The organism is Allokutzneria oryzae, assembly GCF_042429765.1.
Taxonomy (GTDB): domain Bacteria; phylum Actinomycetota; class Actinomycetes; order Mycobacteriales; family Pseudonocardiaceae; genus Allokutzneria; species Allokutzneria oryzae.
On record NZ_JBHLZU010000011.1, the window covers coordinates 165662 to 220884 of the forward strand.

Sequence of the window (55223 nt, forward strand, 5' to 3'; positions counted from 1 at the left end):
TCCGGCTACCTGGAGTTCGATCGGGGCGGGGGGTTCGGGTTAGGTTCTCGTGCCATGTGCACGCCTGCGCCCGAGCGCCCGCACCGAGGTGGGCGGCCGCGAAACGCGGCCATCGACACCCAGGTCCTCGAGGCCGCGGTGGACCTCGTTGTCAGCAAGGGCATGGCCGGGTTCTCCATCGAGCGGCTCGCCGCGCACACCGGCATCGCCAAGACCACGATCTACCGGCGGTGGAAGTCCGGCGACGAGGTGCTGCTGGACGCGCTGTCCGCGCTGCACCTGGTGCAGGAGCGGGTGGTGGACGGGCCGCTGGAGCCGATGCTCGTCGAGCGGGTCTGGCAGATGTACCAGGGCCTGACCGGCACCAAGGCGGGCAGGCTGATCGCCGAGCTGATCCCGGACGCGCACCGCCGCCCCGAGCTGTTCGAGGTCTACTGGGAGCGGGTGGTCCGGCCGGGCCGCCTGGCGCTGGTCGAGCGGCTGCGGGCCGCTGTCGCCGACGGCGAGCTGCCCGAGGGGCTCGACCCGGAGTTCCTGGTCGAGATGCTGATCGGCCCGGTGCTCTGCGGCGCGCTGGTCCGGCCCGGCGCGCTGTCCAGGGACCAGGTGGACTTCCACGTGCACACGGTCCTCACCGGACTACATCCGTAACCCGTACGAGTGATCTGGCAGGCTTGACGACATGACAGCGACCCTGGTTCTGCTCCGCCACGGTGAGAGCGTCTGGAACGCCGAGAACCTGTTCACCGGCTGGGTGGACGTGCCGTTGTCGGAGAAGGGGGTGACCGAGGCCAAGCGCGGCGGCGAGCTGCTCCGGGAAGCCGAGCTCCTGCCCGACGTGGTGCACACCTCGCTGCTGCGGCGCGCGATCTCCACCGCCAACCTCGCGCTCGACGGCTGCGACCGGCACTGGGTCGACGTGCGCCGCGACTGGCGGCTGAACGAGCGGCACTACGGCGCGCTCCAGGGCAAGGACAAGAAGCAGACCCTGGAGGCGTACGGCGAGGAGCAGTTCATGCTCTGGCGCCGCTCCTACGACGTCCCGCCGCCGCCGATCGAGCTCGGCAGCACCTACTCGCAGGACGAGGACCCGCGCTACGCGGGTCTCGGCTCCGACCTGCCGCGCACCGAGTGCCTCAAGGACGTCGTCGCGCGCCTGCTGCCGTACTGGGAGAAGGCCGTCGTGCCCGACCTGCGCGCGGGCAGGACCGTGCTCGTCGCCGCGCACGGCAACTCGCTGCGGGCGCTGGTCAAGCACCTCGACGGCGTCTCCGACGAGGCGATCTCGAAGCTGAACATCCCGACCGGCATCCCGCTGCGCTACGACCTCGACGAGGACTTCAAGCCCACCAACCCCGGGGGCACCTACCTCGACCCCGAGGCCGCGGCCGGCGCCATTCAGGCCGTCGCGAACCAGGGTCGATGACCATTCGGTAAACGGTTCGGAACCCGTTGCTGAACAACACCTCGAACAGGTGTAGCGGGCATCACGTCTAGCCATCTGGGAGTAGTCCGGGAGGGCGTCCAGGTGCTTACGATGCGCCCGTGACCGCTTCGGGCTACATCGCCCTGCTGATCGGTGTGTTGCTGGTCGGCGCGGTAGTCGGCTTTCTCCTCGGGCGCGCCACCGACCGGCGCGCCCGAAGGAGGCCAGCCGAGCTCACCGTCGCCGATCTCGTCCAACGCGTCGTGCACTCCTCACACAATGGAGTGGCGGTTATCAACCGCTTCGGCGCAGTGGTCGTGCACAACCCGCGCTCGGTCGAGCTCGGGTTCGTCCGCGACAACCGTCCCGATCTCCGCGCGGAGAAGGCCGCGGAGCGCGCCATCGCCACCGGCGAGCCGGTCGAGGTCGACCTGGCCCCGCTCGACAACCGCACGGGCCGCCAGCCGGAGGCGGTGCTGGCCGAGGTCCGGCCGCTGGGTGACGGCTTCGCCGTCGTCGACGCCGCAGACCAGTCCGAGGCCGTCCGCCTGGAGGCCACCCGCCGCGACTTCGTCGCCAACGTCAGCCACGAGCTCAAGACGCCGGTCGGCGCGTTGGCGCTGCTGGCGGAGGCCGTGCTGGACGCCGTGGACGACCCGGTGGAGGTCCGCAGGTTCAGCGGCAAGATCCTGCGCGAGGCCACCCGGCTCGGCACCCTGGTCACCGAGCTGATCGAGCTGTCCCGGCTCACCGGGGCCGAGGCGCTGCCGGAGCTGGCCGTGCTGGAGGTCGACGACGTCGTCTCCGAGGCGCTCGGCCGCTCCCGGCTGGCCGCCGAGTCCGCCCACATCGAGATCGCCGTTGACGCGCCGAGCGGGCTGCTCGTCGACGGCGACCGCACGCTGCTGGTCACCGCGTTGACCAACCTCATCGACAACGCGATCTCCTACTCGGGCCCGGACAGCCCGGTCTCGATCAGCCGCCGGTTCGCCGACGGCGTCGTGGAGATCGCCGTCACCGACCGGGGCATCGGCATCGCCGCGGAACACCAGCAGCGCGTCTTCGAGCGCTTCTACCGGGCCGACCCGGCCCGCTCCAGGGCCACCGGTGGCACCGGCCTCGGGCTGGCCATCGTCAAGCACGTCGCCGCCAACCACGGTGGCGAGGTGCGGCTGTGGAGCAAACCGGGAACCGGCTCCACGTTCACTCTCCGCATCCCGGCACACCGGGTCCCGGAGAGCGCACCGGCCGTCGCTCCGGCGGCCTCGGACGATTCGTCACCAGTTGCAGTCGTCGAACACGGAGGAGTCTCGTGACCAGGGTGCTCATCGTCGAGGACGAGGAGTCCTTCGCCGACCCGCTCGCCTTCCTGCTGCGCAAGGAGGGCTTCGCCACCGCGGTGGCCGCGACCGGGCAGGAGGCGCTCGACGAGTTCGACCGCAACGGCGCGGACATCGTGCTGCTCGACCTGATGCTGCCCGGGATGAGCGGCACCGACGTCTGCCGCGCGCTCCGGCTGCGCTCCTCGGTGCCCGTGATCATGGTCACGGCGCGGGACAGCGAGATCGACAAGGTGGTCGGCCTGGAGCTCGGCGCCGACGACTACGTCACGAAGCCGTACTCCGCCCGCGAGCTGATCGCCCGCATCCGGGCCGTGCTGCGCAGGGGCGCCGACAACGGGCCGGACTCCGACCTGGCGCCGCAGGCGCTGGAGGCGGGTGTGGTCCGGATGGACGTGGAGCGCCACGTGGTGACCGTCTCCGGCAGGGAGATCAGCCTGCCGCTGAAGGAGTTCGACCTGCTGGAGTACCTGCTGCGCAACGTCGGCAGGGTGCTCACCAGGGGCCAGCTGATCGACCGGGTGTGGGGCGCGGACTACGTCGGCGACACCAAGACGCTCGACGTGCACGTGAAGCGGCTGCGTTCCAAGATCGAACCGGACCCGTCCGTGCCGCGGTACCTGGTCACGGTCCGTGGACTGGGCTACAAGTTCGAGTCGTAGGCTGTTGATCACGCGTCCGGGGCCGCGCGCCCCGGACGCCGCTCGCCTGCCCCCGATCGGCCCGAACGCCACCGCGGCGCGGACCGGCGGGTAACCTGATCGCCGTGCGCCTAGGGGTGCTTGACGTCGGATCGAACACCGTTCACCTGTTGGTGGTGGACGCGCATCGTGGTGCCCACCCGACGCCGATGAGGTCGGAGAAGACCGTTCTCCGGCTCGCCGAGCAGATCACCGAGGGTGACCGGCTCAGCGACTCCGGCGCCGAGCGGCTGGTGGACGCGGTCGCCGCGGCCAAGGAGTCGGCCATCGGGTTCGGCTGCGCCGAGCTGATGGCCTTCGCGACCTCCGCCGTGCGCGAGGCGAGCAACGCCGCGCAGGTGCTGGCGACGGTGCGCGAGCGCACCGGGGTGGACCTGAAGGTGCTCTCCGGCGAGGACGAGGCCCGCTACACCTTCCTCGCGGTGCGCCGCTGGTACGGCTGGTCGGCGGGCAACACGCTGGTGCTCGACATCGGCGGCGGCTCGCTGGAGATCGCCGTCGGCATCGACGAGGACCCCGACCTCGCCCTCTCCCTCCCGTTCGGCGCGGGCAGGCTGACCAGGACCCGGTTCGCCGCCGACCCGCCGACCCGGCGCGAGGTCCGGGAGCTGCGGGAACGGCTGGACGCCGAGCTCGTCCCGGTGGCGCGGCGGCTGCGCAAGATCGGCACGCCGGACCACGCCGTCGCCACCTCGAAGACCTTCCGCACCCTGGCCCGGCTCACCGGCGCGGCCCCGTCCTCGGCGGGCCCGAGGACGCGCAGGACGCTGACGGACGCCGGGCTGCGTCAGTTGATCGCTTTCATTTCCCGCATGTCGGCGGCCGACCTGGCCGAGCTGGAGGGCGTCAGCCCCAGCCGGGCCCACCAGTTGGTCGCGGGTGCGCTAGTGGCGGAGGCCGCAATGCGAGCGTTGTCGCTACCCGAGTTGGAGATCTGTCCGTGGGCGTTACGCGAGGGCGTCATCCTGAGGCGGCTGGACCAGACGGAAGAGACAGTCCAGACTGCTCCGGCAGTCGAATGCCCGAATGATCAGTTTTCGGGTCGGCAGGATCACAGTTCTGGACGGACAGGCCAGTACGGGGCACGGTGGACTCAATGAGCAAGGACAGCGAGTCGGAGCGCGACGACGGTCAGAAGACCGTTGCGGAGCTGCTCGCCCAGTACGGGGCTGACGGCCCGCCGACGGCGCGCCGCCGTCGCAGGCGTGACGACGACGAGATCAACCAGACCGCGCCGCAGACGATCATCAACCGGATCCTCACGGACTCCGGTCAGATGCGCGCGATCAGGGACGAGGGCCAGGACGGCGGCCAGCCGCCGCACCAGGGCCAGCCGCAGCAGCCGCCGAGGCCGCAGGCGGCCCCTGGACAGGGCACCGGCCGGTTCGCCGCGCCCCCGCCCCCGCCCGCGCCGCAGCGCTTCGAGCCCAGCCCGCAGGCGGGCGGTCCGCCGCACACCTCGGGCCGGTTCGCCGCGCCGCCGCAGGGCACCGGTGCCCACCCGGCGCCGCCCGGCACGGGCGCGCACCCGGTCCCGCCGCAGACCGGCCAGCACCCGGCGCCGCCGGTCACCGGCGCGCACCTTGTCCCGCAGCCGGACGCCGACGTGACCGCGCAGTACCCGGCGATCACCGGGGACTACCCGCCGCCGGGCACCTCGACCAGCCAGCGGCTGCCGCTGCCGAACCAGGCGCAGCAGACCTCGCAGGCGCTGCCGGTCCCGCCGCCCGCCGCCGCTGGCGAGCCGGTGACCGAGCAGTTCCCGCGGATCACCGACGACGCCGCGGCCACCCAGGTCGGCGCGACCCCGCCGCTGACCAGCCAGGCGCCCGCCGGGCTCGACGGGGACCACGACTGGTTCGGCAGCACCGGCCAGCAGCCGTACGCGGCGTTGCGCGGTGGCCGTCCCGCCGAGAACGACTACCCGACCAGCCAGGGCGCGGCCGTCGTCGACGACGAGGACGAGGACGAGCGCGACGAGGAGCTGGACGACGAGCGCGCGGTCGACGAGGACGCCGACGACGCCGAGCGGGCCGAGTCCGACTCCGAGGCCGATGCCGACGAGGACTACGACTACGAGGACGAGGACGAGCCCTCACCCGTCAAGGAATGGCTGGTGATGCTGGCGCAGCTCGGCGGTGGTCTGGTCGGTGGCGCCGGGCTGTGGCTCGGGTTCCAGTACCTCTGGAGCTGGATGGCCCCGGTCGCGCTGTTCCTCGCGCTCGCCGTGATCGGCGGAATGGTCTGGCTGGTCCGCAAGATCCGCAAGGCCGACGACCTGCAAACGATCGTGCTCACCGTGCTGGTGGGCCTGGTGGTCACCATCTCACCGGCGGCGCTGCTGCTGGTGAACCGTTGATCCCGGTCGGACTGTCCACGGCCGCGGTCTGGCCACAGCCGGCGGCCGCCGCGTTCGAGCTGGCCAAGGAGCTCGGCTACGACGGCGTCGAGGTGATGGTCTGGGCCGACCCGGTCAGCCAGGACGTCGCCGCGCTGCGCAGGCTCTCGGACATGCACGGTGTGCCGGTCCTCGCGGTGCACGCGCCCTGTCTGCTGATCACCCAGCGGATCTGGTCGCCCGACCCGGAGGTGCGGCTGCGCCGTGCGGTCGCGGCGGCCGCCGCGCTGGACGCGCCGACGACGGTGGTGCACCCGCCGTTCCGGTGGCAGCGCAAGTACGCAGACGCCTTCCCGGAGCTCGTCGCCGAGCTGGAGCGGGTCACCGAGGTGGCGGTCGCGGTGGAGAACATGTTCCCGCTGCGACCGCTCGGCCGTAAGCGGCAGCTGAGCCTGTCCGGCTACCGGCCGTCCTACGACCCCACCGACATCGGCTACGCGAACTACACGCTCGACCTCTCGCACACGGCGGCGGCGCACGTCGACGCGCTGGAGCTGGCGAAGCGGATGGGGCCGGGGCTCCGGCACATCCACCTCGCCGACGGCACGGGAGCGCCCACCGACGAGCACCTCGTTCCGGGGCGCGGAAACCAGCCGTGCGCGCAGCTGTGCGAGGAGCTGGCGCGCGGCGGTTTCGAGGGCCAGGTCGTGGTGGAGGTCAGCACCCGCAAGGCGGGCAGCCGCGAGCAGCGCGCCGCCGACCTCGCCGAGGCGCTGTTGTTCGCGCGGCTGCACCTCGCGCAGGAACCACCGAGGCTCGGTTCCGCGTGATCGATCTTCTCGTTGACGGGAAGTAGCGACCGCGACCGTTTTGATCTTGTCGCTGACGTACAGTTCCGCCCGTGAATCCGTTGCGCTCGTTGATCCTCGCGGCCGCAGGCAACGACGCGGTCCGGCGACTGGTGTCGACCGCGCCGGTCAGCCGCGACGTGGTGCGCCGGTTCGTGGCGGGGGAGAACACCGAGGACGCCGTCGCGGTCGCGGCGGCGCTCGCGGGGGACGGACTGGCGGTGACGCTGGACTACCTGGGCGAGCACACCACGGACCGCGAGCTGGCGGACCGCACCGTGCTGGCGTACCTGGAGCTGCTGGACCGCCTGCACGAGGCGGGCCTCGCGGCGTCGGCGGAGGTGAGCGTCAAGCTCTCCGCGGTCGGCCAGGCCTTCGACCAAGGGCTGGCGCTGGCCAACGCCTCGCGGATCTGCGCGGCGGCCGAGCAGTGCGGCACCACGGTGACGCTGGACATGGAGGACCACACCACCACCGACTCCACCCTGGGCGTGCTCGCCGAGCTGCGCAGGACCTGGCCCTCGGTGGGCGCGGTCCTCCAGGCGTACCTGCGCAGGACCCTCGGCGACTGCCGGGACCTGGCTGGCACGCGGGTGCGGCTGTGCAAGGGCGCCTACGCGGAGCCGGAGTCCGTCGCCCACACCGAGGCGGACGAGGTGGACCTGAACTACGTGCGGTGCGCGAACGTCCTGCTGGCCGGTGACGGCTACCCGATGTTCGCCACGCACGACCCCCGGCTGGTGGCGATCATCGGCGAGCGGGCGAAGTGGTATGACCGCAAACCCGGGAGCTACGAGTACCAGATGCTCTACGGGGTGCGACCCGACGAACAACGGCGCTTGGCCGAGACAGGCGAGACGATGCGGGTTTATGTGCCCTACGGCGGGCAGTGGTACGGCTACCTGATGCGGCGGCTGGCCGAGCGCCCCGCCAACACCACCTTCTTCCTGCGCTCGCTGGTCGGTACCTCATGAGGATGCGGACGGACCCGGTGCGGGTGACCCCCTTCGCGATCGCCACCACGGTGCGGCCGATGGGCGACGGCAGCTTCACCGGTGAGCTCGCCGCGGACTGGACGATCGGCGGCAAGCCGCACGGCGGCTACCTGCTGGCGCTGGTGACCAGGACGGCGCTGGCCGTGGTGGACCCGGGCGGCGTGAACGGCCTTGACCCGCTCAGCGTCAGCGCGGACTTCCTGCACACCCCCGAGCTCGGGCCGGTGCTCGTGCGCACCTCGGTCGCCAAGGCCGGGCGCACGGTCACGGTGGTGCAGGCGGAGCTCTTGCAGCGCGGCCGGACCTGCGTGCACGCGATGATCACCGTGGGCAGGCTGCCCGATGCCGCTCCCGCGTGGTCCGACCTGCCGGAGCTGCCCGCCGAGCCGCCGGCGCGGGCGATCGACGTCGGCGCCACCGACGCGGCGAAGAGCTTCCGCATGGCCAAGGCCTGCCAGGTCATGCTCGACCCGGAGGGCGCGGGCTTCCTGACCGGCAACACCGGCGACCCGCTGCGGCTGCGCCTGTGGGTGCGCCCGCGCGACTCCCAGCCGGACCCGCTGTTCGCCCTGGTCGCCGGGGACATCTCGATGCCGGTGACGTTCAACCTCGGCAGGCTCAGCTGGTCCCCGACGGTGCAGCTGACCGCCCTGCTGCGGTCCCGCCCGGCGCCGGGCTGGCTGCGATTGCAGGTGGACTCGCGCGCGGTGCTCGGCCAGTGGTTCGACGAGGACGCCACGGTGATCGACTCGGCGGGGAAGCTGGTCTGCCAGGCCCGCCAACTCGCTCTGACCAGCGCGGGCTGACCGAGGGCCGGTCCCAGAAGCCCGTGTTCGCGGTAGCTCGGCTCTCATCGGACGAGGCCTCGCGGACAGGCCCTAGGCTGGTCAGCCATGACGACCATCGCCGTGCTGGGCGCGGGAAAGATCGGCGAGGCGCTGCTGTCCGGGCTCCTCGCCTCCGGCCACCGCTGCGACGAGCTGATGTTCACCGAGCGCCATCCGGAGCGCTCCGCCGAGCTGACCCGCCGCTACGGCGTGCGCGCGGTGGAGGTCGCCGAGGCGGCCAAGCTCGCCGACGCGCTCGTGGTGGCGGTCAAGCCGCAGGACATCGAGCCGCTGCTGGACGAGCTCTCCGGCCCGCTGTCCTCGGACAAGCTCGTGGTCTCGCTCTGCGCGGGGCTGCCGACCTCGCTGTTCGAGAGCAGGCTGCCCGAGGGCACGCCGGTGGTCCGGGTCATGCCGAACACCCCGATGGTCGTCGGCGAGGCGATGAGCGCGATCTCCGCGGGCAGGCACGCCTCCAAGGAGCACATGGCGCTCGCGGAGGGCATGCTCGGCGCGGTCGGCAAGGTCGTCCGGGTGCCGGAGGCGCAGCAGGACGCGGTCACCGCGCTCTCCGGTTCCGGCCCCGCGTACTTCTTCTACCTGGTCGAGGCGATGATCGACGCGGGCATCCTGCTCGGCCTGCCCAGGGCCGTCGCGGCCGAGCTGATCATCCAGTCGGCCATCGGGTCGGCGACGATGCTGCGCGACACCGGCGAGCACCCCGTTGCCCTGCGCGAGGCCGTGACCTCGCCAGCGGGCACCACCATCATGGCCATCCGCGAACTGGAGAAGCACGGGGTGCGGGCCGCGCTGCTCGCCGCGATCGAGGCGGCGCGGGACCGCTCCGTCGAGCTCGGCAAGACCCACGAGGGAAAGTCGCACTAGTCGCTTCAGCCGCTCCTGCCCGGTTACCCTCGAAGGACGCGCGTGCGTGTGTGGATCCGCCGGAGGGGAAGCCGGCGGCGCGCCACGTGCCGATGAAGGACGCGGTGACACATGCCGACTGGCAAGGAGAAGAAGCACGACAGACTCGCTCAGGTCCAGTTTCTGACGGTCGCCGAGGTGGCCGACATCATGCGTGTCTCGAAGATGACCGTGTACCGCCTGGTCCATTCGGGTGAGCTGCCCGCGGTGCGGGTGGGTCGTTCGTTCCGGGTCCCGGAGAACGAGGTGCACGCCTACTTGGAGAACGCGTACTACTCGGCTGGATAGCTGGCGAGAGGGCCAACCGAGCGCCCAGGTACTCTGGCAAGCCGCTGCGTGCCCGAGGCCGCCGGCAGGTGTGCGTGGGCGTGCGAGAAGCTCGGAATACGCAAACGTCAACAGCGAAGGAACCCGCATGGGCTCGGTCATCAAGAAGCGTCGCAAGCGCATGTCGAAGAAGAAGCACCGCAAGCTGCTTCGCAAGACTCGCCACGCGCGTCGCAAGCAGGGCAAGTAAGCAGGACCGCCCCTGCGGTTAGCCTCGTGACGCCCGCGCCCGGACCGCTCCGGCGCGGGCGTTCGCTTGTCCCGAACCCGGTGAGCAGAAGCACAGAGTGACCGGAAACGCACTCGTCCGGACCGGTGACACGCGAAACGAACTGCTAACGAGCTGGCGAGCTCCTGCGAAGCTCCCGACGGGTAACATCCCATCCTTCATCGCCAGTGCCCAGGGAGTCGCATGGCGCCCAACGTCGTTCTCGTCACCGGGGTCAGCCGTTTTCTCGGCGGCCACCTCGCCGCGCGGCTGGCCGCGAACCCGGACATCGAACGCGTGCTCGGGGTGGACACCGTGCCCCCGCCGCGCGACCTCCTCCGCCGCATGGGGCGGGCCGAGTTCGTCCGCGCCGACATCCGCAACCCGCTGATCGCGAAGGTCATCGCCACCGCCAAGGTGGACACCGTCGTGCACGCCTCGCTCTCGGCCAACCCGGGCGCGACCGGCCGCACGGCGATGAAGGAAATGAACGTCATCGGCACCATGCAGCTGCTGGCCGCGTGCCAGAAGTCCGACCTGGTGCGCAAGTTCGTCTTCAAGTCCACCACCGCCGTCTACGGCTCCAGCCCGCGCGACCCCGCGGTGTTCACCGAGTCGATGGGCCCCAAGGACCTGCCCTCCTCCGGCTACGCCAAGGACGCCGTCGAGGTCGAGGGCTACCTGCGCGGGTTCGGCAGGCGGCGGCCGGACGTGACCATCTCGACGTTGCGGTTCACCAACTTCATCGGCCCCCGCATCGACACGGTGCTCACCCGGTACTTCGCGCTGCCGGTGGTGCCGACGGTGCTCGGCTACGACGCGCGGGTGCAGCTGCTGCACTCCGAGGACGCGCTCGCGATCCTCGAACGCGCGACGCTGCACGACCTGCCCGGTGTGTTCAACGCCGGGGCGGACGGGCTGCTGCTGCTCTCCCAGGCCATCCGGCGCGCTGGACGGGTACCACTGGCGGTGCCCAGCTTCGCGGTGCAGCCCTTCGCGCAGGTGGTGCGCGGAGCGCGGCTGGTCGACTTCTCACCGGAGCAGATGCGGTTCCTGAACTTCGGCAGGGTGGTCGACACCTCGAAGCTGCGCGAGGAGTTCGGCTTCAGTCCCAGGTGGACCACCCAGCAGGCGTTCGACGACTACGTGCGCGGCCGCGGTCTGCGGCCGGTGCTCGACCCGGAGCTCGTCAACGATGCCGAGCGGGGCATCCGTGGAGTGCTGGCCCGGTTGGGCCGATGACCAGTGAGGGGGTGACGACGATGGCAGAGGCACGAGTGATCCCGATCCGCTCGGTGGCGCGCAAACAAGAGGGAGCTTCGCCGGTGCGACCGGTCCCACCGGTCGAGGAGGCACCGCCTCCGCGGCCGGAGCCGGAGCGCGAGGAGTCCGCGTGGGAGCGCGGGCTGAGCGACGCGCTCGCCTTCGTGCGCAAGCGCATCACCGGTGACTACGAGGTCGACGAGTTCGGCTTCGACCGGGACCTGACCGACAACGTGCTGTTCCCGCCGTTGCGGCCGCTGTACGAGAAGTGGTTCCGGGTCGAGACGATCGGCCTGCACAACGTGCCGTCCGAGGGCGGCGCGCTGCTGGTCGCCAACCACTCCGGCACGCTGATGCCGATGGACGCGGTGATGACGGGCCTCGCGGTCCGCGACCACCACCCGGCCGAACGGCACCTGCGGATGCTCGCCGCCGACCTGGTGTTCAAGTTCCCGGTGCTCGGCGCGCTCGCGCGCAAGGCGGGTCACACGCTCGCGTGCAGCCCGGACGCGGAGCGCCTGCTGCGCAACGGTGAGCTGGTCGGTGTCTGGCCGGAGGGCTTCAAGGGCATCGGCAAACCGTTCCGCGACCGCTACAAGCTCCAGCGCTTCGGCAGGGGCGGCTTCGTGTCGGCGGCGTTGCGCACCGGTGTGCCGATCATCCCGTGCTCGATCGTGGGCGCCGAGGAGATCTACCCGATGATCGGCGACGTGAAGGCGCTGGCCCGCCTGTTCGGGCTGCCGTACTTCCCGGTGACGCCGTTCTTCCCGCACCTGGGGCCGCTCGGCATGATCCCGCTGCCGTCGAAGTGGTACATCGAGTTCGGTGAGCCGATCCCGACCGCCCAGTACGAGGCGGGCGCGGCGGACGACCCGATGCTGGTGTTCAACCTGACCGACCAGGTCCGCGAGACCATCCAGCAGACGCTCTACCGGCTGCTCACCCAGCGCCGCAACGTCTTCCTCGGGTGAGTCCGTCGGGTTCCGCCGTGCGACCGGGACGGTGCGGTTAGCATCGCGCGGTGAACCAACCGATGCCGCCGCAGGCACCACCGCCGCCGCCCATCCTCGTCAGCACCATGAACGACGTGCCCGGATACCAGGTCGTCCGGGTGTGCGGTGAGGTGTTCGGCTCGACCGTGCGCAGCAGGAACGCCTTCTCCGACATCGGTGCCAGCTTCAAGGGCATGTTCGGCGGAGAGCAGGCGGGGTACACCAAGCTGCTCAACGACTCCCGGTTCGAGGCGGTCAACCGGATGCGCCAGAACGCCGCGGGCATGGGCGCCAACGCCGTGCTCGCGATGCGGTTCGAGAGCGGCGAGATCATGCCGGGCAGCACGGAGATCACCGCCTACGGCACCGCCGTGTTCATCGTCCCGCAGGAGCAGCAGGGCCCGCCGCCCGTGCAGCGCTGACGACTCAGAAGCGGCCCCGGCGGCGGTAGGCCATGCCCGCCGCCAGGGCGCCCGCCAGTGCTCCGGCGCCCAGGACGGAGGGGACGCCGATGCGCGCCGCCTTGCGGCCCGTTCTGAAGTCCCTGATCTCCCAGCCACGGGCCCGCGCCACGTCGCGCAGGCCCTGGTCCGGGTTGACCGCCACCGCCGTGCCCACCACCGAGAGCATCGGGACGTCGTTCACCGAGTCCGAGTAGGCCGTGCACCGCCGCAGGTTCAGGCCCTCCCTGGCGGAGAGCGCGCGGACCGCGTGCGCCTTGCCCGGGCCGTGCAGCAGGTCGCCGACGAGCCGTCCGGTGTAGACCCCGTCGACGCTCTCCGCGACCGTGCCGAGCGCCCCGGTCAGGCCGAGGCGGCGGGCGATGATCCGCGCCAGCTCCACCGGGGTCGCCGTCACCAGCCACACCCGCTGGCCCGCGTCCAGGTGCATCTGCGCCAGCGCACGGGTGCCCGACCAGATCCGGTCGGCCATCAGCTCGTCGTAGATCTCCTCGCCGAGGGTGACCAGCTCGTCGACCTCACGGCCCGCCACGAAGGACAGCGCCTGCTCGCGGCTGCTGCGGATGCCCTCGGCGTCCTCCTTGCCGCCGACCCGGAACTTCAGCTGCTGCCAGGCGAACCCGGCCAGGTCGGAGGTGGTGAAGTACTTCCTGGTCGCCAGCCCCCTGGCGAAGTGGAAGATCGACGCGCCCATCATCATCGTGTTGTCCACGTCGAAGAAGGCGGCCGCGGTCAGGTCCGGGGGAACGACGAGCGAAGCCTCCAGCTCCGCTGCGGCCGCCGCGGCCTCGGCGGAGGCCTCTCCCGCCAGGATCGCCCGGTCCTCCCGGTCCGAGTGGCCAACACCCCTGCGCCACAGTGGCACCTCAGCGCCTCCCGGTCCTCGTTCGTCGCGGCTGGCGGCACAGCGCCCGAGGGGCCGGCCGATGACCCGCACCAGGGTAGCGAGCGACCCGAGTGCCGGACGTCAGGACTGATCGAATCACCAGGTGTCGGCGCCCACTGTCCCCTCGTGGCGGGCGGCGTTCAGCTCGGCGAGCACCCTCGCCAGGATCCGGTCCTTCGTCTCCTGGTCAGGGGCGTCACGGGGTGCGGCGCGGCGCAGCAGCGCCACCACCTCGGCCTCGCGTTCGGAATCCACCGCCGTCGTCCTCCCAGACTGGACAAACGACGTGATACCGGATCGGTTACGCGACGATCAAGCCTTCGTGCCGGGCGGCTACTGCAGGCCCCGCGGGATCAGCTGGGCGAGCTTGCGCACCGCGCGGTGCTGGAGCGCCTTGACCGCGCCCTCGTTGCGCCCCATCGCCTCAGCGGTCTCGGCCACCGACAGGCCGTGCAGGAACCGCAGGACGATGCATTCGCGCTGGTCGGTGTTGAGCTGCTGCACGCAGCGCAGCACCTCGGCGTTGGTGGCGTCGCGGACGACCGACTGCTCGGGGCCCGCGTGCTCCTCGCGGGTCTCGCCGAGCTCCGCCGTGGGCACCTCGAAGCGGTACCTGCTGGACTTCACGTGGTCGAGGACCAGGTTGCGGGCGATGGTGACGAACCAGGCGCCCACGTCGCGGCCCTGGTAGCTGACGGTGCCGATGCGCCGCAGCGCGCGCAGGAACGTCTCGCTGGTCATGTCCTCGGCCAGCGCGCGGTCGCCGAGCCGGAACAGGACGTAGCGGTAGACCACGTCGACGTAGCGGTCGTAGAGCTCGCCGAAGGCCGCCGTGTCGCCGTCCTGGGCCGACTCGACGAGCTGCCAGGCGTCGGTCACGGAAAGCTCCTCCGGTGGCGCGTCCGGCACCGGCCGCAGGGCCGTTCTCCTCGTCGAGGCAAGCCCCGAGCAGGGCTCGCCCAGTGGTTGGGGCATCCGCCGCTCCCTTGCTCCGCTGCGTGAGGACGGCCACGCCGCCCGGGGCGGTCGCCGAAGCATACGTCTTACTACTCGTCGGTAGGTAGTGCTGCGTCTCACTGGAAGTGAGACGCCCCCCGGTCGGATGCGTGACGTAGCACACCCGTGACAGACTTCGCGTCCCGGGTAATCCGCCTTCGGAGCCCGGAGCTCGTCCAGTAGGAGGTCGCGCATGCCCACCGTCGTCAACGTCGCCGATCTGGTGCGCGCGGCCGCCCAGCGGGGCGCGGCCCACCCCGCGCTGGTCGACGCGGCTGACGGGCGCACGCTCACCTGGTCCGAGCTCGACTCGGCGGTCAGCTCCGAGGCGGCGCGGCTGCGCGCCGACGGTGCCCGGCCGGGCGACCGGGTCGCGGTGAAGCTGCCGACGGGCCTGCCGTTCTGCGTCGCCGTGCTCGGCGCGCTGCGCGCGGGCTGTGCGGTCGTCCCGCTCGGCCCCGGTGTCTCCCAGCGCGAGCAGGAGCGGGTGCTCGCCGACAGCGGCGCGCGCATCTTGATCGACTCCGAGGACGTTCCGTCGCTGGACACCTCCTTCGAGCCCGGCGACTCGGTGAACGGCGGCGAGGACCTCGCCGTGCTGGCCTACACCTCCGGCACCTCCGGAACCCCGCGCGGGGTGATGCTGTCCCACCGCGCGTTGCTGGCCAACACCGAGCAGTGCTCCGCGCTGCGCCCGTCGCCGGTGACCGCCGCCGACCGGGTGCTGCTGGCGCTGCCGCTGTTCCACGCCTACGGCCTCGGTCCCGGCCTGTTCCAGGTCTGCGCCAGCGGGGGCACCGGCGTGCTGCTCGCGCGCTTCGACGCCGAGGCCGCGCTGGACGCGATCGAGAACCACCGGGTGACCACGCTCGTCGGGGTCCCGCCGATGTACACCGTGCTGCTGCGCCAGCCCGCCGAGGTGCTGCGCGAGCGGCTGGCCACGGTCCGCGTGTTCACCTCCGGCGCCGCGCCGCTGGACTTCGAGGTCCTGCGCGCGATGCGCGAGGTGACCGGCCTCGACGTCTACGAGGGCTACGGCCTGACCGAGACCGGACCGGTGCTGACCACGACCCTGGGCACCGGGCGGATCAAGCCCGGGTCGGTCGGCCAGGCGCTGCCCGGCGTCGAGGTGCGGCTGGTCGACTCCGACGGGATCGCGCTGCCGGACGGCGCCGAGATGGGCGAGGACGCCGAGAGCACCGGGCTGGTGGCCGCTCGCGGTGCGAACCTGCTCACCGGCTACTGGCCGGACGGCTCGGACGGGCCCGACGCCGACGGGTGGTTCCGCACCGGAGACGTCGGCTACTTCGACTCCGACGGCGACCTGCACCTGGTGGACCGGGCGGGCGACCTGATCATCGTCAACGGCTTCAACGTCTACCCGCACGAGATCGAGTCCGTGCTCGCCGAGCTGCCCGGCGTGCGCGAGGCCGCCGCGGTCGGCGTGCCGGACGAGAGCACCGGCGAGGCGGTCAAGGTCGTGATCATCCGTGCCGACGGCAGCGACCTGGACGCCGCGAAGGTCCTCGCGCACTGCGCGGAGCGCCTTGCCAAGTTCAAGGTGCCGACCGCCGTCGAGTTCGTGGACGCGCTCCCGCACACCGCCACCGGCAAACTCGCCCGCCGCCAACTCCGCACCTGACCCCCGCTCTACCGCCATTCGCGGGCTTATGGACGTTTCTCGCGCTCCGCGGACGTCCATAAGCCCGCGAATGGCATCCGGGAACAGTTGGACTTCCGAGTATCGGTGGCCCCACAATCGGGCGGTCGAGTTCTCGATGACCGCGTGGAGGACCTGCCGCGATGAGCGCGCCCGTGATCGAACGCCAGCTGCCCACCGAAGAAGCAGCCGAGCTGCTCGTGCTCACCAGGGAGATCGCCCAGCGCGAGCTCGCCCCGAAGGCGGCCGAGGCCGAGGCGGCCGGTGAGTTCCCGCGCGAGGCCTTCCGCACCCTCGGCCGGGCCGGGCTGCTCGGCCTGCCGTACCCGGAGCGCTACGACGGCGGTGGTCAGCCCTACGAGGTGTACCTCCAGGTCGTCGAGGAGCTCTCCCGCGCGTGGCTGGCGGTCGGCCTCGGTGTCAGCGTGCACACGCTGTCCTGCCACGCCCTCGCCGGTTTCGGCACCGAGGAGCAGCGCGAGCGCTGGCTGCCCACGATGCTCGGCGGCGAGAAGCTGGGCGCCTACTGCCTCTCCGAGCCGCACAGCGGCTCCGACGCCGCCGCGCTGCGCACCAGCGCGAAGGCCGACCAGAACGGCAACTACTCGGTGCAGGGCACCAAGGCGTGGATCACGCACGCGGGCGCGGCCGACTTCTACACGCTGCTCGCGCGGACCGGCGACGACGGTCCGAAAGGGATCACCGCGTTCCTGGTGGACGCGGACACCCCCGGCATCTCCGTGGCGCGGCCCGAACGCAAGATGGGCATGAGGTCCTCGCTCACCGCGCAGGTGGTCTTCGAGGGTGCGGAGCTGCCGGGCGACCGCAGGCTGGGCGCGGAGGGCCAGGGCCTGAAGATCGCGCTGGATGCGCTGGACGCGGGCAGGCTCGGTATCTCGGCGTGCGCGGTCGGGGTGGCGCAGGCGGCCCTGGACGTCGCGGTCTCCTACGCGCGGGAGCGGACCGCGTTCGGCAAGGCGATCGGGGAGTTCCAGGGCGTGTCGTTCATGCTCGCCGACGCCGCGGCCGGTATCGAGGCCGCCCGGCAGCTCTACCTCTCCGCCGCCCGCCGCAAGGACGCCGGTCAGCCGTTCTCCACGCAGGCCGCGATGGCGAAGCTGATCTCCACCGACATGTGCATGAAGGTCACCACCGACATGGTCCAGGTGCTCGGCGGCGCCGGGTACGTCGAGGACTACCCGGTGGAGCGCTACATGCGCGAGGCCAAGGTGCTGCAGATCGTCGAGGGCACCAACCAGATCCAGCGGATGGTGATCGGGCGCTCCCTGCTCAGGGGATGATGGGCCGCATGTCTCACGAGGTGACGCTGATGAGCCGGGCCGACTGCCACCTGTGCGAGGTCGCCAAGGGGGAGCTGGCCCGGATCTGCGGCGAGCTCGGGGTGCGGTGGTCGGAGGTCGACGTGGACACCGACCGGGAGCTGCGCGCGGAGTACGGCGACCGGGTCCCGGTGATCCTGGTCGACGGCGTCGAGCACGGCTACTGGAAGGTGGAGGAGGCCCGGCTGCGGGCCGCGCTGGGCTGAGTGCCCCCCGGCGGAGAATCCCGGTTTTCCGCGAAATACCTGTTCGGGTGATTGCCCGACTGCGCTGGTCCGAATGCCCATCGGCGCGGAGAGTGGTCCGCGACCTGCGTTTGACCGGGTATTGTGCGGCTGGTTACGTCGCTTGCCCACGACTTTGTGCCTGCGTTCACAAGCGGCTACCGTGTGGATGTCGCCGATGCGGCTCGGAGCGGAAGATCCCACCTTCGCCGACGTCAGCTGCCGGGCGACCCATTCTCAGAGTCGGTGAGGGAGAGCAGCGTGGCGGCGCAGCGGGACCAGGGGCACGAGGTCGCGACCGGCACGCCCAGCGCACGCCGCGCCAACGGAGAGCAGGCCGCCGCCATCGCCGATGTCCCCGCCGCCAGGGAACGGGCCAGGGCGATCCCCGAGGCCGCCGTCGCCCGTCTCGCCGTCTACCTGCGGGTTCTCTCCGGCATGGCCGAGGAGGGCGTCAGCACGATCTCCAGCGAGGAGCTGGCGGCCGCGGCCGGGGTCAACTCGGCGAAGCTGCGCAAGGACCTCTCCTACATCGGCTCCTACGGCACCCGCGGCGTCGGCTACGACGTGGACGTGCTGGTCAGTGAGATCGAGCGCATTCTCGGCCTCACCCGCAAGCACAGCGTCGCCGTTGTCGGTATCGGAAACCTCGGTCACGCGCTGGCGAACTACGGCGGATTCCCGAGCAGGGGCTTCCCGGTCGCCGCGCTTTTCGACGTCGATTCCGACCTGATGGGCGTTCCCGTCGGCGGTATTCCGGTCGAGCACATCGACGACATCGAACAGGTCTGCCGCGACCGCGAGGTCACCATCGGCGTGATCGCCACGCCCCCCTCGGTGGCCCAGGACGTCTGTGATCGTTTGGTCTCCGGCGGCGTGCAATGCATCCTGAACTTCGCACCGGTCGTTCTCGGGGTCCCCGACCACGTCGAGGTGCGCAAGGTCGACCTGGCGGTGGAGATGCAGATCCTCTCCTTCCACGTCGCCCGCCGCGCCGACGAGGCGCAGGCCGAGGCGAACGTGGACGGCACCCAACTCAACGTGGACGGGGTGGTGATGGGTCAATGACCCTGCTCGCCGTTGGTCTGTCCCACCGCACCGCGCCCGTCCGCGTCCTGGAGCGCGCCGCCGTCACCGGCGACGAGGCCGGGAAGCTGCTGGACGAGCTGCTGCGCTGCCCCAACGTCTCCGAGGCCGTGCTGGTCTCCACCTGCAACCGCGTCGAGGTCTACGCGGTCGTCGAGGCCTTCCACGGCGGTCTCGCCGACGTCTCCGGCGTGCTGGCCAGGCAGGCGGGCACCGACGTCGGCCAGCTGTCCTCGCACCTGTACGTGCACTACGCCGCGCGCGCCGTCGAGCACCTGTTCCGGGTCGCCGCCGGGCTGGACTCCATGGTGGTCGGCGAGGCCCAGATCCTCGGCCAGCTGCGCTCCGCCTACGGCCAGGCCGACGCGGCGGGGACCGTCGGCAAGGTGCTGCACGAGCTCGTCCAGCAGGCCCTGCGGGTCGGCAAGCGCGTGCACAGCGAGACCGGCATCGACCACGCGGGCGCCTCGCTGGTCACCGAGGCCCTTGCCGACGCGGCCGAGGTGCTCGGCACGCTCTCCGGCCGCCGCGCGCTGATCGTCGGCTCCGGCGCGATGGGCGGCCTCGCCGCCGCGCACCTGCGCCGCGCCGGCGTCGCGGAGATCGTCGTCGCCAACCGCACCCCGGCCAACGGGCAGCGGCTCGCGGGCACCATCGCCGCCGAGGGCGTCGCGTCGCGGGCGACCGGCCTCGCCGACCTGGCCGTGGAGCTGGCCGAGGCCGACGTGGTCTTCGCGTGCACCGGCGCCACCGAGGTGGTCATCGACGCGGGCATGCTGGCGGGCGCCAGGCGCGACATCGTGCTCTGCGACCTCGGCCTGCCCCGCGACATCGACCCGGCCGCCGCCGAGGTCCCCGGCGTGCGCGTGGTGGACCTGGAGAGCCTGCAGCTCAGGCTCAGCGACGCCGAGGCTGGCACCGACACCCGCATCGCCACCGAGCTGGTCGCCGAGGAGGTGCGCGGCTACCTCGCCGCGCAGCGCTCCGCAGCGGTGACCCCGACGGTGACCGCGCTGCGCCGCAGGGCCGCCGAGGTGGTCGACGCCGAGCTGCTGCGGCTGTCCTCGCGGCTGCCCGACCTGTCCTCCGACGTGCGCGACGAGCTGTCGCAGACCGTGCGCCGCGTGGTGGACAAGCTGCTGCACACCCCGACCGTGCGGGTGAAGCAGCTCGCCTCCGCGCCGGGCGGCTCGGACTACGCGGACGCGCTGCGCGAGCTGTTCGCGCTCGACCCGCAGGTGCCCGTCGCGGTCGGCGCCCCCTCGGAGCAGGCGGCCGCCGACCTCTCCTCCTTTGCCCACAGTGCCCAATTCGGACAGTCCGAACAGGACGGTGATATCCGGTGAAGCCGAGACTGCGGATCGGGACGCGCGGTAGCGCGCTCGCTCTGGCGCAGACCGGCCTGATCGCCTCCGCGCTGGAGCGCGCCGGCGCCGAGATCGAGATCGTGACCGTGAGCACCCCGGGAGACCGGTCGAGCGCTCCGATCGCGGAGATCGGGGTCGGGGTGTTCACCTCGGCGCTGCGCGACGCGCTGGCGGCGAACGAGATCGACGTGGCTGTGCACTCCTACAAGGACCTGCCGACCGCGCCGGACCCCCGGCTCGTGCTGGCGGCGGTGCCCTCCCGCGAGGACCCGCGGGACGCGCTGTGCGCCAGGGACGACCTGACCCTCGGCGAGCTCCCTCCTGGCTCGACCGTGGGCACCGGATCGCCGCGGCGCGCGGCCCAGCTGGAGGCACTCGGCCTCGGGCTGACCGTGCTGCCGTTGCGGGGCAACGTGGACACCCGGCTCGGCAAGGTCACCTCCGGTGAGCTGGACGCCGTCGTGCTCGCCCGTGCCGGGCTGGCCCGCCTCGGCCGGCTCGACGCGATCACCGAGACGCTGGACCCGTTGCAGATGCTGCCCGCGCCCGCACAGGGCGCGCTGGCGGTGGAGTGCCGGATCGACGACGTCGATGTGGAACACCTGATTCGGTCCACATTGGACGATGAGGCCAGCCGTGCCGCGGTTACCGCGGAGCGCGCGCTGCTCGCCAGGTTGGAGGCGGGTTGCAGCGCTCCTGTCGGCGCGCTGGCCGATGTGGTGGAGGACCTCGACGACGAGGGGCGCACCGTGCTGCGCCTGTCGTTGCGGGGAGTCGCGGGAACCCAGCACAACGGGTTGCTGCGCGCGTCCGCCATCGGAAACACGACAGCTGCTGAGCAGCTCGGCCGCGCGGTGGCCGAGGAACTGCTCGACCTCGGGGCCGCGGTGCTCAGCGGCCCCGGGGAGTGAATGGGAATGGGGATTGCCTGATGACCCGCGCTCGCAAGACCCCAGGACGGGTTGCCTTCGTCGGTTCCGGACCTGGTGATCTCGGTCTGCTGACCGTCCGGGCCCAGGAGTTGCTGACCAGGGCCGAACTCGTGGTCACCGACCCCGACGTGCCCTCGGACGTCGCCGCCCTGGTGCCCGAGACAGCCGAGGTGCGGCCCGCGGTCGGCGACCCCGCCGACGTGGCCAAGGACCTGGTGACCGAGGCGAAGAACGGTCGCTCGGTCGTCCGGCTGGTCGCCGGCGACCCGCTGACCGCCGACGCGGTGGTCGAGGAGGCCTCCGCCGTCGCCAAGTCCACCGTCGCCTTCGACGTGGTGCCCGGTGTCGCCGCGGGGACCGCGGTGCCCGCCTACGCCGGCGTCGCGCTCGGCGCGGTGCACACCGAGGCCGACGTGCGCGGCAGCGTGGACTGGGCCGCCCTGGCCAGCTCGCCGGGCACCCTGGTGCTGCACGCCGCGGCCAGCCACCTCGCCGAGACGGCGTCCTCGCTGGTGGAGCAGGGCCTCGCGCCGCAGACCCCGGTCGCGGTGACCACCGAGGGCACCTCCTGCGCCCAGAAGACCATCGACACCGCGCTGGCCTCGCTGGCCAACGACGCCGGTGACCTGAACGGCCCGCTGGTGGTGACCGTCGGCGGCGCCGTCGCGAACCGCTCCAAGCTGTCCTGGTGGGAGTCGCGGGCGCTCTACGGCTGGCGGGTCCTGGTGCCGCGCACCAAGGAGCAGGCGGGCGCGATGAGCGAGCGCCTGCGGTCGCACGGCGCCATCCCGGTCGAGGTGCCGACGATCTCGGTGGAGCCGCCGCGCAGCCCCGCGCAGATGGAGCGCGCGGTCAAGGGCCTGGTCGACGGCCGCTACCAGTGGGTGGTGTTCACCTCGACCAACGCGGTGCGCGCGGTGTGGGAGAAGTTCGCCGAGTTCGGCCTGGACGCCCGCGCCTTCTCCGGCGTGAAGATCGCCTGCATCGGCGAGGCCACCGCGGCCAAGGTCCGCTCCTTCGGCATCATCCCCGAGCTGGTGCCCTCCGGTGAGCAGTCCAGCGAGGGCCTGCTCGCGGAGTTCCCGCCGCACGACGACATCCTGGACCCGGTGGACCGGGTGCTGCTGCCGCGGGCGGACATCGCCACCGAGACGCTGGCGGCAGGGATGCGCGACCGCGGCTGGGAGATCGACGACGTCACCGCGTACCGCACCGTGCGCGCGGCCCCGCCGCCCGCGGAGACCCGTGAGATGATCAAGACCGGTGGCTTCGACGCGGTGTGCTTCACCTCGTCCTCCACCGTCCGCAACCTGGTGGGCATCGCGGGCAAGCCGCACGCCCGCACCCTGGTGGCGTGCATCGGCCCGCAGACGGCCGAGACCGCCAAGGAGTTCGGCCTGCGCGTTGACGTGCAGCCGGAGCTCGCCCAGGTGCCCGCGCTGGTGGACGCGCTCGCCGAGCACGCCAACCGGCTGCGCGCCGAGGGGGCGCTGCCTCCTCCGCGCAAGACCAAGCGCGCCCGCCGCTGACCGGTTCTTCCGTAGTGCCATCGCGGCCCCAGGCGCCTCTGCGCCTGGGGCCGTTTCGGCTTTCCTGAGAAAGGGAGTACACCCCGTGTTCCCGACACATCGCCCGCGCAGGCTGCGCCGCACCCCGGCCCTGCGCAGGCTGGTCGCCGAGACGACCGTCGAGCCTCGTCAGCTCGTGCTGCCGATGTTCGTCAAGGAGGGCGCCCGCGAGCCGGTCGCCATCCGCTCGATGCCCGGAGTCTTCCAGCACACCCGTGACTCGCTGCGCAAGGCAGCGGCCGAGGCGGTCGATGCGGGGGTCGGCGGGCTGATGCTCTTCGGCGTCCCCGAGCGCCGCGACGCAACGGGCTCCGGCGGGATCGACCCCGACGGCATCCTCAACGTGGCGCTGCGCGACGTCCGCGCCGAGGTCGGCGACGCCACCGTGATCATGTCCGACTGCTGCCTCGACGAGTTCACCGACCACGGCCACTGCGGGGTGCTCGCCCCGGACGGCACCGTGGACAACGACGCCACCCTGAGCGTCTACGGCGAGATGGCCGTCGCCCAGGCCGAGTCCGGCGCCCACCTCATCGGTCCCAGCGGCATGATGGACGGCCAGGTCGGCATCATCCGCGAGTCGCTGGACCGCGCCGGGCTGCTGGACACCGGCATCCTGGCCTACGCCGCCAAGTACTCCTCGGCGTTCTACGGACCGTTCCGCGAGGCCGTCGAGTCGCAGCTCAAGGGTGACCGCAAGACCTACCAGCAGGACGGCGCGAACATCCGCGAAGCGCTGCGCGAGGTGCAGCTGGACCTCGCCGAGGGCGCGGACATGGTGATGGTCAAGCCCGCGCTGGCCTACCTCGACGTCGTGCGCGCGGTCGCCGAGATCTCCGACGTCCCCGTCGCGGCCTACCAGATCTCCGGTGAGTACGCGATGGTCGAGGCGGCCGTGGCCAACGGCTGGCTGGAGCGCAGGCCCACCGTGCTGGAGACGCTGACCTCGATCCGCCGGGCCGGCGCGGACATCATCCTGACCTACTGGGCAGTGGAAGCGGCGCAGTGGCTGAGCCAGGGCTGACCCCGGCGCCGTCCGTCCCGCAGCCACCCCAGCCGCTGCACCTGGCCAGGGTGCTCTGGATCGCCAGCACCGTGGTGAGCATGGCGCGCTCGATGACCAAGCTCGCCGACCGCGAAGCGATCATGAACCAGCTGCAGGTCATGCGGCCGGAGCTGACCTTCGACCAGGTGGACTCCGCCGCGTCCGCCTCGGTGTTCCTCGGGCTGGCCATGTCGCTGGGCTTCGTGGTGATCTACGCGTGGCTCTCCGGCCGGATGCTCGCCGGGTTCCCGTGGGCGCGGATGGTGCTGGTGACCTTCGGCCTGATCAGCGTGGTCATGGGCGTGATCGGCCTTGCCGGTCTCGCCGGTGGCGTCGCCGCGACGGCAGGGCTCCAGGTGACGGCGCTGGACGTGGTCTTCGGCCTGGTCATCCTGGCTGTCGACACCACGGCGCTGCTCCTGATGTTCCGCAGGGAGTCCCTCGACTACTTCGCGAGGATGGCGCCGTTGCGCGCTCCGCACCGCCCTCCGCGCTGAGCTACCCGGTCGGGGGACTTGGGTAACGAGGGCTTCGACGGGTCGGATGTCGGGAGTGTGAGCAGCGCTTCCGACTCCGGCCTGCCGCGCGCTCCGGAGATCGACGACCACCGCCCAGCGCCGAGGCCGCCGCGCGAGGTGGTGATCTCGTTCTGGGCGTGGATCGCGACGGCGGTGCTGGAGGTCGCGCTCATCCCGCTGGTGATCTCCGACCGGAGCCTGCTCGCCGACGAGGCGCTCAGCGAGGAGCGGGCCAGCGCTGTGCTGCGCGGCGAGACCCTGGAGCTCGACAGCGGGTTGCTGCGGATCGGCGCGGGGATCGCCATCGGGCTGGTCTGCGTCGCCGTGCTCGCGCTCGCCGCCGCCTACGTGTGGTTCGCGGTGCGGATGCGGGCCGGGCGGAGGTGGGCGCGCGGGGTGCTGGTCGTGCTGACCCTGGTCTCCGCCGTGTCCTCGTTCTGGGCCGACACCGACTGGTACGGCATGAGCATGGTCGCGCTGTCGGTCTTCGCGGCCTTGTTGATGACCATGCCGACCGCGAACGGCTACTTCGCGGAGTGCCGGCTTCGTGGACAGGCTTGATCGGGCGGCTCTACGGTTCACGGATGACCACTCAGCACGAGAACGCCGCTCCGCGTCCGAGGACGGTCGAGGTCGCGTTCTGGCTCAGTGTCGTCAGCGCGCTCAGCGCTTTCGTGTCGCTGGCCTACTTCATCTCGCTGCGCCAGGACATGCTCGACAGCCTCACCGCCGCCGTGCAGCAGCTGGACGCCGTCCCACCGGAGCGCAAGCAGGACTTCGTCGAGAACGCGGTGAACCTCTCGATCACGCTGGCGGTCATCGTCGTCGGTGCTGTCGGAGTCCTGTTGCTGGTGTTCGCGTTCATGATGCGGCGCGGGAGGAACTGGGCCCGGATCGTGCTCACGATCGTGGCCGTGCTCGGTCTCGGCGGGATGACCACCAACGTCAACGGCGTGGTCCTCAGCTCACCCGGCCCGCTCGCGTTGATCACGTTCTTCGTGAACGTCGCGGTGATCGTGCTGCTGTACGTTCCGCCGTCCAACCGCTACTTCGCGGAGCACCGGCTCCGTGGACAGGCTTGATCGGGCGCCTCTACCGTGCACGCGTGACCACGCCCCAGCCGCGCCCGAAGACCGTGGAGGTCGCGTTCTGGCTCAGCGCCGGCATCGCGGTCGTCGCGTTCGTGGTGTTCGGGGTCGTCTTCTCGGCGCTGCACATCGTCAGCTCCCTGATCGGCGCGAGCGACGAGGTGGAGACCGTTCCGCCCGGCGGGCGGCGGGAGTTCATCGAGGACGTGATGGGTGGCTCGATCCTGTTGTCCCTCGTCGTCTCGGTGGTCGTCGGCGGCTTGGTGCTGACGACCGTGGCCATGATGCGGAGCGGGCGGAACTGGGCCCGCGTCGCGGTCACGGTCCTGATCGTCGCCGGTCTCGGCTGGCTGGCCACCAGCGGCCACGGCGTCGACCTCCGCTCGCCGAGCGCTTTCGCGCTGGTGACGGCCCTCGCCAACGTCGTTGTGGTCGTGCTGTTGTACGTGCCCCAGTCCAACCGCTACTTCGCGAGGCCCAAAGCATGAGCAATGACCCCACCGCATCGGTGAAGTCCGTGCGCACCGCCGTCGCGGTGTGGCTGGCGCTGGCCACCTTCTGCACGCTCGACGTGCTGATGACGTGGTTCGAGCACGCCGCGCTGCGCAGGTCGCTCGTCGACTCCGGCATCGCCACCCCGGACAACGTCGATGTGCTGCTGAACAACGTGCTGTGGCAGAAGACCGTGTTCCAGCTGGCGTTCGCGGTCGTCTACATCGTGCTGGCGCTGCTGCTGCGCAGGGGACACGCGTGGACCCGGATCGCGTTGATCGCGGTCTCGGTGTTCCAGGTGTTCCTGTTGCTCTCGGGTGGGTCGCTCAACCCCGTGGTGATCCTGATCCTCGCGCTGGCCACCGGCGCGTTGATGCTGACCTGGCGACAGTCCACAACGGACTGGCTGGCCGCCGTCCGCGCCGAGCGGTGATGCGCCCGGGCTTCGACGAGCCCGCGCCCGTGCTCTACACCGAGCGCGGGGCGAGTTGGTGGCCGGTGCTGTGGGGCCCCGCGTTCTGTCTCGTCGGCGCTGTCGTTGAGCTGGTCGCTCCTGGCGGGATGGGCCTCGCCACCTGGGGGCTGGTCGCGATCGCGTTCGCCGTCGCCGCGGCGGTGTGGGTCCGGGCCCGGCGGACCATCGGGCTGGTGTCGCTGACGCCGTTCGTGCTGCGGCAGGGCCGGGAGGACCTGCCGGTCGAGCGGATCGAGGCGGTCACCGACGTCGGCGCGCAGGTCGGGGCGCGGGTGCTCGGCGGGGGGTGGAGCGTGCCGAAGGGCACGACCGCGCTTCCGGTCCGGCTCGACGACGGCACGGTCGTGCTGGCGTGGGCGCGCGACGCGCAGGCCCTGCGGGACGCCCTGATCCGGTTGCTCGACCGTCCCGCGTGAGAAGCTAGGCGACATGGTCGAGCCCCGCCTGCACCAGCCCAAGCGCTGGTGGATCGTTGCCGTGGAGGTCGTGCTCGCGGTCGTGTTCGTCCTCATCGCCGTGTGGGCGTGGCGGCGCGGCATCGTGCCGATGGAGTACCCCAGGCAGGGCGGCGCGCCGTTCCAGCTGGAGCGCCACGAGGGGCAGTGGTGGCTGCTGTCGGTCGCGCTGTGCGTCGCGGCCGGGCTCGCGCTGATCGACGCGGTGCGCCAGACGATGCTCGCCAAGCGCGGGAAGTTCGAGCCGGAGCCAGAGGACCTCGTGCTCGGCCGCATCGCCTGACCCACCTGCCCCGGCGTCGGTGACACCCGCGTGGGGCATGTCACGGGGGCTCGTGCCGGAGCCCGCCGTGCCGGTTGCCACACTGGTGGGGTGACCGCGACGCCAGCGAACAACTCCGGTTCCGAGACTTCCGCCGCCTTGTTCAAGCGCGCGTCCGCCGCGACGCCGGGCGGGGTGAACTCGCCGGTCCGCGCCTTCCACTCGGTCGGCGGCACGCCGAGGTTCATGGTTCGCGGCGAGGGCCCGCACCTGTTCGACGCGGACGGCAACCGCTACGTGGACCTGGTCGCCTCGTGGGGCCCGATGATCCTGGGCCACGCCCACCCCGCCGTGGTGGAGGCCGTCCAGCGGGCCGCCTCCTCCGGACTGTCCTTCGGCACCCCGACCGAGGGTGAGATCGAGCTCGCCGAGGAGCTGATCGCCAGGGTCGGGCCGGTCGAGCGGGTCCGGCTGGTCAACTCAGGCACCGAGGCGACGATGAGCGCCATCCGCCTCGCGCGGGGCTTCACCGGCCGCCGCAAGGTGGTCAAGTTCGCCGGGTGCTACCACGGCCACGTCGACGCGCTGCTCGCCCAGGCCGGTTCCGGCGTGGCCACACTCGGCCTGCCGACCACCCCCGGAGTCACCGGTGCGCAGGCCGAGGACACCCTCGTGCTGGCCTACAACGACCTCGACGCGGTCCGCGCGGCCTTCGCCGAGCACGGCTCCGACATCGCCTGTGTGATCACCGAGGCCGCCGCGGGCAACATGGGCGCCGTCGCGCCGGAGCCGGGCTTCAACGCCGGGCTGCGCGAGCTCTGCCACGCCAACGGCGCCCTGCTGATCATGGACGAGGTGATGACCGGCTTCCGCGTCTCCCCGGCGGGCTGGTTCGGCGTCGACGGTGTCGCCGGTGACCTCTACACCTTCGGCAAGGTCATGTCCGGCGGCCTGCCCGCCGCCGCGTTCGGCGGTCGCGCCGACGTGATGGCCAAGCTCGCCCCTGCCGGTCCCGTCTACCAGGCGGGCACGCTCTCCGGTAACCCCGTCGCGGTCGCCTCCGGCCTGGCCACGCTGCGCGCCGCCGACGCCGAGGTCTACCGCGCGCTCGACACCAACGCCCGCAAGCTCGGTCTGCTGTTCACCGACGCGCTCACCGCCGAGGGCGTCGCGCACCGCGTGCAGTACGCGGGAAACCTGGTCAGCGTCTTCTTCACCGAGGAGCCGGTGCGCGACTACGAGGCCGCGAAGGCCGCCGAGACCTGGCGCTTCCCCGCGTTCTTCCACGCGCTGCTCGAACGCGGTGTCTACGCGCCGCCGAGCGCCTTCGAGGCGTGGTTCGTCTCCGCCGCGCTGGACGACGACGCGTTCAACGTGATCACCGAGGCCCTGCCGCACGCGGCGGCAGCGGCGGCAGCCGCGCGCAAGCCCGAGGAGGACAAGGCGTGACCAAGACCGTCGTCCACGTCATGCGGCACGGCGAGGTCTACAACCCGCAGGGCATCCTCTACGGCCGCCTCCCGGGTTTCCGCCTCTCCGGCGCGGGACAGCAGCAGGCCAAGCTCGTCGCGGAGTTCCTCGCCGACCACGACATCGTGCACGTGGTCGCCTCGCCGCTGGAGCGCGCGCAGCAGACCGCCCGCCCGCTGGTCGAGTCGCACCAGCTGGAGCTGGCCATCGACGACCGGCTGATCGAGTCGGAGAACAAGTTCGAGGGCCTGCGGGTGGCGGTCGGCGACGGCGCGCTGCGCTCGCCCGCGCACTGGCCGAAGCTGTACAACCCGTTCCGGCCGTCCTGGGGCGAGCCGTACTTCAAGATCGCGCACCGGATGCTCGGCGCCGTGCAGCGGGCGCGGGCCATCGCCACCGGCCACGAGGCCGTCGTGGTCTCCCACCAGCTGCCGATCTGGACGCTGCGCCGGTTCCTGGAGGGCAGACGGCTCTGGCACGACCCCCGGCGGCGGCAGTGCTCGCTGGCGTCGTTGACCTCGCTGGTGTTCGAGGATGAGCAGTTGGTGCGCATCCGCTACGCCGAGCCGGTCGGCAAGACCGATCCGAGGGTGACCGGGGCATGAGGCTGCGAGCGGCGCTGGTCGCGATCGGGATGCTCGTGCTCGCGGGCTGCGGCAGCGGCAGCGCCGCGCCGGACGAGTTCACCTTCGTCGCCCCCGGCGGCCAGCTGAAGATCTTCTACGACGGCGAGCAGCGCAAACGGCTGCCGGCGCTGGAGGGCGAGAGCCTGCTCGAGGAGGGCAAGACGATCAAGGTCTCGGACTACCGGGACAAGGTCGTCGTGCTCAACCTCTGGGGCGCGTGGTGCGTCGCATGCCGGACCGAGGCCGACGACCTGGAACGGGTGCACCAGCAGACCAAGGACTCCGGTGTGCAGTTCCTCGGGATCGACCTGCGGGACCCCTCGCGCACCGCACCGGCCGACTTCGTGCGGGACCGGGGCATCACCTACCCGTCGATCTACGACCCGGCCGGGCGGTCACTGCTCGCGCTGCGGAACTACCCGCGCAACGTCGTCCCGTCGACGATCGTGCTCGACCGGCAGCACCGGGTGGCCGCGGTGCTGCTGACCGACCTGCTCGACACCGACCTGCTGCCCGTCGTGCAACGGATCGCCGCCGAGCCGAGGTGAGCACGGCACCCCGTTAGCTGGGCATAAGCCCACCGGCTCCGCCCAGGTGGGCCGCGACACAGTTTTTCCTGGTAGGACCACCCGCCGGAGGTGTCTTCGGGTGGAGTACCTACTCTGAACTGTCGTGAGCCCCACCGAGATCGCGCAGTCCGGCCCCTTGCTGCTGGCCGTCGCGGTCGCACTGCTCGCGGGCGCGGTCTCCTTCGCCTCGCCGTGCTGCATCCCGCTCGTTCCCGGCTACCTCGCCTACCTGGCCGGGCTCACCGGCGCGGAGGCCCCACCGGTGACCGCCGACGAGGCGGAGCGGCGCGCGGCCAACCGCGCGGGCCGGTGGCGGGTCGTGCTGGCCGCGCTGCTGTTCGTCGGGGGCTTCACCGTCGTCTTCGGGCTGGCCACGATCGCGGTGCTCGGACTCTCCGACGCGATGTACGGCAGCGCCGACGTCCTCCAGCGCGTCGGCGGCGTCATCACCATCGCGATGGGGCTGGTGTTCCTCGGTTTCATCCCCGCGCTCCAGCGCGACGTGCGCATCCACCGCCAGCCCGCCAAGCGCGGTCTGTGGGGCGCACCGCTGCTCGGCGCGGTCTTCGGGCTCGGGTGGGCTCCGTGCCTCAGCCCGACCCTGATCGGCGTGATGGCCGTGGCGACGGGCACCTCCGTCGGTCCGACCACGCTGCGCGGCGTGGTGCTCGTGCTGGCCTACTGCCTCGGCCTCGGGCTGCCGTTCGTCCTGCTGGCGCTCGGCGCGCGGTGGGCGCTGCGGAGCGCGGGCTGGCTGCGCAGGCACACCAGGGGCGTCCAGCTCACCGGCGGCGTGCTGCTCGTCGTTGTCGGTCTGATGCTCGTGACGGGAACCTGGGCCTATCTCGTGCAGTGGCTGCAGATCACACTGATCAGCACGACGGAGCTGCCGATCTGATGACCACCGACCAGAAGGCGCCACCGATGAAGCAGGGGCCAGTCGCCGCGGGAATCGCGTTCCTCCGCAACACCTGGCGCGGCCTGACAAGCATGCGCACCGCGCTGATCCTGCTGTTCCTGCTGGCGTTGGCCGCGCTGCCGGGGGCGTTGCTGCCGCAGCGGCTCACCGCGGGCGACAAGGTCGGGAAGTTCTTCGACGACAACCCCAACCTGGCGCCGGTGCTGAACCGGCTCGGGCTGTTCGACGTGTTCGGCAGCGTCTGGTTCTCCGCGATCTACGTGCTGCTGTTCATCTCGCTGGTCGGCTGCCTGGTGCCGCGAACCGTCGAGTACGCCAGGCAGATGCGGGCCAAGCCCGTGCTGACCCCGCGCAACCTGGCGCGCATGCCGCACCACGCGAAGTCCACTGTGGACACATCGGCTGAGGACGTCGTCGCCGCGGCGCGCACCCGCCTGCGCGGCTGGCGCACCGAGGTCCGGGTCGAGGACGACGGCTCGCACACGATCAGCGCGGAGAAGGGCTTCCTGCGCGAGGCGGGCAACCTCGTCTTCCACTTCGCGCTGATGGGCATGCTCGTCGCGATCGCCTTCGGCAAGATGTTCGGCTTCGAGGGCCAGGTGATCATCCGCGCCGGGGACGCGCAGGGCTTCTGCAACTCCGGCATCTACGCCTACGACAGCTTCCGCCCCGGCCTGCGGATCGACGGCACCGAGCTGACGCCGTTCTGCATGAAGGTGGACGACTTCACGGCGACCTTCCTGCACAACGGGCAGGCCGACAGCTTCCGCGCCAACGTGTCCTACCAGGACGTCGACGACCTGGAGACGGGCACGTGGCGGCAGGCCGCGCTTGAGGTCAACAGCCCGCTGCGGCTGACCGGCGGGACCGTCTACCTGCTCGGCCACGGCTACGCGCCGCGCTTCACGGTGACCTTCCCCGACGGGCAGAAGCGCACCGAGGCGACCCAGTGGCAGACGATGAACACCGTCACGCTGCTCTCCCAGGGGGCGACCAAGTTCGACCCGCCCGGCGTGACCGACCTGGAGAAGCGGCGCACCGGCCAGCTCGCGATCACCGGCCTGTTCGCGCCGACCGCCGCGTTCGAGGGCACCCTGATGAGCTCGGTGTTCCCCGACCTGAAGGACCCCGCCGTCGCCGTCGACGTGATGCGCGGCGACCTCGGCAACGAGTCCGGCAAGGGCCAGTCGATCTTCGAGATCGACAAGTCCATGGTGGACAGCGGAAGGCTGAAGAAGGTCGCAAGGCAGAACATGCGGGTCGGCGAGGAGATCGTCCTCGACGACGGCACCCGGATCCACTTCGACGGCGTCGAGCGGTGGGTCGGCGTGCAGGTCGGCTACGACCCCGGCAGGCTCGGCGTGCTGGTCGCCGGAGTCCTGGTGCTGCTCGGCATCGGGGCCTCGCTCAGCATCAAGCGCCGTCGCGTGTGGCTGCGGGCCACCCCCGCGCCCGATGGCACCGAAAACGCACGTACCGTGGTCGAGGTCGGTGGGCTGGCCCGCACCGACCAGGCCGGTTACGGCGAGGAGTTCACCACGCTCGCCGCGGATCTGCTGCGGCCCGGGAAGGAACGCTGATGGTCAACCCGAACCTCGCCACGTTCAGCGACTGGTCTTTCAACAGCGCGCTGGCCATCTACCTCGTCGTACTCGTCCTGCACGCCGCGGAGTACGGCTTCACCCGCAACCCGGACCGCAAACGCGAGCGCGCGCTCGTCGCGGCCGGTGGCCCCGAGGTCGCGCCGGAGCCGAGCACCACCTCCACGATCTCCGAAGGCCGCACCCTGCCGGAGCGCCTCGGCCGCACCGCGGTGGCGCTGACGGTGCTCGCCGCCGTCCTGCACGCGGCGTCGCTGCTGCTGCGCGGACTGGCGACGCAGCGGGTGCCGTGGGGCAACATGTACGAGTTCGGCTCGGCGATCTGCCTGGTCGCGGTCGTGTCGTGGCTCGTGGTGCTGCGCAAGCACGACGTACGCCACATCGGCGCGTTCGTGATGCTGCCGATGATGCTGCTGCTGTTCGTCGCGGGGAAGCTGCTCTACGTCGAGGCCGCGCCGCTGATGCCCGCGCTGCGCTCGTACTGGATCACCATTCACGTCTCGGCCGCGATCCTCGCCAGCGGCGTCTTCCTCGTCTCCGGTGTCGCGTCGCTGCTCTACCTGGTCCGGTTGCCGCACGAGAACAACCCGGAGCGCTTCGCCACGATGGGCCCGAGGCTGCCGGCGGCGGACGCGCTGGACCGGCTGTCCTACCGGCTGACCGTCTTCGCGTTCCCGATCTTCACGTTCGGGATCATCGCGGGGGCGATCTGGGCCGAGTCGGCGTGGGGCCGCTACTGGGGTTGGGACCCCAAGGAAACCGTCTCCTTCATCGCCTGGGTGATCTACGCCGGGTACCTGCACGCGCGGGCCACCGCGGGCTGGCGCGGTTCACGTTCCGCGTGGGTCAACGTGCTCGGGTTCGTGATGATGGTCTTCAACCTGTTCTTCGTGAACCTGGTGACCACGGGGCTGCACTCCTACGCCGGCGTCTGACCCCGAGTCAACGCCGTCTGCCTCGGACGACTAACGTCGGCGCGGGGTCGGGGAGGTCTCGGCCCGAGCTCTGCGATGCGGCGAGCGCCTGGTCGCGAGAACATCGCCCAGTGATGCTCGGGGAACCCGGGAGCGGGTTGGCCCGTCGCACGCACGACTCACTCGTCGCCCGAGGAGGGACTCCAGCGGTGACCGGACGCCACGAGGACCCCGAGTCTCGCCAGGACGCGCACTGGACGCAGCCCCAGGGCGGCGCCCAGCAGCAGCCCGCGTGGACCCCGCCAGCCGACCCGCCGACCGAGACCGTGCCCACGGCCGCGCAGGCCAGCGACCCGACACCCTCGGGACCGCTGCCGGTGCAGAGCCCGTCCGGCCCGCACCAGGTCGCAGGCAACCATTCCGGGCCGTACCCGGTGCAGGGCAACCAGTCGGGTCCGTACCAGGTCAGCGGCAACCAGTCGGGTCCGTACCCGGTCGCGGGCGGCCCGTCCGGCCCCTACCCGGTGCAGGGCAGCCCGTCCGGGCCGTACCCGCCGCCCCCGGCGGGCTACCCCCAGCAGCAGCCGCCGCCCGGCTACCTCCAGCAGCACGGCTACCCGCAGCAGCCGCCCCCGCCGCCGCAGCAGCACCAGGGCCGCCACCAGGCACAGGACCTGTCCTCGGCGCAGCTGCTCAAGCAGACCAAGAGACCGCCGCAGTCCGGTTGGCGCCGTGCCGTCTACGTGGCGAGCGGTCACCTGGTCAACCTCGGTGAGAGCACCACCGACCTGCACCGCCGCGAGCTCATCGCGCGGATAAACCAGCCGGTCCAGGGTTGTTACAAGATCGCGATGCTCAGCCTCAAGGGCGGCGTCGGCAAGACCACCACCACGGCCAGCCTCGGCTCCACCTTCTCCTCGCTGCGCGGGGACCGGGTGATCGCGGTGGACGCCAACCCCGACCGCGGCACGCTCGCGCAGAAGATCCCGCTGGAGACCACGGCCACCGTGCGGCACCTGCTGCGCGACGCCGGGCGCATCCGCCGCTACAGCGACGTGCGGGCCTACACCTCGCAGGGCCCCAGCCGGCTGGAGGTCCTGGCCAGCGAGCAGGACCCGGCGGTCTCGGAGGCGTTCAGCGAGGACGACTACCGCCGCACGGTCGACCTGCTCGAGCTCTTCTACAACATCGTGCTGACCGACTGCGGCACCGGACTGATGCACTCGGCGATGAAGGGCGTGCTCGACCTCGCCGACTCGCTGGTGATCGTCTCCTCCGGCTCGATCGACGGCGCCCGCAGCGCATCGGCCACGCTGGACTGGCTGGACGCGCACGGCTACCGCGACCTGGTCGCCCGCTCCGTCGCGGTGATCAACTCGGTTCGCCCGCGCTCCGGCAAGGTCGACCTGGACAAGCTCTCCGACCACTTCGCCTCGCGCTGCCGCGCGGTCTGCCGCATCCCGTTCGACCCGCACCTGGAGGAGGGCGCGGAGATCGAGCTGGACCAGCTCGCCCCGGAGACCCGGCTGGCCATGCTGGAGCTCGGCGCCGTCGTCGCCGACGACTTCCCGCACGCGGTGGCCCGCGCCCGCTCCAGCTGACCCGGACAGCGGAAAGGGGCGTCCCCACGTGGGGACGCCCCTTTTCCGTCTGGTCTCAGCCCGCTGCTACTGGCCCTCCTCGGGCTCCCTGCGCTCGCGGCGCTTGCGCTCGTCCAGCCTGCGCAGGAACTCCGGGTCGTCATCCGGCGCGAGAGTAGCGCTGCGCGGCTTACCGGACTGCTGTTCGGGGCCGAAGGCCCGCCACAGCAAGGCGGAGATGGTCACCGCACCGATCGCCGCCAGCATGTACAGGTACAACACCGCTGCCTCCTCCCACGTCCGACACAGCCGAGGTTAGCCCCGCTCCGCCGACGTCGTCCCGGGTCTCTCGCCGACCAACGCAAAAATCCCGGTCCGCTCACCGACCACTGTAGTGATCGGTGAGCGAACCGGGGGTGAAGTCCCTACCCGGTGAACGTCCGCCGCCGCAGGTTCACCGGGTAAAGGAGGGGCGAACCGGGTCCAAAGCCCGCCCCACGAGCGACGTGGCGCGCCACGGGACTCTCGGCCACCGTCCAACGGGTCCCGTCGGTCCCCCTGCCCTCGCAAGGGGCTCACGACCACCGGAACCCGTTGTCGTCCCGAGGCTGCTGCTCGCCGCCGCTCCGACAGTGCCGGCGCCGGGGACCGCGGGCGCCGCGATCGCCGACCGGCACTGCTCCACTTGGCTGCCGGTCATCTCCTTCCGGGTGGAATTCCCGCCACCTGTGAATGACTGAACCCAAATATGACCCGTTGAGCGGAGGGGCGCACATCCCAGCTGCCCATAACATCCGCGTTATGGAGCTTGAGGTGAGGCACCTCAGAGTTCTGCTGACCGTCGCGGACACCGGCAGCGTGTCCAGGGCGGCGGCCACCCTGGGGCTTTCTCAACCGTCGTTGTCCGCCCAACTGCAACGCATCGAGCGCACCATGGGCATTCCGCTGTTCGAGCGGTCGCCCAGCGGGGTCGAGCCCACCGCGTACGGCCGGTACGTGCTGGCCAAGGCGCGGACGGTGCTCGCCGAACTGGACGAGCTGCGGTCCTGGACCGCGCAGTTGGAGGTGTGCGAGCAGCCGATGCTGCTGCGCATCGGGGCCGTGCCCGGACCGATCGCCGCCAAGCTCGCGCTGAGCCTGCGGCGGGCGTTCACCTCGCTGCGCCCGGACACCGAGACCGAGGTCTACAGCCACGCCGAGCAGTCCTCGCTGGCGCTGCTGCGGATGATCGACTCCGACCGGCTGGACGTGGTGGTCGTCGAGCAGTTCGCCGGGCACGAGCTGCCGACGCTGCCGTCCGTGCGGCGGATGGAGCTGGTCGCGGTGGAGCCGGTCTTCGTGGCCCTCGGCGACCAGCACCCGCTGTCGGGTAAAGCCGAGATCGACCTCGCCGACCTCGCCGAGGAGTCGTGGATCATCGATCCGCTGCTCGACTCGGGGGAGTCGGCGCACCTGCGCAGGGCCTGCCAGCGCGCGGGGTTCGAGCCGAGGATCCGGCACCACGCCACCGAGACCACCGCGGCGCGCAGCTTCGTCGCCAGCGGGCAGTGCGTGAGCCTGGCCCAGGCGACCTCGCGGGAGGGGCTGGGGATCGTGGTGCGGCCGCTGGTGGGAGATCCCATCGTGCGGCGGCTGGACGTGGCATGGTCCAGCGAGCGGTTCGCGGAGAACGGCGAACTGGTCCGGCTGGCGGCGGCGGACGCCTACCTGGGGCTCGTCGAGTACAACGACAGCTTCGCCCGCTGGTGGGAGACCCACCCGGAGGCGCACCCGGCCATCGGCTGACCGGCCGGGTGCGTCGCCTCAGGTTCCGGTGTCAGGTGGCTTCCGTGGTGAGCTCGGCCAGCAGCGAGTTCACCTCGGACTCCCGGAAACGTCGGTGTCCGCCCGGCGTCCTGATCGAGCCGATCCGGCCTGCGGTCGCCCACCGGGTGACCGTCTTCGGGTCGACCCGGAACAGCGTCGCCACCTCACCGGGAGTCAGCAGGCGCTCGTTGGACGGACGAACTGCCGCACGCATCGTTGTCACGGTGTCCTCCCCACCTCAGTCGTGATCTCCGAGTTGCACGACGCATCGTGGCACCTGATGCCCCGGGTACTCGAACGTTTGTCCGCAGGTAATGGGTAGGTAAGGGACGAAACGTGCGCTTCGGGCAGGTCTGACCATCCGGACGGCGAGCCTCTACGCTCTTGCGACCATGGACGCTGTCGACCGAAGGATCATCGCGGCGCTGCGCGACAACGGCAGGGCCACCTACGCCGAACTGGGCAGGCAGGTGGGGCTGTCCGCGTCCGCGGTGCACGAGCGCGTTGGCAAGCTGGAGTCCTCCGGCGTGATCACCGGCTACCACGCGATGGTCGACCCGAGCGCCGTCGGCCTCGGCGTGACCGCGCTGGTGGGGATCCAGCCGACGGACACCGGTGACGACGACGAGGTGGCCGCCGCGCTCGCGGAGCTGCCCGAGGTCGAGAGCTGCTACGCCGTCGCGGGCGACGAGGCGTTCGTGGTGAAGGTCCGGGTGGCCACCGTGGACGAGCTGGAGCGCGCACTGGGGCGGCTGCGGCGGATAGACGGGGTGGCCCGCACCAGGACCACGGTCGTGCTCTCCACGCGCTTCGAGGGGCGGCCGAACACCCCCGGCTCGGTGGGTGAACCGCCGGTGACGAGTGCGACGCAGCCCGGCGCGTAACCTGAGGGCGTGTCCGAAACAGAGCAGCAACAGCCCGTCTCCAAGGCCGCGCTGACCCGCGACCTGGTGCTCTACACCGTCGCCCGGTTCGGCACGGTCGCGGTGGTTGCGGCGCTGCTGGCGCTGGCGCACGTCCCGCTGCTGGTGGCGCTGCTCGTCGCGCTCGTCGTGGCGCTGCCCGCGTCCCTGGTGATCTTCAAGGGGCTCCGGGTCCGCGTGGCGACCGGGCTTGCCGAGGTCGGTTCCCGCCGCAGGGCCGAGCGCGAGGCCTTCCGCGCCCAGCTCCGGGGCGAGACCAGCTAGCACTCGCCGACGTAAGGTCCCCGGTATGCATCTGGATCGGTGTTGCGAGAGCACCAGGGACTGGGTCAACGAGGCCGTTCGGATCATCGACGCCGACGCCAACCGCAGCGCCGACACGCACCTGCTGCCGTATCCGTTGCCCGTGGAGTGGGGCATCGACCTCTACCTCAAGGACGAGTCCACCCACCCGACCGGCTCGCTGAAGCACCGGCTCGCGCGGTCGCTCTTCCTTTACGCGATCTGCAACGGCTGGGTCACCGAGGGCACGCCGGTGATCGAGGCGTCCTCCGGCTCCACGGCCGTGTCCGAGGCGTACTTCGCGCGGCTGCTCGGACTGCCGTTCATCGCCGTGATGCCCCGCTCCACCAGCAAGGAGAAGATCGGGCTGATCGAGCGGCAGGGCGGGCGCTGCCACTTCGTCGACCAGGCGGGCGCGCTCTACGAGGAGTCCCACCGGCTGGCCGCCGAGCTCGGCGGGCACTTCATGGACCAGTTCACCCACGCCGAGCGGGCAACGGACTGGCGGGGCAACAACAACATCGCCGAGTCGATCTTCGAGCAGATGGCGCTGGAGCGGTTCCCGGTGCCGGAGTGGGTCGTGGTGGGCGCGGGCACCGGCGGCACCGGCGCGACCATCGGCCGCTTCGTCCGCTACCGCAAGCTGCGCAGCAGGCTCGCCGTGGTCGACCCGGAGTTCTCGGTGTTCTTCGACGCCTGGCGGGACAGCGAGCCCGGCCTCGTCGGCGAGCGCGGCTCGCGGATCGAGGGCATCGGCCGTCCCCGCGTGGAGCCCTCGTTCGTCGGCCAGGTCATCGACCGCATGATCAAGGTCCCGGACGCGGCGTCGATCGCGACGATCCGGCACGCGGAGGACCTGCTCGGCAGGCGCGTCGGCGGGTCGACCGGGACCAACCTGTGGGGCGCGTTCCAGCTCATCGCGCAGATGCGGGCGCACGGTCGGCGCGGCAGCGTGGTGACGCTGCTCTGCGACGGCGGTGAGCGCTACGCCAACACCTACTACGACGACGCCTGGCTGGCCCAGGAGAAGATCGACATCGCCCCGTACACGCAGGTGCTGGAGAAGTTCCACAGCACCGGCGAGTGGGCGGGCTAGCGCGGTTCGCCCGGACAGGCCCGCGCCCTGTCCTCCAGGAAGCGGAACACCCCGTCGCTGACGCCCACCCCTTCACCCTCGAAACCCACCACGCGCCCCCCTCCTTTTCGCGTTTTGTAGCCTTGATGCGAATTGGGAGCGCTCTTTCGCGCAACAAGGTGACAAAACGCGAAAACCTCGACCACGCGAGGCCATGCGAGGCCACGCAGTGCTGCCCCTGGGGCCGGGTTCTAGCCCAGCGCGAGGCCGATGGTGGTGCCGATCGCCCAGACCAGCATCGCCATCCCCGTGTCGCGCAGGACCGGGATCAGCGCCAGCCCGGTCCCGCCGCGCAACACCTTGCTCAGCGCCGGGAGCGCGACCGGCAGCGCGAGGAAGCCGAGCAGGGTGAGCGGCTGGCGCATGCCCAGCAGCACGGTCATCAGGAACGGCACGGCGAGCACGGCGGTGTACAGGCTGCGGGTGTCGCGGTCGCCGAGCCGCACCGCGAGCGTCCGCTTGCCGGTCTCGGTGTCGGTGGGGATGTCCCGCAGGTTGTTGGCGATCAGCACGGCACTGGAGAACGCGCCGACCGCGACGGCCGCGCCGATCGAGACGCCGCTGACCATGTCGGCCTGCACGTAGAGGGTGCCGAGCACGGCGACAAGGCCGAAGAAGACGAACACGGCCAGCTCGCCGAAGCCCGCGTAGCCGTACGGCCGCTTGCCGCCGGTGTAGAACCACGCGGCGATGATGCTCGCGGCCCCGATCGCCAGCATGATCCACTGCTTGGTCAGCACGACGACGCCGAGCCCGATCACCGCGGCGAGCCCGAAGCACACCCACGCGGCGATCAGCACGGACTTCGGCTTTGCCAGCCCGGAGCCGACCAGGCGCAGCGGACCGACCCGTGCTTCGTCGGTGCCGCGGATCCCGTCGGAGTAGTCGTTGGCGTAGTTCACGCCCACGATCAGCGACAACGACATCATCAGCAGCAGCCCGGACAGCAACCACGAGAAGCCGCCGACGCCGTACGCCGCGCCGGAGCCGACCAGCACGGGGGCGATGGCGTTGGGCAGCGTGCGCGGGCGAGCGCCCTCGATCCACTGGGCGAGTGAGGCCATGCGGGACATCTTGCCTCCAGCACTTGCCACACCGGCTCCTCGGGGGCTCCGGCTGCCCCGAAGGACCCCTCAGCGCGCTGAAGGGTCCTTCGGGGATTGGGGGAGGGGCGTGGAACCGGGTCAGCAGGTCGCCACGGAGGCGACGCCGGAGACCTGGGCCTTGGCGACGTACATCTCCTTGTGGATGCGGAGCCAGATGTTGGAGTTGCCCTGCGGGCCCACGACGCTGTCGCCGGAGACCTGGCACTCCACCTGGACGCGGGCGAAGTTGCCCGCCATGCCGACCTGCGCCGCGCTGCCCTTGGGCGCGTTGCGGACGTCGACCGGTCCTCCGGTGCTGCGGACCGTGCCGAAGGTGCCCGTTCCGGTCCACAGGTAGGTCGCGGTGACCCAGCCGTTGTCCTTGAGCTTGAGCCCGTCCCAGAACGTGCCGTCGCCCAGGTCGATGCCCGCCGGGTTCTGCACGGCGCGGCCCTTGAAGTCCTTACCGCCGTTGTACTTGTCCTGGTATGCCGCCTGGGCCTGCGGCTTGCCCTGGGGGAGGTCCTTCCACGCCTCCCGTGAGGCGTTCCAGTAGTCGTCGTTGATGTTCCAGGGACCCTTGTCCCACACCGGGGCCCACGCGCAGCGGCTGGCCGTGCAGACCTTCACGCTGTAGGTGCCGGTGTTCTTCGTGGCGAGCGAGCGGCCGGACGGCAGCGCGACGAAGTGGTCCCGGCTCTTGATGACGTGCCCGTTCGCGGTCTTGCCGCCGACGAGTCCTTCCCGCGTCGCGTAGACCTTGTAGCTCTTGGCCTCGCCGCGCTGCTCCCCGGCCGAGGTCTGGGAACCGGAGTCGGCGGTCAGCCGGACTCCGCGCACCTCGGGGCCGCGCCGGTCGGCGCCGGCGACCATGGCGATGCGGACCTGCACCCGCTTGGTCGGCTCCGGCAGCACGGCCGGGGCGGAGGTCCACTCACCCCACTCCCCGCCAGCCAGCTCGCCGCGCAGGTCCACGGAGAGCTCTGCGTCGCCGGGCACCGACGCGTCCACGGCGGCGGCGATCCGGGTGGCGGGCGTGGACAGCTCGTGCGGCGGCAGCACCAGCGAGCCTTCGTCCCGGTCGCGCAGCGCGCTGGCCGCCCGCACCGGCTCGCCCGCCAGCTTCAGCGCGCCGTCGGCGAAGCGGACGTTCGCGTCGTCGTCGGTGATCTGGGCGAGATCGGCGGTCCAGGTCGTCTCTCCCGGGCCTGCCAGCGCGGCCGTACCCGAGGTGAAGAGGCTGGTTCCCAACGCAGCGCAGAGGGCGGCGCACGCCGCAACTCGCCGCAGTCTGGTCGAGGCCATGACTGCATCTCCGTTCCCAGAACGCGTGTCGCGAGCGAACTCGCAGCAGGGGGCACGCGCTCCGAACGGCGACAGGGAAACGCCGGGAATGGTTGCTTGTCAACGATATAGGAGTCAATTAAGGGGACTAATAACCGATTCGGCTAGTCGGCAATAGTAATATTGCTATTGAAATCCGCTGAGCAGTTCTGCGAGCGAACGGCGGTCGATCTTGCCTGGTCCGCGCAGTGGAAGCGCCCTGACCACGGTTATTCGCTTGGGGGCGAAATGTCCGCCGAGGCGCGCGTGGACCAGCTCGCGCAGCCGCTCCGGCACCGGCGGCCGCACCGGGTCGGCCGGCACCACGGCGGCGACGACGACCTGCCCCCACTCCGCGTGCGGCAGCCCGAGCACGCACGCTTCCAGCACGTCCGGCTCGGCGCACAGGACCCGTTCCACCAGTGCCGGGGCCACGTTCACCCCGCCCGTGATGATCATGTCGTCGGCCCGGCCGAGCACGGTGAGCCGCCCGTCGGGCTCGAACCGGCCGAGGTCGTTGGTGTGGAACCACCCGTCGGCGAAGGCAGCCGCCGTCGCGTCGGGATCGCCCCGGTAGCCGCTGGCCAGCGTCGGCCCGGACAGCTCGATCCTGCCGTCGTCGCTCAGTCGCACGCCGACCCCGTCCAGCGGGCGCCCGTCGTAGACGCATCCGCCGCTGGTCTCGCTCATGCCGTAGGTGGTGACCGCCGCGACCCCGGCGGTCAGTGCCTGGTCGAGCAGCTCGTCCGGGGTCGCCGCCCCGCCGAGCAGCACCCCGTCGAAGCCCCTCAGCGCGTCCAGCCCGGCCCCGCCGTCGGCGAGCAGCCGGACGAGCTGCGTCGGCACCAACGCGGTGTAGTGCCTTCCCGGGCTGGTCAGCACCGCTCGCGCCGCGGTGGCGAAGGTGTCCGGCCGGAAGCCCTGCGAGGTGTCGAGCACCCCGGGCTCCCGCCCGGCGAGCAGCGACCGGACCAGGACCTGCACCCCGGCGATGTGGTGCGCGCTCAGTGCGAGCAACCACCTCCCCGGCCCGCCGAGGCGGGCGTGGGTGGCGGCAGCCGACGCGCGCAACGCGGCCGTCGACAGCCGCACGCCCTTGGCCCGGCCGGTCGAACCCGAGGTCGCGATCACCACCGCGGTGTCTGGCTCGACCGGCTCCCCGGCGTGCAGCGCCGTGGCCAGCGCGGTGTCCCCCGGGGCGATCGGCAGGAGCGCGGGACCCGAGCCGTCGAGTGCTCGGGCCAGCCCCTCGACCGTCCCGCCGGGAACGACCTCGACCGCGACCAGCCGACGCATGGCGATCAGTAGTAGTAGGGGAAGCGGGACCAGTCGGGAGCGCGCTTCTCCAAGAAGGAGTCGCGGCCCTCGACCGCCTCGTCGGTCATGTAGGCCAGGCGCGTGGTCTCACCGGCGAACAGCTGCTGGCCGACCAGGCCGTCGTCGATCGCGTTGAACGCGTACTTGAGCATGCGCTGCGCGGTCGGCGACTTGCCGTTGATCTCCTTGGCCCACTGCAGGGCGGTGGACTCCAGCTCCGCGTGCGGCACGACCTCGTTCACCGCGCCCATGCGGTGCATCTTCTCGGCGTCGTAGGTGCGGCCGAGGAAGAAGATCTCGCGGGCGAACTTCTGGCCGGTCTGCCGCGCCAGGTACGCCGAGCCGTAGCCCGCGTCGAAGCTGCCGACATCGGCGTCGGTCTGCTTGAACTTCGCGTGCTCGGCGCTGGCCAGCGTGAGATCGCACACCACGTGCAGGCTGTGCCCGCCGCCGGCGGCCCAGCCGGGGACCACGGCGATGACGACCTTCGGCATGAAGCGGATCAGCCGCTGGCACTCCAGGATGTGCAGCCGCCCGGCCCGCGCGGGGTCGATGCTGTCGGCGGTCTCACCCTCCGCGTAGCGGTAGCCGTCCCGGCCGCGAATCCGCTGGTCGCCGCCGGAGCAGAAGGCCCAGCCCCCGTCCTTTGCCGACGGACCGTTACCGGTCAGCAACACGCAGCCGACGTCGGAGCTCATCCTGGCGTGATCAAGAGCACGGTAGAGCTCGTCCACCGTGTGCGGCCGGAAGGCGTTGCGCACCTCGGGCCGGTTGAAGGCGATCCGCACGGTGCCCTGGTCCACGGCACGGTGGTAGGTGATGTCAGTGAAGTCGAAGCCCTCTACGACCCGCCAAGCGGCCGGATCGAACAGCTCTGAGACCTGGTTGGACGGCACACCTGCGAGAATAGGCGGGTGCCGCTGACCGCCGATGACCCCACCACCGACGCGTCGACGGTCCGGCATTGGAGGGTGTTGAACCGGTGAACCCGTCAACAGCGCAGGCGCGCGTCGTGGTCGACGAACTCGTCCGCAACGGCGTCCGGCACTTCGTGCTCTGCCCAGGCTCGCGCAACGCGCCGCTGTCCTTCGCGCTGCACGACGCGGCGAAGGCGGGGCGGCTCACCCTGCACGTGCGCATCGACGAGCGCAGCGCGGGTTTCCTCGCGCTCGGTCTGTCCAAGGGGCTGGGCATTCCCGCGCGCCGCAAGGGACTCGTCGCGCTCGCGTGCACCTCCGGCACAGCGCCGGCGAACCTGCACCCGGCCGTGCTTGAGGCCTACCACTCGGCGGAGCCGCTGATCGTGCTCACCGCCGACCGCCCGCCGGAGCTGCTGGGCACCGGGGCGAACCAGACCACGTGGCAGCACGGTGTCTTCGGACCACTGGTGTCCACAATGGACTTCCCGGTCGCCGAGTCGCGCGCAGGCCAGAACCCGGTGTGGCGCAGCATGATCTGCCGCGCGGTCGCGCGCGCGCACGAGGGCGGACCGGTGCACGTGAACGTGCCCTTCCGCGAACCGCTGGTCCCCGACACCGACGACAGCTGGCCGGAGTCCTTGCTGGGCAGGCAGAACTGCGCGCCGTGGACCACGGTCTTCCGCGCGAACCCCGCGACGGCGGCCGATCCGCTCGACCTGCCCTCGCGCACTCTCGTCGTCGTCGGCGTCGCGCACTGGACGCTGGGCAGCGCCGTCGGCGAGGTCGCGGCCGAGCGCGGCTGGCCGGTGCTGGCCGAACCCGGGGGAGCGGGCGGCGTCGCCGCGACCAAGGCGACCCTGCTGCGGCACGGCACCCTGCTGCTCAACGCCGGGGAGCTGGCCGACCCGCTGCGCCCGGAAGCCGTCGTCGTGGTGGGAAGGCCGACACTGGCCAGGGGAGTGCAGCGGCTGCTGCGCTCGGTGCCGAGGGTGCACGTGGTCGGTGAGGGGGCCGACTGGGTCGATCCGCAGCACCACGCCACCTCGGTCTCCCCGACGATCTCGCTGACCACCTGCGCCGCCGGTTCGGCGGAGTGCGAGGCGGACCCGGAGTGGCTCACCGCGTGGCAGCGCGCCGACGCCGCCACCGCGACCGCCGTCGACGAGCTGCTCGCCGCCGAGCCGTGGCCAACCGGCCTGCAGGTCGCCCGCGATCTCGTCGCGGCCATGCCGCAGGATGCCGTGCTGTTCCTCGGCTCGTCCAACCCGGTGCGCGACGTCGATCTCGTCGCGGCCACCGACCGCGCCGACGTGCTGGCCAACCGGGGCCTCGCCGGGATCGACGGCAGCGTCTCCACCGCGGTGGGCGCCGTGCTCGGCGCGCGCGACGCGGAGGAGCGGATCGGCCAGTGGGGAGCGGCGCTGCTGGGCGACCTGACGTTCCTGCACGACGCCAACGGACTGCTCATCGGACCGGCCGAACAGCGCCCCGACCTCACCGTCGTGGTGCTCAACGACGACGGTGGCGGGATCTTCTCTTTGCTGGAGCAGGGATCGGCCGAACACGCTGATTCATTCGAACGCGTTTTCGCTACTCCGCACGGTGCCGATCTGTCCGCTTTGTGTGCGGCCTACCGGGTACCGCATGTGCTTGTTCACAGTAGGGAGCAGTTCCTCGCCGAGGTCCAACCGTCATCGGGGCTGCGGGTGGTTGAGGTGCGGACCCAGCGCTCCACCCTGCGTGAGCTGCACGAACGCCTGCGTTCTGCGGTGCGCGCCCGCACGTAGGCCCGGTCGGCCGACAACGCCAACCCCGTCAATCCCATCTGGTGGGTGTTAACGGACGGGTCTGGTGTGCCGCGAATTCTCGGCGTTACCTTGCTCGCCGAGCCGGCTGTTTGTGGGGAAGTCGGCCATGACCGAGAGGTTCGATTTTCGTGCTGCGCAAGAACAGCCTCCGGATGGGGGCGGCGGCCGCCGCCGCGATAGCCCTGCTCGCCTGGCCCGCGTCCGCGGGGCCGAACACCGTGGGGGGCGCCGGGATCGGCGACGAGTACTACCCCGGCGACGGCAACACCGGCTACGACGTCTCGCACTACGACATCCGGCTCCGCTACCAACCCGCCGACGACAAGCTGTGGGGCACGACGGTCATCACCGCCAAGCCCACCCAGCGACTGACCCAGTTCAACCTCGACTTCGCGATCGACCCGAAGTCGGTCCTGGTCAACAACCTGCCGGCGAAGTTCACCCGCACCGGCACCGAGCTCCAGGTCACCCCCGCGCAGCAGCTGTACCAGAACCTGCTGACCACGATCGTCGTGGAGTACGAGGCGACCCCGTCCACGGTGGTGGTCAACGGCGAGAACAACTGGAAGCGCACCTCGGACGGGGCGCTCGCGGTCGACGAGCCGCACGTCGCCGCGTGGTGGTTCCCGAGCAACGACCACCCGACGGACAAGGCCACCTTCGACGTCTCGGTCTCGGTGCCCGACGGCACCACCGCGCTGTCCAACGGCAAGCTGCTCGGCCGCTCCAGCCTCGCCGGGTGGACCCGCTGGAGCTGGCGCAGCGCCAAGCCGCAGGCCACCTACCTGACCTTCCTCGCGGTCGGCAAGTACGAGCTGGTGACCGGCACCGGGCACAAGGGGCAGCCGCTGGTCAACGCCTACGGCGCCAACCTCGGTGACGCCGAGGCCGCGGCCAAGGCGAGCGTCGAGCGCACGCCCGAGGTGATCGCGTTCCTTGAGGACTACTTCGGCGAGTACCCGTTCGAGGCCCAGGGCGGCGTCGTGCCGAGCTACGGCCTCGGCTTCGCGCTGGAGAACCAGACCCGCCCGGTGTACAGCCCGGCATTCTTCTCGGCGGGCTCGCACGTGTCGGTCGTGGTGCACGAGCTGGCGCACCAGTGGGCCGGTGACTCGGTCTCGGTGGCCAAGTGGCGCAACATCTGGCTGAACGAGGGCTTCGCCAGCTACGCCGAGTGGCTGTGGTCGGAGGCCAAGGGCGAGGGCACCGCGCAGGAGATCTTCGACCACTACTACCAGCGCCCCGCCGAGGACCCGGCCTGGCAGGTCGTCACCGGCGACCCCACGCCCGCCAAGCTCTTCGACGGCTTCGGCGTCTACACCCGCGGTCCGATGGCGCTGCACCAGCTGCGCCTGGCGGTCGGCGACGACAACTTCAAGAAGATCCTCAAGACCTGGAACACCGACAAGAAGTACGGCAACGCCACCATCGAGGAGTTCATCGCGCTGTCGGAGAAGATCTCCGGCAAGCCGCTCTACGACCTGTTCCAGAAGTGGCTGTTCACCAAGGGCAAGCCGCAGCTGAGCGCGGACCAAGCGGCGGCGCGGGCGAAGGCGCCCGGTGTGAGAGCGAACATCGTGCCGAAGTCGGTCCCGAAGATCGAGGCCGGTCACGCCATCATGCACAACCTGAGCAACAAGTAGTCCCTTTCACCTCCGGCCCCGCAGCCCCCGGCCGCGGGGCCGGAGGCTTTCCGGGCTCAGAAGTGGATGAACGTCGACGGGACCGACTTGTCGATGGTGCGCTTTCCGTACGCCAGGTGGTTGCGGTAGTGGTATTCCTCGACAGTGATCTTGTTGCCGCTGACCTTCGACACGTAGGCGACATGCCCCGCACCACCTCCGCCGCTGTTCCACACGGCGACCGAGCCGACCTTCGGCGTTCCGTTGACCTTGATCCCCGCGCGGCGCGCGGCCTCGTCCCACGTATTGGCGTTGCCGAACTTCTCACCCTTGTACTTGGCGTGCTTGAAGTTCACGCCGTGCTGGCTGAGCCGGTGCGCGACGAAGGACGTGCAGTACCGCTTGGAGAACCCCCACTTGTCGGTGCCGCTCTGTCCCTTGTACGGATAGTCGTCGCCCGCGCGCTCCTCGACGGACCAGGCCGCCGGAGCGATTACCGCGGTCGAGCCGAGAAAGGAGGTCGCCACCATGGCGGCTAACAGCAGGCTTCTTGCTGGCTTCATGCCGACAAGTTAAGGAAATATCAAGCGGGTGTCCCGCTCTGTTCCCTCTTTTGGATGCAGAACGTCGCTTTTCGGATTGCGCCGAACTGAGATCAGTTTCCTTCGAGCGCGTCGCGGATGGGGACGAGCTTGGCGGCGGCCTCGGTGACCTCCGAGTCGGGATCGGAGTCCGCGACCAGCCCGCAGCCCGCGAACAGCCGCGCGGTGGTGCCGATGACCTGGGCGCAGCGCAGCGCGATGCCGAGCTCGCCGTCCCCGCGCGCGTCGATCCAGCCGACCGGGCCCGCGTAGCGCCCCCGGTCCATCCGCTCCAGCTCCGCGATCATCTCCACCGCCGCCTTCTGCGGCGTCCCGCCGACGGCGGCGGTCGGGTGCACCGCGGCGGCCAGCCGCAGCAGCGACGGGGCGTCGGTCGTCTGCCGCAACCGCCCGGTGACGTCGCTGGACAGGTGCAGCACGTTCGGCAGCCGCAGCACCTCCGGCGACGCGGGAGCCCGCAACGTCGCGCAGTGCGGGCGCAGGGTCTCCACGAGGGACTCGACGGCGTAGGCGTGCTCCTCGCGGTTCTTCGGCGAACTCAGCAGCCGGGCGGCCAGCTCGTCGGCGCTCACGCCCCCGTGCGGCCAGCTGGTCCCGGCGAGCACCCGCGAGGTCACCTCGTCGTCGAGCTTGCTCAGCAGCATCTCCGGCGTCGCGCCCAGCAGGCCCTCGACGGCGTAGACCCAGCAGCTCGGGTAGCGCTCGGCCAGCCCGTGCAGCAGGAACCTCGGGTCGAACGGCTCCTCCGCGGTGGCGACCAGGTCGTGCGCGAGCACCACCTTGCCCAGCTCACCGGCGCGCATGCGGTCGACCGCCGCGCGCACCGCCCGCCGGTAGCCGGTCACCGGCAGCTCGCCCTCGGAGTAGCGGACCGTGCCCGTGCGCCGCACCGGCTGCACCGACCGGTTCACCGGCGCGCCGTCACCGTCGGCGCTGATCTCGGTGACCCAGGTGACGCCGTCGCGCCTGCCCACGAGCACCCTCGGGACCACCAGCACCGAGTCGCCGGGGTGGTCGGCGAAGGCCATGCTCACGAACGCGACCGCGCCGGTGCCGGGCAGCCGGACCTCGTCGAGCACCTCGGAGTGCTCGCAGACCCCGCGCCACCACAGGTCGGCCTGGGTGAACCGGTTCGGCCCGGACGGGGTGAACCGCAGCGCCTCACCCCAGCCGACCAGGCCCTCTCCGTCCCGCAGCCAGGTCAGCACGCCGTCCGGCGCCGGCAGCAGGTCCAGCAGTTCGGTGTCCGCGCCCATCGGGCGGCTGTGCACGCGCAGTCTGGCTGCGATGCCCTTCTCCGGAGCGCTGGTCACCCTTCGAGCGTATGAGCCACGTGCGCGGGCCGCGCTGCCGGTCTGGCATAAAGTGACCTGATGTGGCGGAGGACGCAGTCGTGAGCACACCGACGAGCTCGGCCGCCGAACCGCGCGCGGAGGGTGACCGGCACGCCGGGGACAAGGCGCTCGACAACGCGCTGGAAGCCTCCGTGGGGGCTTCGGCGGCCGAGCTGGCCAACCCCCGGCTGGCGCAGGCGCGCGCGGTGTGGACCGCCATCCGGGCCCAGCTCCGCGACCTGCGCAGGGCCACGCTGATCACGCTCGGCGTCGCCGCCCTGGCGACCGCGTCCTGCCTGCTCCTGGTGATCGGCGCCTACACCAACGACTTCAAGATCACCGCGCGTCCCGGTGTCGCCGCGGCCGAGGTGATGTCCGCCTCCTACAACCGCACGGTGGTCCGGTTCAGCACGCCGGACGGCGCCGTGCGGGTGCCGCGCTACGGCGTGCTCTACCCCGGCGGGCTCCAGGTCGGCCAGGTGGTCCGGGTGGAGTACGACCAGGCCAACCCGGACCTGGTGCGGGTTGCGGGCCGCGGGGCGTGGCTGACGCTGGTGCCAGCGGCCACGATCGTGCTGGTGGTGTGGGCGATCGCGGGCGGCGTGCTGTGGTGGCTCCAGCGCGTCCGGACCCGCCCGGCCCGCCCGTCCGCACGGGATGCCGGTGGCCCCGGCGAAACCACAGCCCCCACCGACGCGTCTGACCTGCGTCGCTAGTCCGTTCGGGTCAGGACTTCCGGTTGGTTCCGGCCCGGAGAAGACTTTCCGGGGCCACGAACGCACAGCACCTCCCGCCGAGCCGAAGACCTACTGCTAGTACCACCTGCTGATCGAGGACACCGGCTACGCGTTCACCGTGACCGGCTACAAGTCCCCGGCGCAGCAGGGGCAGAAGGTCACCTGATCGTCAACAAGATCGCGACCACCGTGGTGCGGGGCGCGGGCTGACCACGACAGCGAAAGGGGCGCCCCGCATCGGGGCGCCCCTTCGTCGTTCACAGCTCAGAACTTGATCTCGCCGCAGGGCCTGCCGAGAGAACGGCCGCCGCTCCAGCCCTCGACGCACACGACGGAGCCGTTGGGCAGGTCGCGCCCCACGTTCAGCCGGTAGCTGGCGTTGGAGCCGTTCCAGTTCTGGGTGTGGGTGGTGAAGTCGATGCCGCCGCCCCAGATGTGGAAGTGGCCGGTGAAGCTGACGCCGTGGGCCAGGCGGGCGGTGACGGAGTCGACGCGGAGCCCGTTGCCGAGGATCGTGATGCACACGTCGCGGTTGCACCCGCCCATGCCCGCGTTGGCGGGGGCGACGAGTGCGGCCGTCGCCCCCGCCGCGATCGCGAGGCTGACCAGGCTGCGACGAACCGCGTTCCGGAAACGCATGGAAGACCTTTCGGAGAAGGGTGAGGGGTGGCGAATGCCACGATTCCAAGCGTATTTCTCGCGGTTTCCGGACTGCTCAATTCCGGCTCAATGCCCGCTAAGCGGGACTCAACGGCCGCTGTCAGAACTTGATCTCGCCGCAGGGCCTGCCGAGTGAGCGCATTTCGCCGCCGTAGTGCTCCCAGCCCTCGACGCACACCACGGACCGGTTGGGCAGGTCGCGTCGCACCGTCAGGGTGTAGCTGTTCGGGTGGCTCCAGGTGTCCGTGCGGGTGTTGAGGTCGATGCCGCCGCCCCAGATGTGGAAGTGGCCGTAGAAGCGGCTCCGCCAGGTCAGCGAGGCCGTGACCGACTCCACCGTCAGGCCGCTGCCGTTGATGGCGATGCACGTGATGTCGTTGCAGCCCCGCATTCCCGCCTGGGCCGGGGTCACCAGCGTCGCCGTCGCCGCGGCGGCACCGATGACGCTGATCAAGGCTCGGCGGGTCGCATTCTTGAGAAACACCGGAAGACCTTTCTCGCTGTCATGTGGTGGCTGGCGGGGACAGTGACGCGGCGAGCGTATTGGGCCGAACGGGGTAGTGCCCGCCGAACGGCTACGCGCTGTCCCGCCACCACGACAGGAGTTCCTCGGCGACCTCCGGGGCCGCGACGAGCAGCCCGCCCGTCGGCATCGGGTGCGGGCGGCCCGTGCGGTCGAGCACCTCCGCGCCCGCCTCGGTGGCCAGTGCGATCGCCCCGGCCACGTCCCACTCCTCGTAGTCGTGCAGCACGGCTCCGACCGCGTGGCCGAGCGCGACCTGGGCGATGGCCAGCGCCGTCGAGCCGAGCACCCGCACCGCGACCCTGGCCCGTCCGGCGCGCTCGGTGAATGCGGCCATCCCCGGCCAGATCCCGCCCCGGCTCAGCTCGGTGCAGACCACCCCTCCGGTCAGTTCCGGTCGCGGTGCCAGCCGCACCGGAGTGCCGTTGGCCCGGGCACCCCGCCCGCGCGCCGCCGCGTAGATCTGCGCGCGGTAGGGATCGGCGACCACGCCGACCACCGGGCCGAACCGGTCGATCAGCGCCAGGCTGTAGGAGCACCACGGGATGCCCGCCACGTAGTTGATCGTCCCGTCCACCGGGTCGACCACCCAGCGGTACTCGGTGGAGGCGGCCACCGGCAGCTTTCCCGCCCCGGACTCCTCGCCGATCACCGGGACCCCGGGGAACTCCGCGGCGAGTACCCGGCGGGTGTGCCGCTCCAGGGTGCGGCCGGTGTCGGTCACCCAGTCGAAGGGGGAGTCGTCGGTGTCGGGACGCACGTCCCGCCCCGCGGTCGCGGTGATCACGTCGGCGGCGTCGTTGGCCAGTCGCCCCGCCACCTCCAGCGCGCGGGAGAGCAGGGCCGGTTCGAGCGCGGGCGCCTGCTGGGAAGACAAGGCCGTCATGCCGTCCGAGCGTGACCGGCAACGGTGTCCGCAGCGCGAAACCGAGGTGACGTGGTGAGGATCACCAGACCAAAAGTGCGGGTCAGACGTCTCTGCATAGGTGGGCGTCCACGCGGTGCCCGAGCCGTGGCCGCCGCGTTGGCGGCCCCGCGAACCAGGACTTCTCCCGCGGTTCGGCGACCCTTCATGCGACGGGCGGACGCGGGGCTGAAAAGGTGGGCAGTGTGAGAGCCGTGCGCGTAGCGATCGTGACCGAGAGCTTCCTCCCGCACGTCAACGGAGTCACCAACTCCGTTCTGCGGGTGCTGGAGCACCTGCGCCGGAACGGTCACGAGGCGATGGTGATCGCTCCCGGCAGCGGTCCTGACGAGTATGCGGGCTACCCCGTCGTGCGGTTGCCCGAGGTGCAGCTGCCCGTGCTGAAGGCCCAGCCGATCGGCGTGCCCAGCCGCAAGGTGGTCAAGGCGCTGCGCGAGTTCAACCCCGACGTGGTGCACCTGGCCTCGCCGTTCATCGTGGGCATGCGCGGCATGGTCGCCGCACGCAAGCTCGGCCTGCCGACCATCGCGATCTACCAGACCGACGTCGCCGGTTTCGCCGGGACCTACGGCCTCGGTCTCGCCGAGCGCGCCGCGTGGCGCTGGACCCGCTGGCTGCACGGCATGGCCGACCGCACCCTGGCGCCGTCGAGCTGGGCCGTGGACGCGCTCGGCGAGCACGGCATCCCCCGCGTGCACCACTGGGCCCGTGGCGTCGACGTGAACCGGTTCCACCCGTCCCGACGCGACGAGGCCCTGCGCGCCCGCCTCGCCCCCAACGGAGAGCTGCTGGTCGGCTACGTGGGCAGGCTCGCGCTGGAGAAGTGCGTGGACCGGCTCCAGGCCGCGCACGACATGCCGGGAGTGCAGCTGGTGGTGGTCGGCGACGGCCCCGAGCTGGACGCGATGCGCAAGGCCATGCCCAACGCGGCCTTCCTCGGCATGCGCGAGGGCGAGGAGCTGGCGACGGCCTACGCCAGCCTGGACCTGTTCGTGCACACCGGCCCGTTCGAGACCTTCTGCCAGACCGTCCAGGAGGCGCTGGCATCGGGCCTGCCGGTGCTCGCCCCGGACGCGGGCGGCCCGCGCGACCTGGTCCAGCCGGGCCGCACCGGCTACCTGCTGCCCGCGTGGGACGCGGCGGAGTTCGAGCAGGGCCTCCGCGAGGGCATCGCGGCCCTGGCCGACCCGGCCACCCGCGCCCGCTTCGCCGAGGCGGCCCGCCGCTCGGTCCTGGCCCGGACCTGGCCCGTCATCTGCGACCAGCTCCTCGACCACTACGTCGAGATCGCCAACATCCCCCACCCCACCACCACCGCCGCATAACCCCACTTCCGCCATTCGCGGGCTTATGGACGTGTGCGCGCTCTCAAAACGGTCCATAAGCCCGCGAATGGCCGGGGAGTCGGGGTTTGGGAGGCTCGGAGCATGCGGATCGTCCAGCTGGCGAACTTCTACGGGCCTCGTTCTGGTGGGTTGCGGACGGCGCTGAACCACCTGGGGCCGGGGTACGTGGCGCGGGGGCACCAGGTCGTCCTCGTCGTCCCAGGGCCGAGGCGCGCCGTCGAGGACCTGCCGGGAGGGGTCCGGCGGATCACGCTCTACGGGCCGACCGTGCCCGGGATGGGCGGCTACCGCGTGCTGGACCCGTTCCGGGTGCGGGCGCTGCTGGACCGGCTGAAGCCGGACGCGATCGAGGTCTCCGACCGCGCGACGCTGCGCGGGCTCGGGCGGTGGGCCAGCCGCAACGGCGCGTCCAGCGTGGTGATCTCGCACGAGCGGCTCGACCGGATCCTCGAACAGTTCCTGCTGCCGCCCGCCGCCGCGCGGTGGGCGGCCGACGTCGCCAACGGCTGGATGGCCCGCAGCTTCGCGAACGTGGTGTGCACCACCGCCTTCGCCCGCGCGGAGTTCGACCGGATCGGCACCGCGAACCTGCGCCAGGTCCCGCTGGGTGTGGACCTCGACACCTTCGACCCCGGCAACTACGACGACTCGCTGCACGCCCGGCTGATCGGCGACGCCGACTCGCTGCTCGTCCACTGTGGACGGTTGTCGCCGGAGAAGCACGTCGACCGCAGCGTCGAGACCGTGCGCGAGCTGCACCGCAGGGGGCACCGGGTGCGGCTGGTGATCGCGGGCGACGGGCCGCGCAGGCGGGCGCTCGAAGCGCTCGCCGACGGGCTGCCCGTGACCTTCCTCGGCTTCCTCGACTCGCGCGCCGAGGTGGCCGATCTCCTTGCCACGGCGGACATCTCGCTCGCCCCCGGTCCGCACGAGACGTTCGGCCTCGCCGCCCTCGAAGCGCTCGCCTCCGGCACGCCGGTCGTCGTCTCCGCCTCCTCCGCGCTGCCGGAGATCGTCGACTCCGCCTCCGGCGCGGTCGCGGCCTCCGACACCCCGGCGGCCTTCGCCGACGCGGTCGGCCGCGTGCTGTCGATCCCCGAGCCGGAGCGCCGCGCTGCCGCTCGCGCGCGCGCCGAGCGCTTCCCGTGGTCGGCCGCCGTCGACGGCATGCTCGACGCACTGCGCTGAGCGCCGTTCCGTAGGCTCAGGGCATGGTCAGGGCCGGTTTGGACAAGAAGCCACGCGAGGTCGCCGAGATGTTCGACGGCGTGGCCCGTGGCTACGACCGCACGAACTCCGTCATGACAGCCGGGTTCGACCGGCGTTGGCGCGTCCGCACCGCCCGCGCGCTCGACCTCAAGCACGGCGAGCGGGTGCTCGACCTCGCGGCGGGCACGGCGGTCTCCACCGTCGAGTACACCGGCTCGGGCGCGTGGTGCGTGGCCGCCGACTTCTCCCTCGGCATGCTGGAGCAGGGCAGGGAGATCGGCCGCGAGGTGCCGATGGTCGCCGCGGACGCCATGCGGCTGCCCTTCGCCGACAACGCCTTCGACGCGGTCACCGTCTCCTTCGGGCTGCGCAACTTCGTCGACACCGAGGCCGCGCTGCGGGAGATGGCCAGGGTCGTGCGCTCCGGCGGGCGCATGGTCATCTGTGAGGTCTCTCAACCCGAGTTTCGCCCGTTCCGGTTCCTTTACCAGCGGCTGGGGCTGCGGGTGCTGCCGCTGCTGGCCCGCCCGGTCTCGTCCAACCCGGAGGCCTACCGCTACCTCTCCGAGTCCATGGGCGCCTGGCCTGGCCAGCGAGAACTCGCCGAGATCATCTCCGCTGCCGGGTGGACGGACGTGGCGTGGCGGCCGCTGAGCCTCGGCGTGGTCGCGCTGCACCGCGCTGTCAAACCCTGAGCCGGGAGCGCGCGGACACCCCGCGCTCGCTCGCCTAGACTCGGACCCAGTTCGTGAACGCTTTCACAAGGAGACCCATGATCACGTCAAGCCGCCGTCGTCCGGGCGAGGACGCCGAGGTCATCGTGGTCGGCGCGGGTCCGGCCGGATCCACCGCCGCCACCTACCTGGCGCGGGCAGGCCTGGACGTGCTGCTGCTGGAGAAGAGCTCCTTCCCCAGGGAGAAGGTCTGCGGCGACGGGCTCACC

At 71.4% G+C, this 55223-nt stretch carries 62 protein-coding genes (1 of these 62 cut by a window edge); 48 read left to right on the forward strand and 14 right to left on the reverse strand.

All coding sequences use genetic code 11. The features are described 5' to 3' along the window. The first annotated feature begins 54 nt into the window (after positions 1-54). From ACFFQA_RS14680 to ACFFQA_RS14750, 15 genes are all read left to right on the forward strand, one after another. Positions 55-651: a TetR/AcrR family transcriptional regulator gene (locus ACFFQA_RS14680; RefSeq protein ID WP_377852490.1), complete on the forward strand. Its 597-nt coding sequence runs from the start codon at positions 55-57 to the stop codon at positions 649-651. A 31-nt stretch (positions 652-682) separates the two neighbouring features. Beyond that, complete coding sequence (locus ACFFQA_RS14685; protein WP_377852492.1) at positions 683-1426, forward strand: phosphoglyceromutase; 744 nt, start codon at positions 683-685, stop codon at positions 1424-1426. A gap of 119 nt (positions 1427-1545) precedes the next feature. Further along, a complete protein-coding gene (locus tag ACFFQA_RS14690; RefSeq protein WP_377852494.1) occupies positions 1546-2742 on the forward strand; it encodes a sensor histidine kinase in 1197 nt (398 codons plus the stop codon). Then, the gene (locus tag ACFFQA_RS14695; protein WP_377852495.1) at positions 2739-3428 is read left to right on the forward strand and encodes a response regulator; all 690 of its coding nucleotides are present in this window, start codon (positions 2739-2741) and stop codon (positions 3426-3428) included. Before ACFFQA_RS14690 ends, ACFFQA_RS14695 begins: the two co-directional genes overlap by 4 nt. Positions 3429-3532: 104 nt before the next feature. After that, entirely contained in the window at positions 3533-4567 is a 1035-nt protein-coding gene (locus ACFFQA_RS14700) for a Ppx/GppA phosphatase family protein (RefSeq protein ID WP_377852496.1), read from the forward strand. Further along, complete coding sequence (locus tag ACFFQA_RS14705) at positions 4564-5826, forward strand: Rv0497 family membrane protein (protein ID WP_377852497.1); 1263 nt, start codon at positions 4564-4566, stop codon at positions 5824-5826. Before ACFFQA_RS14700 ends, ACFFQA_RS14705 begins: the two co-directional genes overlap by 4 nt. Further along, positions 5823-6635 carry a sugar phosphate isomerase/epimerase family protein gene (locus ACFFQA_RS14710; RefSeq protein ID WP_377852498.1) on the forward strand — a complete coding sequence of 271 codons (813 nt, stop codon included), beginning with the start codon at positions 5823-5825 and terminating at the stop codon, positions 6633-6635. The genes ACFFQA_RS14705 and ACFFQA_RS14710 overlap by 4 nt, the downstream gene beginning before the upstream one ends. A 71-nt stretch (positions 6636-6706) precedes the next feature. Next, complete coding sequence (locus tag ACFFQA_RS14715) at positions 6707-7627, forward strand: proline dehydrogenase family protein (protein WP_377852499.1); 921 nt, start codon at positions 6707-6709, stop codon at positions 7625-7627. A gap of 2 nt (positions 7628-7629) precedes the next feature. Beyond that, positions 7630-8454 (forward strand): thioesterase family protein, encoded by an 825-nt coding sequence (locus ACFFQA_RS14720; protein ID WP_377852500.1) that lies wholly within the window; start codon positions 7630-7632, stop codon positions 8452-8454. Positions 8455-8541: 87 nt separating this feature from the next. Beyond that, positions 8542-9360: a pyrroline-5-carboxylate reductase gene (gene proC, locus ACFFQA_RS14725; protein WP_377852501.1), complete on the forward strand. Its 819-nt coding sequence runs from the start codon at positions 8542-8544 to the stop codon at positions 9358-9360. A 111-nt stretch (positions 9361-9471) separates the two neighbouring features. Further along, complete coding sequence (locus ACFFQA_RS14730) at positions 9472-9687, forward strand: helix-turn-helix domain-containing protein (protein WP_377852502.1); 216 nt, start codon at positions 9472-9474, stop codon at positions 9685-9687. Positions 9688-9814: 127 nt separating this feature from the next. Next, positions 9815-9916, forward strand: a complete 102-nt coding sequence (locus ACFFQA_RS14735) for a 30S ribosomal protein bS22 (protein ID WP_076993459.1) — start codon at positions 9815-9817, stop codon at positions 9914-9916. 222 nt (positions 9917-10138) lie between these two features. Continuing rightward, complete coding sequence (locus ACFFQA_RS14740) at positions 10139-11176, forward strand: NAD-dependent epimerase/dehydratase family protein (protein ID WP_377852503.1); 1038 nt, start codon at positions 10139-10141, stop codon at positions 11174-11176. A 20-nt stretch (positions 11177-11196) separates the two neighbouring features. Continuing rightward, positions 11197-12168, forward strand: a complete 972-nt coding sequence (locus ACFFQA_RS14745) for a lysophospholipid acyltransferase family protein (RefSeq protein WP_377852504.1) — start codon at positions 11197-11199, stop codon at positions 12166-12168. A 50-nt stretch (positions 12169-12218) separates the two neighbouring features. Next, a complete protein-coding gene (locus tag ACFFQA_RS14750; protein ID WP_377852505.1) occupies positions 12219-12611 on the forward strand; it encodes a YbjQ family protein in 393 nt (130 codons plus the stop codon). Between the two features lie 4 nt (positions 12612-12615). On the opposite strand, the gene ACFFQA_RS14755 is transcribed toward ACFFQA_RS14750, so the two are convergent. The 3 genes from ACFFQA_RS14755 to ACFFQA_RS14765 form a co-directional block, all read right to left on the reverse strand. Further along, entirely contained in the window at positions 12616-13515 is a 900-nt protein-coding gene (locus tag ACFFQA_RS14755) for an HAD family hydrolase (RefSeq protein ID WP_377852506.1), read from the reverse strand. A gap of 117 nt (positions 13516-13632) precedes the next feature. Next, on the reverse strand, positions 13633-13791 hold the full coding sequence (locus tag ACFFQA_RS14760; RefSeq protein ID WP_377852507.1) for a hypothetical protein: 159 nt from the start codon (positions 13789-13791) through the stop codon (positions 13633-13635). A 78-nt stretch (positions 13792-13869) separates the two neighbouring features. After that, positions 13870-14511, reverse strand: coding sequence for a sigma-70 family RNA polymerase sigma factor (locus ACFFQA_RS14765; protein ID WP_377852508.1), 642 nt, complete (start codon positions 14509-14511; stop codon positions 13870-13872). 214 nt (positions 14512-14725) lie between these two features. Here ACFFQA_RS14765 and ACFFQA_RS14770 point away from each other — a divergent pair, with 214 nt between their 5' ends. From ACFFQA_RS14770 to ACFFQA_RS14875, 22 genes are all read left to right on the forward strand, one after another. Further along, positions 14726-16174, forward strand: a complete 1449-nt coding sequence (locus tag ACFFQA_RS14770; RefSeq protein WP_377852509.1) for an AMP-binding protein — start codon at positions 14726-14728, stop codon at positions 16172-16174. A 161-nt stretch (positions 16175-16335) separates the two neighbouring features. Further along, the gene (locus ACFFQA_RS14775) at positions 16336-17493 is read left to right on the forward strand and encodes an acyl-CoA dehydrogenase family protein (protein ID WP_377852510.1); all 1158 of its coding nucleotides are present in this window, start codon (positions 16336-16338) and stop codon (positions 17491-17493) included. A gap of 8 nt (positions 17494-17501) precedes the next feature. After that, positions 17502-17738 carry a glutaredoxin family protein gene (locus ACFFQA_RS14780; protein WP_377852511.1) on the forward strand — a complete coding sequence of 79 codons (237 nt, stop codon included), beginning with the start codon at positions 17502-17504 and terminating at the stop codon, positions 17736-17738. A 363-nt stretch (positions 17739-18101) separates the two neighbouring features. Beyond that, on the forward strand, positions 18102-18824 hold the full coding sequence (locus tag ACFFQA_RS14785; protein ID WP_377852643.1) for a redox-sensing transcriptional repressor Rex: 723 nt from the start codon (positions 18102-18104) through the stop codon (positions 18822-18824). After that, entirely contained in the window at positions 18821-20188 is a 1368-nt protein-coding gene (locus tag ACFFQA_RS14790; protein ID WP_377852512.1) for a glutamyl-tRNA reductase, read from the forward strand. The genes ACFFQA_RS14785 and ACFFQA_RS14790 overlap by 4 nt, the downstream gene beginning before the upstream one ends. Next, positions 20185-21120, forward strand: coding sequence for a hydroxymethylbilane synthase (gene hemC / locus ACFFQA_RS14795; protein ID WP_377852513.1), 936 nt, complete (start codon positions 20185-20187; stop codon positions 21118-21120). The genes ACFFQA_RS14790 and hemC overlap by 4 nt, the downstream gene beginning before the upstream one ends. A 20-nt stretch (positions 21121-21140) precedes the next feature. After that, entirely contained in the window at positions 21141-22670 is a 1530-nt protein-coding gene (locus ACFFQA_RS14800; RefSeq protein WP_377852514.1) for a bifunctional uroporphyrinogen-III C-methyltransferase/uroporphyrinogen-III synthase, read from the forward strand. Between the two features lie 85 nt (positions 22671-22755). Then, positions 22756-23733 (forward strand): porphobilinogen synthase, encoded by a 978-nt coding sequence (gene hemB, locus ACFFQA_RS14805; RefSeq protein WP_377852515.1) that lies wholly within the window; start codon positions 22756-22758, stop codon positions 23731-23733. Further along, complete coding sequence (locus tag ACFFQA_RS14810) at positions 23715-24251, forward strand: hypothetical protein (protein ID WP_377852516.1); 537 nt, start codon at positions 23715-23717, stop codon at positions 24249-24251. The genes hemB and ACFFQA_RS14810 overlap by 19 nt, the downstream gene beginning before the upstream one ends. A 57-nt stretch (positions 24252-24308) precedes the next feature. After that, positions 24309-24833 (forward strand): hypothetical protein, encoded by a 525-nt coding sequence (locus ACFFQA_RS14815; RefSeq protein WP_377852517.1) that lies wholly within the window; start codon positions 24309-24311, stop codon positions 24831-24833. Positions 24834-24856: 23 nt separating this feature from the next. After that, the gene (locus ACFFQA_RS14820; protein ID WP_377852518.1) at positions 24857-25354 is read left to right on the forward strand and encodes a hypothetical protein; all 498 of its coding nucleotides are present in this window, start codon (positions 24857-24859) and stop codon (positions 25352-25354) included. A 23-nt stretch (positions 25355-25377) separates the two neighbouring features. Next, complete coding sequence (locus ACFFQA_RS14825) at positions 25378-25848, forward strand: hypothetical protein (protein WP_377852519.1); 471 nt, start codon at positions 25378-25380, stop codon at positions 25846-25848. Then, positions 25845-26285, forward strand: coding sequence for a hypothetical protein (locus ACFFQA_RS14830; protein ID WP_377852520.1), 441 nt, complete (start codon positions 25845-25847; stop codon positions 26283-26285). The genes ACFFQA_RS14825 and ACFFQA_RS14830 overlap by 4 nt, the downstream gene beginning before the upstream one ends. After that, entirely contained in the window at positions 26285-26743 is a 459-nt protein-coding gene (gene mce1N / locus ACFFQA_RS14835; protein ID WP_377852521.1) for a transport-regulating membrane protein Mce1N, read from the forward strand. The genes ACFFQA_RS14830 and mce1N overlap by 1 nt, the downstream gene beginning before the upstream one ends. Before the next feature lie 13 nt (positions 26744-26756). Further along, positions 26757-27065: a hypothetical protein gene (locus ACFFQA_RS14840; protein ID WP_377852522.1), complete on the forward strand. Its 309-nt coding sequence runs from the start codon at positions 26757-26759 to the stop codon at positions 27063-27065. Between the two features lie 90 nt (positions 27066-27155). Further along, positions 27156-28493: a glutamate-1-semialdehyde 2,1-aminomutase gene (hemL, locus tag ACFFQA_RS14845; protein WP_377852523.1), complete on the forward strand. Its 1338-nt coding sequence runs from the start codon at positions 27156-27158 to the stop codon at positions 28491-28493. 20 nt (positions 28494-28513) lie between these two features. After that, positions 28514-29119, forward strand: coding sequence for a histidine phosphatase family protein (locus tag ACFFQA_RS14850; RefSeq protein WP_377852644.1), 606 nt, complete (start codon positions 28514-28516; stop codon positions 29117-29119). Beyond that, positions 29116-29688, forward strand: coding sequence for a TlpA disulfide reductase family protein (locus tag ACFFQA_RS14855; protein WP_377852524.1), 573 nt, complete (start codon positions 29116-29118; stop codon positions 29686-29688). The genes ACFFQA_RS14850 and ACFFQA_RS14855 overlap by 4 nt, the downstream gene beginning before the upstream one ends. A 124-nt stretch (positions 29689-29812) precedes the next feature. After that, complete coding sequence (locus ACFFQA_RS14860; RefSeq protein WP_377852525.1) at positions 29813-30607, forward strand: cytochrome c biogenesis CcdA family protein; 795 nt, start codon at positions 29813-29815, stop codon at positions 30605-30607. Further along, positions 30607-32208 carry a cytochrome c biogenesis protein ResB gene (gene resB, locus ACFFQA_RS14865; protein ID WP_377852526.1) on the forward strand — a complete coding sequence of 534 codons (1602 nt, stop codon included), beginning with the start codon at positions 30607-30609 and terminating at the stop codon, positions 32206-32208. Before ACFFQA_RS14860 ends, resB begins: the two co-directional genes overlap by 1 nt. Next, positions 32205-33164, forward strand: coding sequence for a c-type cytochrome biogenesis protein CcsB (gene ccsB / locus ACFFQA_RS14870; RefSeq protein ID WP_377852645.1), 960 nt, complete (start codon positions 32205-32207; stop codon positions 33162-33164). Before resB ends, ccsB begins: the two co-directional genes overlap by 4 nt. Before the next feature lie 188 nt (positions 33165-33352). Then, complete coding sequence (locus ACFFQA_RS14875; RefSeq protein WP_377852527.1) at positions 33353-34744, forward strand: nucleotide-binding protein; 1392 nt, start codon at positions 33353-33355, stop codon at positions 34742-34744. A gap of 66 nt (positions 34745-34810) precedes the next feature. Here the strand turns inward: ACFFQA_RS14875 and ACFFQA_RS14880 are convergent, their stop codons facing one another. Beyond that, positions 34811-34990, reverse strand: coding sequence for a hypothetical protein (locus ACFFQA_RS14880; RefSeq protein ID WP_377852646.1), 180 nt, complete (start codon positions 34988-34990; stop codon positions 34811-34813). Positions 34991-35524: 534 nt separating this feature from the next. Here ACFFQA_RS14880 and ACFFQA_RS14885 point away from each other — a divergent pair. Further along, positions 35525-36508 (forward strand): LysR family transcriptional regulator, encoded by a 984-nt coding sequence (locus tag ACFFQA_RS14885; protein ID WP_377852528.1) that lies wholly within the window; start codon positions 35525-35527, stop codon positions 36506-36508. Positions 36509-36539: 31 nt separating this feature from the next. On the opposite strand, the gene ACFFQA_RS14890 is transcribed toward ACFFQA_RS14885, so the two are convergent. Further along, a complete protein-coding gene (locus ACFFQA_RS14890; protein ID WP_377852647.1) occupies positions 36540-36743 on the reverse strand; it encodes a BldC family transcriptional regulator in 204 nt (67 codons plus the stop codon). A 178-nt stretch (positions 36744-36921) separates the two neighbouring features. Between ACFFQA_RS14890 and ACFFQA_RS14895 the strand changes: the two genes are divergently transcribed. Genes ACFFQA_RS14895 through cds1 form a run of 3 tightly spaced genes read left to right on the forward strand, consistent with a single transcriptional unit; the run spans position 36922 to position 38830 of the window. Then, positions 36922-37413 (forward strand): Lrp/AsnC family transcriptional regulator, encoded by a 492-nt coding sequence (locus tag ACFFQA_RS14895; protein ID WP_377852529.1) that lies wholly within the window; start codon positions 36922-36924, stop codon positions 37411-37413. A gap of 9 nt (positions 37414-37422) precedes the next feature. Continuing rightward, positions 37423-37716, forward strand: coding sequence for a DUF4229 domain-containing protein (locus ACFFQA_RS14900; protein ID WP_377852530.1), 294 nt, complete (start codon positions 37423-37425; stop codon positions 37714-37716). Between the two features lie 25 nt (positions 37717-37741). Beyond that, complete coding sequence (gene cds1, locus ACFFQA_RS14905; RefSeq protein WP_377852531.1) at positions 37742-38830, forward strand: L-cysteine desulfhydrase Cds1; 1089 nt, start codon at positions 37742-37744, stop codon at positions 38828-38830. 230 nt (positions 38831-39060) lie between these two features. On the opposite strand, the gene ACFFQA_RS14910 is transcribed toward cds1, so the two are convergent. The 4 genes from ACFFQA_RS14910 to ACFFQA_RS14925 form a co-directional block, all read right to left on the reverse strand. Continuing rightward, on the reverse strand, positions 39061-39933 hold the full coding sequence (locus ACFFQA_RS14910; protein ID WP_377852648.1) for a 1,4-dihydroxy-2-naphthoate polyprenyltransferase: 873 nt from the start codon (positions 39931-39933) through the stop codon (positions 39061-39063). A gap of 120 nt (positions 39934-40053) precedes the next feature. Further along, a complete protein-coding gene (locus ACFFQA_RS14915; RefSeq protein ID WP_377852532.1) occupies positions 40054-41259 on the reverse strand; it encodes a DUF8814 domain-containing protein in 1206 nt (401 codons plus the stop codon). A gap of 165 nt (positions 41260-41424) precedes the next feature. Continuing rightward, the gene (gene menE / locus ACFFQA_RS14920; RefSeq protein ID WP_377852533.1) at positions 41425-42573 is read right to left on the reverse strand and encodes an o-succinylbenzoate--CoA ligase; all 1149 of its coding nucleotides are present in this window, start codon (positions 42571-42573) and stop codon (positions 41425-41427) included. Between the two features lie 5 nt (positions 42574-42578). Then, positions 42579-43490, reverse strand: a complete 912-nt coding sequence (locus ACFFQA_RS14925; RefSeq protein ID WP_377852534.1) for a 1,4-dihydroxy-2-naphthoyl-CoA synthase — start codon at positions 43488-43490, stop codon at positions 42579-42581. A gap of 86 nt (positions 43491-43576) precedes the next feature. Between ACFFQA_RS14925 and menD the strand changes: the two genes are divergently transcribed. Beyond that, positions 43577-45301 carry a 2-succinyl-5-enolpyruvyl-6-hydroxy-3-cyclohexene-1-carboxylic-acid synthase gene (menD, locus tag ACFFQA_RS14930; RefSeq protein WP_377852535.1) on the forward strand — a complete coding sequence of 575 codons (1725 nt, stop codon included), beginning with the start codon at positions 43577-43579 and terminating at the stop codon, positions 45299-45301. Between the two features lie 149 nt (positions 45302-45450). Then, the gene (locus tag ACFFQA_RS14935; protein ID WP_377852536.1) at positions 45451-46965 is read left to right on the forward strand and encodes a M1 family metallopeptidase; all 1515 of its coding nucleotides are present in this window, start codon (positions 45451-45453) and stop codon (positions 46963-46965) included. A gap of 56 nt (positions 46966-47021) precedes the next feature. Here ACFFQA_RS14935 and ACFFQA_RS14940 read toward each other — a convergent pair whose 3' ends face one another. Further along, on the reverse strand, positions 47022-47507 hold the full coding sequence (locus tag ACFFQA_RS14940; protein ID WP_377852537.1) for a CHAP domain-containing protein: 486 nt from the start codon (positions 47505-47507) through the stop codon (positions 47022-47024). Positions 47508-47599: 92 nt separating this feature from the next. Continuing rightward, positions 47600-48859 carry an isochorismate synthase gene (locus ACFFQA_RS14945; RefSeq protein ID WP_377852538.1) on the reverse strand — a complete coding sequence of 420 codons (1260 nt, stop codon included), beginning with the start codon at positions 48857-48859 and terminating at the stop codon, positions 47600-47602. A gap of 80 nt (positions 48860-48939) precedes the next feature. On the opposite strand from ACFFQA_RS14945, the gene ACFFQA_RS14950 reads away from it, so the two are divergent. Further along, positions 48940-49596, forward strand: a complete 657-nt coding sequence (locus ACFFQA_RS14950) for a DUF3592 domain-containing protein (protein ID WP_377852539.1) — start codon at positions 48940-48942, stop codon at positions 49594-49596. A 285-nt stretch (positions 49597-49881) separates the two neighbouring features. Here the strand turns inward: ACFFQA_RS14950 and ACFFQA_RS14955 are convergent, their stop codons facing one another. The 3 genes from ACFFQA_RS14955 to ACFFQA_RS14965 all read right to left on the reverse strand — a co-directional run bounded on the left by ACFFQA_RS14955 (position 49882) and on the right by ACFFQA_RS14965 (position 51686). Beyond that, complete coding sequence (locus ACFFQA_RS14955) at positions 49882-50256, reverse strand: hypothetical protein (RefSeq protein ID WP_377852540.1); 375 nt, start codon at positions 50254-50256, stop codon at positions 49882-49884. Between the two features lie 121 nt (positions 50257-50377). Continuing rightward, entirely contained in the window at positions 50378-50761 is a 384-nt protein-coding gene (locus ACFFQA_RS14960; protein WP_377852541.1) for a hypothetical protein, read from the reverse strand. A 91-nt stretch (positions 50762-50852) separates the two neighbouring features. Continuing rightward, a complete protein-coding gene (locus ACFFQA_RS14965) occupies positions 50853-51686 on the reverse strand; it encodes an inositol monophosphatase family protein (RefSeq protein ID WP_377852542.1) in 834 nt (277 codons plus the stop codon). A gap of 233 nt (positions 51687-51919) precedes the next feature. On the opposite strand from ACFFQA_RS14965, the gene ACFFQA_RS14970 reads away from it, so the two are divergent. The 4 genes from ACFFQA_RS14970 to ACFFQA_RS14985 form a co-directional block, all read left to right on the forward strand. Beyond that, positions 51920-53050: a glycosyltransferase family 4 protein gene (locus tag ACFFQA_RS14970; protein ID WP_377852543.1), complete on the forward strand. Its 1131-nt coding sequence runs from the start codon at positions 51920-51922 to the stop codon at positions 53048-53050. 102 nt (positions 53051-53152) lie between these two features. Then, positions 53153-54259: a glycosyltransferase gene (locus tag ACFFQA_RS14975; RefSeq protein WP_377852544.1), complete on the forward strand. Its 1107-nt coding sequence runs from the start codon at positions 53153-53155 to the stop codon at positions 54257-54259. Positions 54260-54282: 23 nt separating this feature from the next. Continuing rightward, positions 54283-54975 carry a demethylmenaquinone methyltransferase gene (locus tag ACFFQA_RS14980; RefSeq protein WP_377852545.1) on the forward strand — a complete coding sequence of 231 codons (693 nt, stop codon included), beginning with the start codon at positions 54283-54285 and terminating at the stop codon, positions 54973-54975. A 77-nt stretch (positions 54976-55052) separates the two neighbouring features. Further along, a protein-coding gene (locus ACFFQA_RS14985) for a geranylgeranyl reductase family protein (protein ID WP_377852546.1) crosses the window boundary here: on the forward strand, positions 55053-55223 show its start. 1125 nt of this gene lie beyond the right edge of the window; the window shows 171 of its 1296 coding nt (coding positions 1-171); the start codon lies at positions 55053-55055; its stop codon lies off the right edge, out of view.

Excerpts from the sequence above, each read along its gene's own strand:
- ACFFQA_RS14830 (WP_377852520.1), top strand. The coding sequence starts at position 25,845 with ATGAGCAATGACCCCACCGCATCGGTGAAGTCCGTGCGCACCGCCGTC.
- ACFFQA_RS14840 (WP_377852522.1), top strand. The coding sequence starts at position 26,757 with ATGGTCGAGCCCCGCCTGCACCAGCCCAAGCGCTGGTGGATCGTTGCC.
- ACFFQA_RS14735 (WP_076993459.1), top strand. The coding sequence starts at position 9,815 with ATGGGCTCGGTCATCAAGAAGCGTCGCAAGCGCATGTCGAAGAAGAAG.
- ACFFQA_RS14885 (WP_377852528.1), top strand. The coding sequence starts at position 35,525 with ATGGAGCTTGAGGTGAGGCACCTCAGAGTTCTGCTGACCGTCGCGGAC.
- ACFFQA_RS14940 (WP_377852537.1), bottom strand. The coding sequence starts at position 47,507 with ATGAAGCCAGCAAGAAGCCTGCTGTTAGCCGCCATGGTGGCGACCTCC.
- ACFFQA_RS14705 (WP_377852497.1), top strand. The coding sequence starts at position 4,564 with ATGAGCAAGGACAGCGAGTCGGAGCGCGACGACGGTCAGAAGACCGTT.
- menE (WP_377852533.1), bottom strand. The coding sequence starts at position 42,573 with ATGCGTCGGCTGGTCGCGGTCGAGGTCGTTCCCGGCGGGACGGTCGAG.
- ACFFQA_RS14730 (WP_377852502.1), top strand. The coding sequence starts at position 9,472 with ATGCCGACTGGCAAGGAGAAGAAGCACGACAGACTCGCTCAGGTCCAG.
- ACFFQA_RS14790 (WP_377852512.1), top strand. The coding sequence starts at position 18,821 with ATGACCCTGCTCGCCGTTGGTCTGTCCCACCGCACCGCGCCCGTCCGC.
- ACFFQA_RS14745 (WP_377852504.1), top strand. The coding sequence starts at position 11,197 with ATGGCAGAGGCACGAGTGATCCCGATCCGCTCGGTGGCGCGCAAACAA.
- mce1N (WP_377852521.1), top strand. The coding sequence starts at position 26,285 with ATGCGCCCGGGCTTCGACGAGCCCGCGCCCGTGCTCTACACCGAGCGC.
- ACFFQA_RS14740 (WP_377852503.1), top strand. The coding sequence starts at position 10,139 with ATGGCGCCCAACGTCGTTCTCGTCACCGGGGTCAGCCGTTTTCTCGGC.
- ACFFQA_RS14720 (WP_377852500.1), top strand. The coding sequence starts at position 7,630 with ATGCGGACGGACCCGGTGCGGGTGACCCCCTTCGCGATCGCCACCACG.
- ACFFQA_RS14965 (WP_377852542.1), bottom strand. The coding sequence starts at position 51,686 with ATGACGGCCTTGTCTTCCCAGCAGGCGCCCGCGCTCGAACCGGCCCTG.
- ACFFQA_RS14680 (WP_377852490.1), top strand. The coding sequence starts at position 55 with ATGTGCACGCCTGCGCCCGAGCGCCCGCACCGAGGTGGGCGGCCGCGA.
- ACFFQA_RS14780 (WP_377852511.1), top strand. The coding sequence starts at position 17,502 with ATGTCTCACGAGGTGACGCTGATGAGCCGGGCCGACTGCCACCTGTGC.
- ACFFQA_RS14820 (WP_377852518.1), top strand. The coding sequence starts at position 24,857 with ATGACCACTCAGCACGAGAACGCCGCTCCGCGTCCGAGGACGGTCGAG.
- ACFFQA_RS14770 (WP_377852509.1), top strand. The coding sequence starts at position 14,726 with ATGCCCACCGTCGTCAACGTCGCCGATCTGGTGCGCGCGGCCGCCCAG.
- proC (WP_377852501.1), top strand. The coding sequence starts at position 8,542 with ATGACGACCATCGCCGTGCTGGGCGCGGGAAAGATCGGCGAGGCGCTG.
- ACFFQA_RS14910 (WP_377852648.1), bottom strand. The coding sequence starts at position 39,933 with ATGGCCTCACTCGCCCAGTGGATCGAGGGCGCTCGCCCGCGCACGCTG.
- ACFFQA_RS14915 (WP_377852532.1), bottom strand. The coding sequence starts at position 41,259 with ATGGCCTCGACCAGACTGCGGCGAGTTGCGGCGTGCGCCGCCCTCTGC.
- ACFFQA_RS14955 (WP_377852540.1), bottom strand. The coding sequence starts at position 50,256 with ATGCGTTTCCGGAACGCGGTTCGTCGCAGCCTGGTCAGCCTCGCGATC.
- cds1 (WP_377852531.1), top strand. The coding sequence starts at position 37,742 with ATGCATCTGGATCGGTGTTGCGAGAGCACCAGGGACTGGGTCAACGAG.
- ACFFQA_RS14765 (WP_377852508.1), bottom strand. The coding sequence starts at position 14,511 with ATGCCCCAACCACTGGGCGAGCCCTGCTCGGGGCTTGCCTCGACGAGG.
- ACFFQA_RS14685 (WP_377852492.1), top strand. The coding sequence starts at position 683 with ATGACAGCGACCCTGGTTCTGCTCCGCCACGGTGAGAGCGTCTGGAAC.
- ACFFQA_RS14890 (WP_377852647.1), bottom strand. The coding sequence starts at position 36,743 with ATGCGTGCGGCAGTTCGTCCGTCCAACGAGCGCCTGCTGACTCCCGGT.
- ACFFQA_RS14800 (WP_377852514.1), top strand. The coding sequence starts at position 21,141 with ATGACCCGCGCTCGCAAGACCCCAGGACGGGTTGCCTTCGTCGGTTCC.
- ACFFQA_RS14850 (WP_377852644.1), top strand. The coding sequence starts at position 28,514 with ATGCGGCACGGCGAGGTCTACAACCCGCAGGGCATCCTCTACGGCCGC.
- ACFFQA_RS14975 (WP_377852544.1), top strand. The coding sequence starts at position 53,153 with ATGCGGATCGTCCAGCTGGCGAACTTCTACGGGCCTCGTTCTGGTGGG.
- ACFFQA_RS14775 (WP_377852510.1), top strand. The coding sequence starts at position 16,336 with ATGAGCGCGCCCGTGATCGAACGCCAGCTGCCCACCGAAGAAGCAGCC.
- ACFFQA_RS14895 (WP_377852529.1), top strand. The coding sequence starts at position 36,922 with ATGGACGCTGTCGACCGAAGGATCATCGCGGCGCTGCGCGACAACGGC.
- resB (WP_377852526.1), top strand. The coding sequence starts at position 30,607 with ATGACCACCGACCAGAAGGCGCCACCGATGAAGCAGGGGCCAGTCGCC.
- ACFFQA_RS14855 (WP_377852524.1), top strand. The coding sequence starts at position 29,116 with ATGAGGCTGCGAGCGGCGCTGGTCGCGATCGGGATGCTCGTGCTCGCG.
- ACFFQA_RS14980 (WP_377852545.1), top strand. The coding sequence starts at position 54,283 with ATGGTCAGGGCCGGTTTGGACAAGAAGCCACGCGAGGTCGCCGAGATG.
- ACFFQA_RS14880 (WP_377852646.1), bottom strand. The coding sequence starts at position 34,990 with ATGCTGGCGGCGATCGGTGCGGTGACCATCTCCGCCTTGCTGTGGCGG.